Annotated in this window: 66 protein-coding genes, 1 tRNA gene and 2 pseudogenes (2 of these 69 only partly in view); 38 read left to right on the forward strand and 31 right to left on the reverse strand. The window is 36.4% G+C overall.

Annotation, left to right across the window (positions count from 1 at the left end; translation table 11 throughout):
* Positions 1–481, reverse strand: a pseudogene (locus NSIN_RS09585) (hypothetical protein); the annotation flags it as partial.
* Positions 482–581: 100 nt separating this feature from the next.
* On the opposite strand from NSIN_RS09585, the gene NSIN_RS08785 reads away from it, so the two are divergent.
* Positions 582–959: a hypothetical protein gene (locus NSIN_RS08785; RefSeq protein ID WP_101010856.1), complete on the forward strand. Its 378-nt coding sequence runs from the start codon at positions 582–584 to the stop codon at positions 957–959.
* Positions 960–1,297: 338 nt separating this feature from the next.
* The gene (locus tag NSIN_RS08795) at positions 1,298–2,740 is read left to right on the forward strand and encodes a menaquinone biosynthesis decarboxylase (protein ID WP_101010858.1); all 1,443 of its coding nucleotides are present in this window, start codon (positions 1,298–1,300) and stop codon (positions 2,738–2,740) included.
* Here NSIN_RS08795 and mqnC read toward each other — a convergent pair.
* Positions 2,737–3,855: a cyclic dehypoxanthinyl futalosine synthase gene (mqnC, locus tag NSIN_RS08800; RefSeq protein WP_101010859.1), complete on the reverse strand. Its 1,119-nt coding sequence runs from the start codon at positions 3,853–3,855 to the stop codon at positions 2,737–2,739. The two genes, NSIN_RS08795 and mqnC, sit on opposite strands and share 4 nt — an antisense overlap.
* Before the next feature lie 193 nt (positions 3,856–4,048).
* On the opposite strand from mqnC, the gene NSIN_RS08805 reads away from it, so the two are divergent.
* The 3 genes from NSIN_RS08805 to NSIN_RS09565 are packed head-to-tail and all read left to right on the forward strand — an operon-like array spanning position 4,049 to position 6,086.
* Positions 4,049–4,837 carry a 2-amino-3,7-dideoxy-D-threo-hept-6-ulosonate synthase gene (locus NSIN_RS08805; RefSeq protein ID WP_101010860.1) on the forward strand — a complete coding sequence of 263 codons (789 nt, stop codon included), beginning with the start codon at positions 4,049–4,051 and terminating at the stop codon, positions 4,835–4,837.
* A complete protein-coding gene (locus NSIN_RS08810) occupies positions 4,824–5,879 on the forward strand; it encodes a 3-dehydroquinate synthase II (RefSeq protein WP_101010861.1) in 1,056 nt (351 codons plus the stop codon). The genes NSIN_RS08805 and NSIN_RS08810 overlap by 14 nt, the downstream gene beginning before the upstream one ends.
* A 45-nt stretch (positions 5,880–5,924) precedes the next feature.
* Entirely contained in the window at positions 5,925–6,086 is a 162-nt protein-coding gene (locus tag NSIN_RS09565; protein WP_165775301.1) for a hypothetical protein, read from the forward strand.
* Between the two features lie 46 nt (positions 6,087–6,132).
* On the opposite strand, the gene NSIN_RS08815 is transcribed toward NSIN_RS09565, so the two are convergent.
* The 3 genes from NSIN_RS08815 to NSIN_RS08825 form a co-directional block, all read right to left on the reverse strand.
* On the reverse strand, positions 6,133–6,336 hold the full coding sequence (locus NSIN_RS08815) for a hypothetical protein (protein WP_101010862.1): 204 nt from the start codon (positions 6,334–6,336) through the stop codon (positions 6,133–6,135).
* Between the two features lie 54 nt (positions 6,337–6,390).
* Positions 6,391–7,230, reverse strand: coding sequence for a DNA-methyltransferase (locus NSIN_RS08820; RefSeq protein WP_101010863.1), 840 nt, complete (start codon positions 7,228–7,230; stop codon positions 6,391–6,393).
* 111 nt (positions 7,231–7,341) lie between these two features.
* The gene (locus NSIN_RS08825; protein WP_101010953.1) at positions 7,342–7,638 is read right to left on the reverse strand and encodes a DNA-binding protein; all 297 of its coding nucleotides are present in this window, start codon (positions 7,636–7,638) and stop codon (positions 7,342–7,344) included.
* A 199-nt stretch (positions 7,639–7,837) separates the two neighbouring features.
* On the opposite strand from NSIN_RS08825, the gene NSIN_RS08830 reads away from it, so the two are divergent.
* Both NSIN_RS08830 and aroD read left to right on the forward strand, forming a co-directional pair.
* Entirely contained in the window at positions 7,838–8,146 is a 309-nt protein-coding gene (locus NSIN_RS08830) for a hypothetical protein (RefSeq protein ID WP_133124136.1), read from the forward strand.
* A 10-nt stretch (positions 8,147–8,156) separates the two neighbouring features.
* Positions 8,157–8,834 (forward strand): type I 3-dehydroquinate dehydratase, encoded by a 678-nt coding sequence (gene aroD / locus NSIN_RS08835; RefSeq protein ID WP_101010865.1) that lies wholly within the window; start codon positions 8,157–8,159, stop codon positions 8,832–8,834.
* A gap of 16 nt (positions 8,835–8,850) precedes the next feature.
* Here the strand turns inward: aroD and NSIN_RS08840 are convergent, their stop codons facing one another.
* Positions 8,851–9,087 (reverse strand): hypothetical protein, encoded by a 237-nt coding sequence (locus NSIN_RS08840; protein ID WP_133124137.1) that lies wholly within the window; start codon positions 9,085–9,087, stop codon positions 8,851–8,853.
* A 421-nt stretch (positions 9,088–9,508) separates the two neighbouring features.
* Between NSIN_RS08840 and aroE the strand changes: the two genes are divergently transcribed.
* The 7 genes from aroE to NSIN_RS08875 all read left to right on the forward strand — a co-directional run bounded on the left by aroE (position 9,509) and on the right by NSIN_RS08875 (position 16,239).
* Entirely contained in the window at positions 9,509–10,330 is an 822-nt protein-coding gene (aroE, locus tag NSIN_RS08845; RefSeq protein ID WP_101010868.1) for a shikimate dehydrogenase, read from the forward strand.
* 2 nt (positions 10,331–10,332) lie between these two features.
* Positions 10,333–11,187 carry a shikimate kinase gene (locus tag NSIN_RS08850; protein ID WP_101010869.1) on the forward strand — a complete coding sequence of 285 codons (855 nt, stop codon included), beginning with the start codon at positions 10,333–10,335 and terminating at the stop codon, positions 11,185–11,187.
* On the forward strand, positions 11,177–12,439 hold the full coding sequence (aroA, locus tag NSIN_RS08855; RefSeq protein ID WP_101010870.1) for a 3-phosphoshikimate 1-carboxyvinyltransferase: 1,263 nt from the start codon (positions 11,177–11,179) through the stop codon (positions 12,437–12,439). The genes NSIN_RS08850 and aroA overlap by 11 nt, the downstream gene beginning before the upstream one ends.
* Before the next feature lie 72 nt (positions 12,440–12,511).
* A complete protein-coding gene (aroC, locus tag NSIN_RS08860) occupies positions 12,512–13,609 on the forward strand; it encodes a chorismate synthase (RefSeq protein ID WP_177346307.1) in 1,098 nt (365 codons plus the stop codon).
* Between the two features lie 3 nt (positions 13,610–13,612).
* Positions 13,613–14,980, forward strand: coding sequence for an aminotransferase class I/II-fold pyridoxal phosphate-dependent enzyme (locus NSIN_RS08865; protein WP_177346308.1), 1,368 nt, complete (start codon positions 13,613–13,615; stop codon positions 14,978–14,980).
* Positions 14,980–15,834, forward strand: a complete 855-nt coding sequence (locus NSIN_RS08870) for a prephenate dehydrogenase (protein WP_101010871.1) — start codon at positions 14,980–14,982, stop codon at positions 15,832–15,834. Before NSIN_RS08865 ends, NSIN_RS08870 begins: the two co-directional genes overlap by 1 nt.
* The gene (locus NSIN_RS08875; protein ID WP_101010872.1) at positions 15,835–16,239 is read left to right on the forward strand and encodes an NUDIX domain-containing protein; all 405 of its coding nucleotides are present in this window, start codon (positions 15,835–15,837) and stop codon (positions 16,237–16,239) included.
* On the opposite strand, the gene thiC is transcribed toward NSIN_RS08875, so the two are convergent.
* Positions 16,222–17,550 carry a phosphomethylpyrimidine synthase ThiC gene (thiC, locus tag NSIN_RS08880; protein WP_101010873.1) on the reverse strand — a complete coding sequence of 443 codons (1,329 nt, stop codon included), beginning with the start codon at positions 17,548–17,550 and terminating at the stop codon, positions 16,222–16,224. The two genes, NSIN_RS08875 and thiC, sit on opposite strands and share 18 nt — an antisense overlap.
* A gap of 55 nt (positions 17,551–17,605) precedes the next feature.
* Here thiC and thiD point away from each other — a divergent pair, with 55 nt between their 5' ends.
* From thiD to NSIN_RS08895, 3 genes are read left to right on the forward strand one after another with little or no spacing between them, the layout of a single operon-like run.
* Positions 17,606–18,922: a bifunctional hydroxymethylpyrimidine kinase/phosphomethylpyrimidine kinase gene (gene thiD, locus NSIN_RS08885; RefSeq protein ID WP_101010874.1), complete on the forward strand. Its 1,317-nt coding sequence runs from the start codon at positions 17,606–17,608 to the stop codon at positions 18,920–18,922.
* A 25-nt stretch (positions 18,923–18,947) separates the two neighbouring features.
* Complete coding sequence (locus NSIN_RS08890; RefSeq protein ID WP_101010875.1) at positions 18,948–19,649, forward strand: nucleotidyltransferase family protein; 702 nt, start codon at positions 18,948–18,950, stop codon at positions 19,647–19,649.
* Between the two features lie 9 nt (positions 19,650–19,658).
* Positions 19,659–20,105: a GNAT family N-acetyltransferase gene (locus NSIN_RS08895; protein ID WP_101010876.1), complete on the forward strand. Its 447-nt coding sequence runs from the start codon at positions 19,659–19,661 to the stop codon at positions 20,103–20,105.
* On the opposite strand, the gene NSIN_RS08900 is transcribed toward NSIN_RS08895, so the two are convergent.
* Both NSIN_RS08900 and NSIN_RS08905 read right to left on the reverse strand, forming a co-directional pair.
* On the reverse strand, positions 20,087–20,515 hold the full coding sequence (locus NSIN_RS08900; RefSeq protein ID WP_101010877.1) for a hypothetical protein: 429 nt from the start codon (positions 20,513–20,515) through the stop codon (positions 20,087–20,089). The two genes, NSIN_RS08895 and NSIN_RS08900, sit on opposite strands and share 19 nt — an antisense overlap.
* Positions 20,516–20,558: 43 nt before the next feature.
* A complete protein-coding gene (locus tag NSIN_RS08905; protein WP_101010878.1) occupies positions 20,559–21,575 on the reverse strand; it encodes a galactose-1-phosphate uridylyltransferase in 1,017 nt (338 codons plus the stop codon).
* Between the two features lie 129 nt (positions 21,576–21,704).
* Between NSIN_RS08905 and NSIN_RS08910 the strand changes: the two genes are divergently transcribed.
* The 3 genes from NSIN_RS08910 to NSIN_RS08920 all read left to right on the forward strand — a co-directional run bounded on the left by NSIN_RS08910 (position 21,705) and on the right by NSIN_RS08920 (position 24,170).
* Positions 21,705–22,259 carry a hemerythrin domain-containing protein gene (locus NSIN_RS08910; protein ID WP_101010879.1) on the forward strand — a complete coding sequence of 185 codons (555 nt, stop codon included), beginning with the start codon at positions 21,705–21,707 and terminating at the stop codon, positions 22,257–22,259.
* 80 nt (positions 22,260–22,339) lie between these two features.
* Complete coding sequence (locus tag NSIN_RS08915) at positions 22,340–22,768, forward strand: FKBP-type peptidyl-prolyl cis-trans isomerase (protein ID WP_101010880.1); 429 nt, start codon at positions 22,340–22,342, stop codon at positions 22,766–22,768.
* Between the two features lie 121 nt (positions 22,769–22,889).
* The gene (locus NSIN_RS08920; RefSeq protein WP_218192583.1) at positions 22,890–24,170 is read left to right on the forward strand and encodes an alkaline phosphatase family protein; all 1,281 of its coding nucleotides are present in this window, start codon (positions 22,890–22,892) and stop codon (positions 24,168–24,170) included.
* Here the strand turns inward: NSIN_RS08920 and NSIN_RS08925 are convergent.
* Positions 24,160–24,708 carry a DUF309 domain-containing protein gene (locus NSIN_RS08925; protein WP_101010882.1) on the reverse strand — a complete coding sequence of 183 codons (549 nt, stop codon included), beginning with the start codon at positions 24,706–24,708 and terminating at the stop codon, positions 24,160–24,162. The two genes, NSIN_RS08920 and NSIN_RS08925, sit on opposite strands and share 11 nt — an antisense overlap.
* Positions 24,709–24,802: 94 nt before the next feature.
* Between NSIN_RS08925 and NSIN_RS08930 the strand changes: the two genes are divergently transcribed.
* Both NSIN_RS08930 and NSIN_RS08935 read left to right on the forward strand, forming a co-directional pair.
* Entirely contained in the window at positions 24,803–25,156 is a 354-nt protein-coding gene (locus NSIN_RS08930) for a hypothetical protein (RefSeq protein ID WP_101010883.1), read from the forward strand.
* Entirely contained in the window at positions 25,156–25,329 is a 174-nt protein-coding gene (locus NSIN_RS08935; protein WP_101010884.1) for a 30S ribosomal protein S27ae, read from the forward strand. The genes NSIN_RS08930 and NSIN_RS08935 overlap by 1 nt, the downstream gene beginning before the upstream one ends.
* Here NSIN_RS08935 and NSIN_RS08940 read toward each other — a convergent pair whose 3' ends face one another.
* The 7 genes from NSIN_RS08940 to NSIN_RS08970 all read right to left on the reverse strand — a co-directional run bounded on the left by NSIN_RS08940 (position 25,330) and on the right by NSIN_RS08970 (position 31,451).
* Positions 25,330–26,037 (reverse strand): hypothetical protein, encoded by a 708-nt coding sequence (locus NSIN_RS08940; RefSeq protein WP_101010885.1) that lies wholly within the window; start codon positions 26,035–26,037, stop codon positions 25,330–25,332.
* A gap of 113 nt (positions 26,038–26,150) precedes the next feature.
* The gene (locus NSIN_RS08945; RefSeq protein ID WP_101010886.1) at positions 26,151–27,311 is read right to left on the reverse strand and encodes a tRNA pseudouridine(54/55) synthase Pus10; all 1,161 of its coding nucleotides are present in this window, start codon (positions 27,309–27,311) and stop codon (positions 26,151–26,153) included.
* A 47-nt stretch (positions 27,312–27,358) separates the two neighbouring features.
* On the reverse strand, positions 27,359–28,021 hold the full coding sequence (locus tag NSIN_RS08950) for a J domain-containing protein (protein ID WP_101010887.1): 663 nt from the start codon (positions 28,019–28,021) through the stop codon (positions 27,359–27,361).
* A gap of 56 nt (positions 28,022–28,077) precedes the next feature.
* Complete coding sequence (locus NSIN_RS08955; RefSeq protein WP_101010888.1) at positions 28,078–29,403, reverse strand: signal recognition particle receptor subunit alpha; 1,326 nt, start codon at positions 29,401–29,403, stop codon at positions 28,078–28,080.
* Positions 29,397–30,080 carry a diphthine--ammonia ligase gene (locus tag NSIN_RS08960; protein WP_101010889.1) on the reverse strand — a complete coding sequence of 228 codons (684 nt, stop codon included), beginning with the start codon at positions 30,078–30,080 and terminating at the stop codon, positions 29,397–29,399. The genes NSIN_RS08955 and NSIN_RS08960 overlap by 7 nt, the downstream gene beginning before the upstream one ends.
* 262 nt (positions 30,081–30,342) lie before the next feature.
* A complete protein-coding gene (locus NSIN_RS08965) occupies positions 30,343–30,750 on the reverse strand; it encodes a translation initiation factor IF-5A (RefSeq protein WP_101010890.1) in 408 nt (135 codons plus the stop codon).
* An 83-nt stretch (positions 30,751–30,833) separates the two neighbouring features.
* Positions 30,834–31,451: a hypothetical protein gene (locus NSIN_RS08970; RefSeq protein ID WP_101010891.1), complete on the reverse strand. Its 618-nt coding sequence runs from the start codon at positions 31,449–31,451 to the stop codon at positions 30,834–30,836.
* A 123-nt stretch (positions 31,452–31,574) separates the two neighbouring features.
* Between NSIN_RS08970 and NSIN_RS08975 the strand changes: the two genes are divergently transcribed.
* Positions 31,575–31,697 (forward strand) — tRNA-Tyr (locus NSIN_RS08975).
* 41 nt (positions 31,698–31,738) lie between these two features.
* Complete coding sequence (locus NSIN_RS08980) at positions 31,739–32,245, forward strand: Lrp/AsnC family transcriptional regulator (protein WP_101010892.1); 507 nt, start codon at positions 31,739–31,741, stop codon at positions 32,243–32,245.
* Here NSIN_RS08980 and NSIN_RS08985 read toward each other — a convergent pair.
* The gene (locus NSIN_RS08985; RefSeq protein WP_101010893.1) at positions 32,238–32,981 is read right to left on the reverse strand and encodes a response regulator; all 744 of its coding nucleotides are present in this window, start codon (positions 32,979–32,981) and stop codon (positions 32,238–32,240) included. The two genes, NSIN_RS08980 and NSIN_RS08985, sit on opposite strands and share 8 nt — an antisense overlap.
* Positions 32,982–33,103: 122 nt before the next feature.
* Here NSIN_RS08985 and NSIN_RS08990 point away from each other — a divergent pair, with 122 nt between their 5' ends.
* The 6 genes from NSIN_RS08990 to NSIN_RS09015 all read left to right on the forward strand — a co-directional run bounded on the left by NSIN_RS08990 (position 33,104) and on the right by NSIN_RS09015 (position 36,467).
* Positions 33,104–33,763: a chromosome segregation protein ScpA gene (locus NSIN_RS08990; RefSeq protein WP_245871959.1), complete on the forward strand. Its 660-nt coding sequence runs from the start codon at positions 33,104–33,106 to the stop codon at positions 33,761–33,763.
* A gap of 70 nt (positions 33,764–33,833) precedes the next feature.
* Positions 33,834–34,421, forward strand: coding sequence for an SMC-Scp complex subunit ScpB (scpB, locus tag NSIN_RS08995; protein WP_101010895.1), 588 nt, complete (start codon positions 33,834–33,836; stop codon positions 34,419–34,421).
* Positions 34,422–34,479: 58 nt separating this feature from the next.
* Positions 34,480–34,860: a 30S ribosomal protein S8e gene (locus NSIN_RS09000; protein WP_101010896.1), complete on the forward strand. Its 381-nt coding sequence runs from the start codon at positions 34,480–34,482 to the stop codon at positions 34,858–34,860.
* A 4-nt stretch (positions 34,861–34,864) separates the two neighbouring features.
* Entirely contained in the window at positions 34,865–35,164 is a 300-nt protein-coding gene (locus tag NSIN_RS09005; RefSeq protein WP_101010897.1) for a signal recognition particle subunit SRP19/SEC65 family protein, read from the forward strand.
* A 95-nt stretch (positions 35,165–35,259) separates the two neighbouring features.
* Positions 35,260–35,511, forward strand: a complete 252-nt coding sequence (locus tag NSIN_RS09010) for an H/ACA ribonucleoprotein complex subunit GAR1 (RefSeq protein ID WP_245871960.1) — start codon at positions 35,260–35,262, stop codon at positions 35,509–35,511.
* Positions 35,508–36,467, forward strand: coding sequence for a transcription initiation factor IIB (locus tag NSIN_RS09015; protein ID WP_101010898.1), 960 nt, complete (start codon positions 35,508–35,510; stop codon positions 36,465–36,467). Before NSIN_RS09010 ends, NSIN_RS09015 begins: the two co-directional genes overlap by 4 nt.
* Before the next feature lie 384 nt (positions 36,468–36,851).
* Here NSIN_RS09015 and pstS (NSIN_RS09020) read toward each other — a convergent pair whose 3' ends face one another.
* The 6 genes from pstS (NSIN_RS09020) to pstC all read right to left on the reverse strand — a co-directional run bounded on the left by pstS (NSIN_RS09020) (position 36,852) and on the right by pstC (position 42,820).
* A complete protein-coding gene (gene pstS, locus NSIN_RS09020) occupies positions 36,852–38,012 on the reverse strand; it encodes a phosphate ABC transporter substrate-binding protein PstS (RefSeq protein ID WP_165775302.1) in 1,161 nt (386 codons plus the stop codon).
* A 197-nt stretch (positions 38,013–38,209) separates the two neighbouring features.
* Positions 38,210–39,364, reverse strand: a complete 1,155-nt coding sequence (pstS, locus tag NSIN_RS09025; RefSeq protein ID WP_245871961.1) for a phosphate ABC transporter substrate-binding protein PstS — start codon at positions 39,362–39,364, stop codon at positions 38,210–38,212.
* A gap of 139 nt (positions 39,365–39,503) precedes the next feature.
* Positions 39,504–40,130 carry a phosphate signaling complex PhoU family protein gene (locus NSIN_RS09030; RefSeq protein WP_101010958.1) on the reverse strand — a complete coding sequence of 209 codons (627 nt, stop codon included), beginning with the start codon at positions 40,128–40,130 and terminating at the stop codon, positions 39,504–39,506.
* 1 nt (position 40,131) lies between these two features.
* Positions 40,132–40,938, reverse strand: a complete 807-nt coding sequence (gene pstB, locus NSIN_RS09035) for a phosphate ABC transporter ATP-binding protein PstB (protein WP_165775303.1) — start codon at positions 40,936–40,938, stop codon at positions 40,132–40,134.
* Positions 40,935–41,855, reverse strand: coding sequence for a phosphate ABC transporter permease PstA (pstA, locus tag NSIN_RS09040; RefSeq protein WP_101010901.1), 921 nt, complete (start codon positions 41,853–41,855; stop codon positions 40,935–40,937). The genes pstB and pstA overlap by 4 nt, the downstream gene beginning before the upstream one ends.
* Complete coding sequence (gene pstC, locus NSIN_RS09045; protein WP_101010902.1) at positions 41,852–42,820, reverse strand: phosphate ABC transporter permease subunit PstC; 969 nt, start codon at positions 42,818–42,820, stop codon at positions 41,852–41,854. Before pstC ends, pstA begins: the two co-directional genes overlap by 4 nt.
* A gap of 138 nt (positions 42,821–42,958) precedes the next feature.
* On the opposite strand from pstC, the gene NSIN_RS09050 reads away from it, so the two are divergent.
* The 4 genes from NSIN_RS09050 (at position 42,959) to NSIN_RS09065 (ending at position 46,577) form a co-directional block, all read left to right on the forward strand.
* A complete protein-coding gene (locus NSIN_RS09050; RefSeq protein ID WP_101010903.1) occupies positions 42,959–44,011 on the forward strand; it encodes a PhoU domain-containing protein in 1,053 nt (350 codons plus the stop codon).
* Between the two features lie 84 nt (positions 44,012–44,095).
* Entirely contained in the window at positions 44,096–44,728 is a 633-nt protein-coding gene (locus NSIN_RS09055; RefSeq protein WP_101010904.1) for a DUF47 domain-containing protein, read from the forward strand.
* Positions 44,729–44,737: 9 nt separating this feature from the next.
* Positions 44,738–45,727: an inorganic phosphate transporter gene (locus NSIN_RS09060; RefSeq protein WP_101010905.1), complete on the forward strand. Its 990-nt coding sequence runs from the start codon at positions 44,738–44,740 to the stop codon at positions 45,725–45,727.
* A 49-nt stretch (positions 45,728–45,776) separates the two neighbouring features.
* A complete protein-coding gene (locus tag NSIN_RS09065; protein WP_101010906.1) occupies positions 45,777–46,577 on the forward strand; it encodes a CHAD domain-containing protein in 801 nt (266 codons plus the stop codon).
* On the opposite strand, the gene NSIN_RS09070 is transcribed toward NSIN_RS09065, so the two are convergent.
* Both NSIN_RS09070 and sixA read right to left on the reverse strand, forming a co-directional pair.
* A complete protein-coding gene (locus tag NSIN_RS09070; protein ID WP_101010907.1) occupies positions 46,572–48,083 on the reverse strand; it encodes a Ppx/GppA phosphatase family protein in 1,512 nt (503 codons plus the stop codon). The genes NSIN_RS09065 and NSIN_RS09070 overlap by 6 nt on opposite strands.
* Before the next feature lie 93 nt (positions 48,084–48,176).
* The gene (sixA, locus tag NSIN_RS09075; RefSeq protein ID WP_101010908.1) at positions 48,177–48,668 is read right to left on the reverse strand and encodes a phosphohistidine phosphatase SixA; all 492 of its coding nucleotides are present in this window, start codon (positions 48,666–48,668) and stop codon (positions 48,177–48,179) included.
* Between the two features lie 234 nt (positions 48,669–48,902).
* On the opposite strand from sixA, the gene tmk (NSIN_RS09080) reads away from it, so the two are divergent.
* On the forward strand, positions 48,903–49,571 hold the full coding sequence (gene tmk / locus NSIN_RS09080; protein ID WP_101010909.1) for a dTMP kinase: 669 nt from the start codon (positions 48,903–48,905) through the stop codon (positions 49,569–49,571).
* A 2-nt stretch (positions 49,572–49,573) separates the two neighbouring features.
* Complete coding sequence (tmk, locus tag NSIN_RS09085) at positions 49,574–50,305, forward strand: dTMP kinase (protein ID WP_101010910.1); 732 nt, start codon at positions 49,574–49,576, stop codon at positions 50,303–50,305.
* 46 nt (positions 50,306–50,351) lie between these two features.
* Here the strand turns inward: tmk (NSIN_RS09085) and NSIN_RS09090 are convergent, their stop codons facing one another.
* Positions 50,352–50,720 carry an antibiotic biosynthesis monooxygenase gene (locus NSIN_RS09090; RefSeq protein WP_101010911.1) on the reverse strand — a complete coding sequence of 123 codons (369 nt, stop codon included), beginning with the start codon at positions 50,718–50,720 and terminating at the stop codon, positions 50,352–50,354.
* Positions 50,721–50,877: 157 nt separating this feature from the next.
* Here NSIN_RS09090 and NSIN_RS09095 point away from each other — a divergent pair, with 157 nt between their 5' ends.
* Complete coding sequence (locus NSIN_RS09095; RefSeq protein ID WP_101010912.1) at positions 50,878–51,267, forward strand: DUF6659 family protein; 390 nt, start codon at positions 50,878–50,880, stop codon at positions 51,265–51,267.
* A gap of 105 nt (positions 51,268–51,372) precedes the next feature.
* Here NSIN_RS09095 and NSIN_RS09775 read toward each other — a convergent pair.
* Positions 51,373–52,866, reverse strand: a pseudogene (locus tag NSIN_RS09775) (alkaline phosphatase family protein).
* A gap of 355 nt (positions 52,867–53,221) precedes the next feature.
* Positions 53,222–54,616 carry a hypothetical protein gene (locus NSIN_RS09105; protein WP_101010913.1) on the reverse strand — a complete coding sequence of 465 codons (1,395 nt, stop codon included), beginning with the start codon at positions 54,614–54,616 and terminating at the stop codon, positions 53,222–53,224.
* A 134-nt stretch (positions 54,617–54,750) separates the two neighbouring features.
* On the opposite strand from NSIN_RS09105, the gene NSIN_RS09110 reads away from it, so the two are divergent.
* Entirely contained in the window at positions 54,751–55,929 is a 1,179-nt protein-coding gene (locus NSIN_RS09110) for an AAA family ATPase (protein WP_101010914.1), read from the forward strand.
* 27 nt (positions 55,930–55,956) lie between these two features.
* Here the strand turns inward: NSIN_RS09110 and NSIN_RS09115 are convergent, their stop codons facing one another.
* Positions 55,957–57,188: the 3' portion of an ABC transporter permease gene (locus tag NSIN_RS09115; protein ID WP_101010915.1), read on the reverse strand. The gene runs 7 nt beyond the window's last position; 1,232 of the gene's 1,239 nt are visible here — the last part of the coding sequence; its start codon lies off the right edge, out of view; its stop codon occupies positions 55,957–55,959.
* Positions 57,185–57,188, reverse strand: the final stretch of a protein-coding gene (locus NSIN_RS09590; protein ID WP_177346309.1) for a COG1361 S-layer family protein. Its footprint extends 2,171 nt past the window's final position; only the last 4 of its 2,175 coding nucleotides appear in the window; the start codon falls outside the window, past its right edge; it ends in the stop codon at positions 57,185–57,187. The genes NSIN_RS09115 and NSIN_RS09590 overlap by 11 nt, the downstream gene beginning before the upstream one ends.

The raw sequence follows: 57,188 nt of genomic DNA on the forward strand, positions 1-57,188 counted from the left end.
TTTCCTGTCTTGTTTCAAAATACTTGTTACCAGTGTAACCTGTTGAGCTTATATTTGCATATGCAGGAGCTACTTCACCTACCATTGGTTCTGCTGCACTAGGTGTTGGTTCTGGTGCTGCTTCTGGTTTTGGAGCTGGTTTCATTCCTGCTGGAAGTGTACCGTGAGTTGGACCTGATGCTGCTGGTCGTTGTTGTGGTTTTGGTTCTGGCTTTGGCTCTGGTTTTGGTTCAGATGATTTGAATCCTGCTGGAAGTGTACCGTGAGTTGGACCTGATGCTGCTGGTCGTTGTTGTGGTTTTGGTTCTGGCTTTGGTGAACTTGCCTGAGCAGGTTTGGATTCTGCTGGTTTTACCTGTGATGACAGGTTTGCAAGTTTTGCTTCAAGTTCTGCAATCTTGGCTTCAAGTTCTGCAGTGTTAGATCCTTCTGTAACCTTTTTAGTAGAACGTGCTTTTTTAGGCTGGACTTCTTTAGACATGTAGAGTTGTGAGATATAGCAGTTTATTTACATTTTGATCATGGGTAGGTTTACCATAATACATAGAAGTTTTATATGAAGCAAAGCCGTCCTTTAGGCATTGGACGATTTTGAGAAGGAATATCCTGGCTTTGATTGGAAAAATACACCAGCTTACCAGCATCCAGGAGGAAGAAATTGCCCATGCCCCAAACACGAATACATTAGAGAGCAGATAGGAGTTGCAAGGACAGTCAGCAAGTCTTCAAAGGAACCAAGCAATATAACACTCAAGTTCTGCCCCGATCATTACAAGGTATATCTCAATGAAGTCATCCCATCCATGCCACTAAAATACAGAATTTTGACAAAGATCTCCCTTAAGATAGGAGCAATAAAGATAGAGCAACTCAAGTATATGCAATCAGACCAATGCTTTTACTGTAGATTTGGATCTGGTGGACATGATAAAAAGAACGAACTTCCTCCGATATTTTAGATAGGACTTATCAGAACTTTTGGTTTGTTAGGAGTATCATGGTGACATCTTTTACCACAGAGCGGACATGTTATCCTATCCAGAAAGATGCATTGACAGATATGTGATTTCATATAACTGTCAGCAGTTTTTGAATATTCTCCAGTCCCATTACAAAAAGAGCATTGTGTATCAAGTAATGCAATCTTTCCCTGACCGCCACAAACTGGACATTTTTGCTCTGGCAACTTGATGGCATTTTCTTGGCAGTATAATTAAAGTTCTCGTGTTAGATATTTTTGAAAAGACAACATAAAATCCAGTTAAGCTTAATACATTATGTAAATTCACTAGATAATGTGCCTATTGAGGATCTTGTAGAGTTTATAGAAAAACTGGAAAATGCAGGAGAACTCAAAATAGTAAAGACCCAAGTTGATGCAAATCTAGAGATTTCCGAGATTCTCAGCAGAGTGATGTACTCAAACGGTCCTGCCATTCTTTTTGAAAATGTAAAAAATTATGATATGCCCGTACTTGGAAATGCATTTGGTTCCATGAAAAGACTTGAGATTGGATTAGAGATGAATGATTTCACAGAGATTGGACAAAGAATTTCAGACATGACAAGAATGGAAATGCCTACCGGAATTTTTGACAAATTAAGAAAACTTCCAGAGCTCTCAAAGATGACAGACATTGCACCAAAACTCCAAAAAAACGGTCCAGTTACAGAAGTAATAGAAAATACTCCGTCATTTGGAAAAATTCCAATACTAAAATCATGGCCAAAAGATGCTGGCAGATTTATTACATTTGGATTGATTGCTACCAAGCATCCAGAGACTGGCGTGAGAAATTTAGGAGTCTACAGAATGCAGATTATAGATGATACCCATGCTCTCATGCATTGGCAGAAACACAAGCGTGGTGCACATCATTACGACATAAAAAAAGAGACAGGAAATAAAATTGAAGCTGCGATAATAATTGGTTCAGATCCTGCCACAGTATTTTCAGCCGTAGCACCAGTGCCAGAGGGACTTGACAAGTATGTCTTTGCCGGAATTACAAGAAAAACCGGAATCAAGACCGTCAAATGTAAAACAGTGGATCTTGAAGTTCCAGCAAATGCAGAAATTGTATTAGAAGGATATGTAGATCCATCAGACATTAGAACAGAGGGACCATTTGGTGATCATACCGGATATTACACTCCCCCTGAGCCATATCCAACCTTTACACTTACAGGAGTAATGAGAAAACAAAAGCCAGTGTATCTCACAACCATAGTTGGAAAACCAATTTTAGAAGACGCATATATTGGCAAGGTGATAGAACGCTCCTTCTTGCCTTTGATAAGAATGTTCCATCCAGAGGTGGTAGATTTTTCAATGCCCGCTTCAGGTTGGTTCCAAGGAATGGCAATAATTTCAATCAAAAAGAGGTATCCGGGACAGGCAAAAAAAGTAATGATGGGTTTATGGGGAATGGGCCAGCTTGCACTTACCAAGTTTTTCGTAGTGGTAGACGAGGACATCAATGTCCACGATTTGAACGACGTAGTATGGGCAATTACTACAAGGGCAGATGCTGCAAGAGATACAATAATAATCAACAACACCCCCACAGATACGCTTGACCCTGCTTCCCCCTTTGTTAATCTAGGATCAAAACTTGGAATAGATGCAACCCAAAAAACAAAAGAGGAAGGATACCAGAGAGAAATTCAAGAACTTGTAAGATCTGATGAATCTACAAAGAAGAAAGTGGATTCAAGATGGTCAGAGTATGGCATCTAATAGGTTCTAACAACATTATAGAAATTATCTCGTTCCTCTACTTCATACCCTATTTGCTTTACTGCTTGTATTATTCGTGATCCTGTGAGTTCGGTAGAACGAGCACCAGTGCATGATACCACTTCTTCTCCAAGCAATGTACCGCCAAAATCATCTGCTCCATATTGTAATGCCATCTGCGCCATTGCAACACCATTTGTAAGCCAAGAAGATTGTATGTGAGAAATCAAATCATTGTACATTATTCTAGATATTGCAATCATCTTCAAGAGCTGTGTGCCTCCAGCAGGGTATTTTACAGTGTCTTGTTTTTGCATCAAAGTATTATTAGGTTCAAAACTCCATGGAATAAAGGCCATAAACCCATTTGTTTTTTCTTGGAGCTTTGCAATTTTCATAAAGTGTTCTGCTACATCATCTCTTGTTTCTACATGACCATACATCATTGTAGCAGATGCAGGAATTCCAAGATTGTGAGCTTCTTCCATTATCCTAAGCCAAGTATTGCTAGAAATTTTCTTTGGGCTGATAATCTGTTTTACAGAATCAACCAAAATCTCTGCACCTGCACCAGGGATGGATTGCATTCCAGAGTCCTTGAGCCTAGACAATACTTCTTTTGTGCTGGTATGTTCAACTTTGGAAATCATATCAACTTCAGATGCTGACAATCCATGAACTCCAACCTTTGGGAATTTTTTTCGTATCAGTCTAAATGCATCTTCAAAATATTCAATTCGAAGTGAAGGATTGTGTCCTCCTTGAAACATAACTTGTGTAATCCCAAACATCTCCCAAGCAGCTTTTACTCTAGATTCTATCTTGTCAAGTGTAACAGTGTATGATTCTTCATGACCAGGAGGTCTGTAAAATGCACAGAATTTACAATCAGTGATACAAACATTGGTATAATTTAGAATCATATTATTTACAAAAGAAGAGCGTTTTCCAAACTTCTTCCTTGTCAAGTATCCTGCAACAAGTCCCATCAAATGCACATCTTCTGAATCCAGCAACCTTTTACAATCATCTAATCCCGGTTTATTTCCTGCAAGAGAATTTTCCAAAATGTCACCAATTTCAGAATGATGTAGCTGCTCGGTTAGTTGACTCAATTAAATGAATTTTCTCTCTAGCGTATTTAATCGTTTGAGAACAAAATTCACGTATTTTTATTTATAACACAGCAACCTTCAGAAATAAAAAATAATTTCAAAACAGAAGATAGAATTTCATAGCTAGTCAAATGAAATATCGTTGTCTATACCCCCGCTATTTTTAAGTAGGGCACACCATCGATTAACTCCAATGGTAACAGGTCATCAAATTAGAATGAATCGTATTTTACGCAACGGCAAGATGCTCTGCATACCAATGGACCACGGCATATCCAGCGGTCCTCTAAAAGGAATTGAGAATCCTTACGACTTGATTTACAACTGTCAACATTTCGGACTTACTTCAGTCATAATCAATAAAGGAATTTTAAAAAATCTACCAAAACCAACTAAAATTGGGTTAATTGTACACTTTTCCGGCAGTACATCATTATCAGTATTCCCAAACAGAAAAATGCTCACAGGTTCAGTAGAAGAAGCATTAAGACTTGGTGCTGACGGAGTTTCACTCCACATCAACATAGGAGGAAAAGAAGAACCAGAGATGATAGAGCAACTTGGAAAAATTGCAGACGATTGTCACAAGTGGAGTATGCCCCTTTTGGCTATGATGTATCCAAGAGGTGAAAATGTAAAAAATCCACATGATCCAGAAATAGTCGGGCATGTTGCAAGAATAGGTGCAGAGTGTGGAGCAGACATTGTAAAGACATTATACACCGGAGATATTGATTCATTTAAAAAAATAGTAAAGAGCACCCCGGTACCAGTTGTCATAGCTGGTGGCCCAAAAGCAAAGACAGACAAAGATGTATTACAAATGACAGAAGAAGCAATGGAAGCAGGAGCAAAAGGAGTTACGTATGGAAGGAACATTTTTGAACACAAAAATCCTGGTAAGATGACCCATGCCCTTTCTGCAATAATATTCAGGAAAGAGACTGCAAAGGAAGCTGCAAAATATCTTGACCAAAAATAGAGAACTAATCATTGCTCCCAAAGTTTCAAAGGGACAGATTAGCAAATTCTTGTCAGAGATAGAAAAAGAAGGAATTCACATCGTGAATATAGATCCTTCCGACCTGAAAGGGATTAAAACCAAAGTTTCCACAATACATACAACAACAAGCTCTGATTATGTCATAGTAGACAAGGTAACCAAGATCAAAGGTAAGAAGACAGGGATGAAATTCAAAGTTCTTTCAAATGCAGATATTGAAAAAATATTACAGTTTGCAAAACAAGGATTAGATTTTGTCATAATAGAGGTGAAAGATTGGAAGATAATCCCCCTTGAGAACATCATTGCAAAGCTTCACAAAGTCCACACAGAAATATTTGCAGTAGCAAATACACCCGAAGAAGTTCGAAAAATGTTTTCAATATTAGAAATAGGTGTAGATGGAGTCATATTTTCAACTAGTTCAATAAATGAGGTAAAAGAGACACTGGTGTATCTTGGCACAAAGAATTTTGATCTACGACCTGCCAAGATTTTAGAAATAAAAGAAGTAGGAAATGGAGAACGAGTATGTGTAGATACTGCGTCCATACTAGGACGTGGTGAGGGTATGTTGATTGGAAGCAGATCAAATTTCCTATTCTTAGTACATAATGAATCAGTTGGTTCATCATTTACTTCACCTAGACCATTCAGGGTAAATGCAGGAGCGGTTCATTGTTATACACTATCTCCAGATGGAACAACAAATTATCTATCAGAGTTGGAAACGGGTTCAGAGGTTTTAGTAGTAGACTCTCATGGAAAGGCAAGAAGAGCTACAGTAGGTCGCTCAAAAATAGAGAGCAGACCCATGTTAATGATAAAAGCGCAAATAGATGATGAAATAGGAGGCATAATAGCACAAAATGCAGAAACCATCAGATTTGTGCGTCCAAACGGTCATCTAGTTTCAGTAACTCATCTAAAAAAAGGAGACATTGTCCTTGCGTATGCCAAACCTGCAACAGGCAGACATTTCGGTATGGAAGTAGACGACGAATACATTGTAGAAAAATAAAAACAATATTAGAAAATTATTATACTGACATGCAAGAGACTTTACATGGGTCTGCGTTGCAACATATGTTCTAAAGAAATAAATGAAAATGACGTAACAGTACACATAGACACCAAAGAACACAAAGATAACAAATCCAATATCAATACTAGTGGCAAAGGTTCAGACAAGAGTGTAGCAAAAATGTGGCTCAAATCCCTCACTTGATAAAGCCAAGTAAAACAACAGCAATCTTAAAAATAAAAAAGATGAATTAATCGAATTTCTTTTTCAGCTGAATTATTTCAGCCATCTCTTCTTTGAGATGTTTTTTCAAAAGAGATTCATGTTCTTTTTTGTGCCTCCAATACAGATTCATCATGGATTGTTTGGATCTGGCATGTTTTAGTGCAGCAGTATATTTCCTATGGCTTTTCTCAACAATACGAAAATATGACTTGCTGTTAGAAGTCACCATATCAGAATTTTCTGTTCTTAATAGATAACTTTTCCTACATAGTTAAACGGTACATTATAACGGTTCAGGCACTTTCCAATTAGGAACAAGCTGTAGCTTTCGAAGAGACGGTTTTTCAAGAGTTCTTTTTTGAGCAATTTTGACATATTTGGGAGATTTATCTACTCCAATATACTTCCGGTTTAGAAATCTCGCCATTTTAGTAGTCTGTCCGCTTCCAACAAATGGATCTAGTACAAGATCACCAACATTACTGTAGAGTTGTATTAGACGATATGGAATTTCTTCCGGAAATGCAGCAGGATGGAATTTCCTATAGCTTGGAGGCATAGGTGCAATGTGCCACACAGAATTCGCAATTTCTTTTTTCATCAAATCATTAATGATCAATTTACTCTTTTTATCCTTGATGTTATGAAACGGAAGCTTACGCAGAATTAAGATTTGTTCATGCATTATGTTTGGATAATAGTATGTCGGATACGGATGTTGTACTGTAACTCTAAATCTTTTTTTTCCACCTGTCACTTTATTCCAGATTATTTCTTCAAAAAAATTCCAGCCAATCTCTTTTTTTGTCAACTCGACAAGCAATAATGCTGGAAGCGGTAGTTTGTTTTTATTTTCTATTATTTCATTCCCTATAACAATGCAACAAAACCCTCCAGGTTTTGTCACACGATACACCTCAGAGAAGACTTTTCTCATATCCTCAATCCATTCCTCTAGAGATGTTGTTACGGTTCCACGATACCAGCCATCAGTATCTTGATGTTCCTGATAGTTTATCGCGTTATGATATGGTGGAGAAGTAACAGTCAGTGCTACTTTGTTTGCAGATAACTTGGAAAGATCTCTAGAATCAGACACAATGATGGAATTTGATTTCCACATTACATCCCTCAATCATTTTGATATTTAATAGTTGTAAAACAAAAAATTTAGTTTTAAAAATAAATCAAAAAATCACCTAAAACATGTACATAACGAGCATGTTTTAGACAATTATGCATTTTTCTTTACTTCTATTTCTATAGTAGATACGTTTCTTGAACGACCATCCAAAGACTGGAGTTGTTCAGATCCTATCTTGACTTGTCCTATAGAATATCCCGTGTTATCAGTTCTGCGTGCAATTATTTGTGCAACATCTACTGCTCTACCTATGCTTAGTCCTCGTGCTTTTATTACAACTTGTGGATTATTAGCAAGTTGAATGAGTGCAGAGGTTACATATGCCATAATTGGCTTTTTTCCTATAAAGACAGTATCTTTTGCTTCATTTTGTGCGTCTGTACTCATAGAGATATGTGGAAATGATCGTTTCATAAAAGTTTCTTCTGTTATCATTCCTTTCACATACACAAAAAAGACCATTCAAACACAGTATAGACAGTTTATCTAAGTACAAGTGAATAAAATTTTGTAATAGATCTTAGTTTTATCAATGTGAACGAATTGATGCTAATCTAAATATACTAGTAAAAGGTAGATGCTAATAATGTCCAACCAACAAATTAAGATCGGTTTGGTTGCATTAGCTTTGTCAACCATAATGGTTTTTGCAGCAGCATTACCTGCTGTAAATGCACTAACACCAAGTACAGTGTATGAAAGATTCTCCCAGAAAACAGACAGATTTCCAGGAGGACAGCACATTTGTGGAGAAAGCTTATGTTCACCAGATAATTGGGCAAAGATGAAGCAAACACTTCAGAATGCACAACATGATCCTAGCAAATGTAGCGAGTTGAGAGGATGGAAGTATTGTGGTCAAATAACCATCATACCAAAAACCTCAAGCAATTAGACGCAAACACATGGCAACCAAGGTCTGCGTAACAATTGCAGCAACAAATCCGGCTAAAGTTGTCAATGAGCTAAAGAAAGCTCTTGTCAAGTCAGATTATGCAGAACTCAGGTTAGATTTTTTAAAACCAAGTAAAATTCCTTTTTGTTTAACATTATCCAAGAAATATCTAGACAGATGCGTGTGCACACTACGACCGAAAACTGAAGGCGGTAAATTTTCAGGAACTGAAAAAGAGAGGATCTCCATATTAAAATTAATTGCAGAGTTTGAACCACATCTACTTGATGTAGAATACAACACATTGAGAAAGAACAAAGAACTTGAAAAATATTTCAAAAGTGCCAAGATACAGACATTGGTGTCATGGCATGATTTTGAAAAGACTCCAGACATGCAAACTCTTAGGTCAATGCTCAAAAACATGTCAAAGTTTTCAAAAAATATCAAGATAGTGACCACTGCAAAGACAATTGATGATACAATACGAATTCTTTCCATCTACAAGACTGCCGGAAAGACAAACCTCATTGCATTTGCCATGGGAGATTATGGAAGAATGTCAAGAATATTGTGTACAAAACTTGGAAGTCCCTATACGTATGTGTCGCTAGGCAAACCTGTAGCTCCAGGACAATTCAGTCTTAGAGAGATGCGAACGATATTAGCCCTTGAAGGCAAAAATTAGACTACAGTACCTAGCATCACGGTTTTGTCTCAAAGAACCGTTTAGTAAATTCAGATTCTGCTTTTTTAATTCGAGTGGAATCAGATATGTCATACGCCATATTTACAAGATCATGTCTAGTCAAATCTGTAACTAGTACATCTTCTTTTTCAGATTCCAAGGAATATTCAATGTCATTCAAGATATTCAAATTTTCATCTAGTAGATTTATGCATTCATCCAAAATGTGAATAAAATCATCTTGTTCTTCCATTACATAGGTAATCTACATATTCATTAATTAACCAATCTCAGATAAAGTCAAAACAGCATACTGTTATTATAAAAGAAAGAACCAAAAATAAGACATCAAGATGACTCAAAACAATGTGCCCAGAAATGTAATCATCACAGCCACAGTTGTAACTATTTTGTTGGGGATGTTTCGATTAATGCTATTTTTAATACTTGTTTGGGTTGCAGCATTATCATTTATCATCATTTATCAATATACATCGTCAAAAACTTCAAAAGGAAATTTTGTATGTTTGAATTGTGCCACAATACATCAAGGACTCTCTTGCCCAAAGTGTGGTTCCAAACTAAAAAAAATCTACTCACAAAATGATCGTTACGGGATTTAAGAGAGAACCAGACCATATTCGCTTAAATCATGATTTGCAAATGATATACTCATGACAAAGACATATGCAGTGATTGGTGATCCTATAGATCATTCATTCTCACCTGCACTCCATAATGCTGCATTCTTGTTTTTAGGTTTAGATTGTACATACATTGCATATAGAATCCCAAAGGGAGAATTAGAGTACGGCATAGAGGCTCTCAAAAAAATCAACATTGCTGGATTCAATGTTACAATTCCACACAAGGTAGACATGATGAAGTTTCTTGATGATGCTGATGACATTTGTAAGAAAGTCGGAGCCACAAATACTGTGATAAACAATGAAGGAATCTTCAAAGGATACAACACAGATGTAGACGGTTTTATAGATCCCATAAAGATGCGAAAAATTGATTCTAGTGGTTCAGACGTTTTATTAATAGGTGCAGGAGGTGCTGCCAGAGCTATAATAGTAGGATTCAGCAATGAGAAAGTCCGCAAGATAACGATTGCAAACAGAACACGCCAGAGAGCAGACGAAATGATTAGATTTGCACACAGTTTAGGATTAGAATCAGAATACCTGGATTTAGAATCAGCTGGAGAAGAGGCAGGCAAATACAAATTTGTCGTAAATGCAACATCAATAGGACTGAAAGGAATGGGCTGTCCAATTTCTACAAGAAACATAGGCAAAAACACCATAGTGTACGATATTGTATATGTGCCTGTAGAAACTCCCCTGATTGAGAAATCAAAGAGTCAAGGAGCGACCATCATATATGGGTGGGAAATGCTTCTTGCACAAGCAATGAAATCATTTCAGATTTGGACGGGTAGACCTGCTCCATACGAAGCTATGAAATTGACCTTACTTGGGAGATTTTAGATATGAATAAAGTTAAAGCTAGTATGCACGGTGCAGTATCTATAGTCAATGCCATAGCAACAGGAAAAGGTGCTACACTTGGAATATCATTAGGCATAGAAGCAGTAGTGGAAACTCAACCAGGAAAAGGCATAGTTTTTGAAAACAAAGAATCTACCCTTAGCTCTAGACTCATAAGAAATGTTGTTGAAACATCAGTGCCAAAAACAGAACTTGAAAAAAATAAAATAACAATTTTTGTCAAATCAGAAATTCCTTCAGGATATGGATTAAAGAGTTCAAGTGCAATATCTTCAATAGTATCTCTTGCATGTGCAAAACTTTTCAAGCCAAAAGCTACTGATCTTGAAATCCTCAGAGATGGGGTTAGCGCATCCATAAAATCCAAGGTTAGCATAACAGGCGCTTTTGATGATGCATGTGCATGTTATTTTGGAGGGTTTGTAGTAACAGACAACTCCAACATAAAGATCATCAAGTCAGAAAAAGCTCCAGAAGACTTGACTGCAGTAATATTCATACCAAAATCTAGAAAGAGAGGAAACGTGAAAAAATTAAAGACTCTAAATGGCGTTTTTGCACAAGCATGGGATCTTGCAAACAAATCAGACTATTGGAATGCAATGATACTCAATGGCTTGGCAACATCAGCTATCTTAGGATCTGATCCAAAAATCATAACAAGCCTATTGGAAAATGGAGCTCTTGGTGCATCAGTATCAGGCAATGGCCCTTCAATAGCTGCAGTAGTTAAAAACGACAAAGTTTCTAGCATAAAAAAGACATTTTCATCAATGGAAGGAAGTGTGATAGTATCACCAATCAGTAACAAAAAGGCTGAAGTCCATGAAATGTAAAGTGGACAAATCAATACTCACAGGTGTCATAGCATGCCCTCCAAACAAGAGTTATTCCCATAGATCAATATTTCTCGCTTCACTTGCAAATGGAAAAAGCATTCTAAGAAATGTATTACTTTCCAGAGACACATTGGCAACAGTAGAAGCATGTAGAGCATTTGGGGCAAACATAGAGATCAATGGTTCTACAGTCACTATACAAAGCAATGGAACCATAATTCCACAAACTAATCAGATTGACGCATCAAATTCTGGCACTACCATCAGAATTGCAACTGCTATTGCTTCTCTCTCTGACAAAACAATAATCCTTACAGGAGATTCAAGTTTAAGAAAAAGACCTATGCAACCTTTACTTGATTCATTAAATGCATTAGGAGTATCCACCACATCAACAGATGGTAAACCCCCAGTGGCAATAAGAGGAAAATTAATTGGCGGGACAACACGAATATCAGGATCAATATCAAGTCAATTCATCTCAGCCCTTTTGATTGCAGGTCCAAAAATGAAAGATGGTTTAACAATAGATATTGATGGAGATCTAGTATCAAAACCATATCTTGATGCAACCATCGCCACCATGCAGAAATTTGGTGTTGCTGTTAATGTAATATCACAATACAAACGATATCACATACCAAACCAAGAATACAAAGCAACTAATTTTGTAGTTCCATCCGATTTCTCCAGCATGGCGCTTTTACTGTCTGCAGCAGTATTAGTGGGACAAAATATGGAAATTGATGCATCCATTGGAGATCTACCCCAAGGTGACAGGCAGATATTGACATATCTAGAAAAATTAGGAGTAAAAATAAAAATTGCAGACAAGATAACCATCATATCTCCAGATCGTCTAAATGGAGGAAAATTTGATCTTTCCAACAATCCAGACCTATTACCACCCATGGCAATATTGGCATTAAAGACAGCAAAACCTATCGAGATTTACAATGTAAAACATGCCAGATTCAAAGAAACTGACAGAATAGCAATCTTAGCCAAAGAACTCACAAAAGTAGGAATAAGAGTTACAGAGAAAGAAGATGGCATGATTCTTGAAGCCCCAGAAACTCTAAAGAGTGCAGAGCTAGAGTCGTCAGAGGATCATAGGCTTTTCATGGCATTTTCCATAGTAGGAATGGTCATTGGAAACTGTATTGTAACTGATCCTGATTCTGTAGACGTGTCATATCCAACATTTGTGGAAGACATGAAAAAGATTGGAGCAAACATAACAATCTGAGTTTTGCAGAAGTCTTCTGAAACAAACTCAAATTCCTATAAGGAATATAAACATGTAAAAGGAAATTTTATCATGTCTACAAGTAGCATAGGCCAACGTTTTATTTTTACAAGTTTTGGAGAAAGCCATGGAAAGTGCATAGGTGCCACAGTAGACGGCTGTCCAGCAGGATTGAAAATTGAGGAAAAGGACATTCAAGAAATGTTAGATTTACGCAAACCCGGTCAGTCAATTATCACAACCCAAAGAAAGGAAGAAGACAAGGTAGAGATTCTTTCAGGGGTATACAATGGACATACAACAGGAGCACCAATTACAATGATCATCTGGAACAAAGATCAACGATCACGCGATTATGACAATCTTGCAATCAAACCAAGACCAGGGCACTCTGACTATCCAGCTTTTATAAAATACAACGGGTTCAATGACATTCGCGGTGGAGGTAGATTTTCAGGAAGACTGACCGCCACATTTGTAATGGCAGGAGCAATAGCAAGAAAGCTTCTTTTGGAAACATTAGGAATTGAGACTTTTTCCTACACATGTAAGGTTGGAAATGTAAGTATGAAAAAACAAGCCACGATAGGTATGAAAAATTCAATATACAAAAATGAGGTGAGATGTCCTGATTCAAAGATTGCTGCAAAGATGCGTGAAGCAATTCTTGCAGTAAGACGCAAAGGCGATTCCGTTGGAGGAGTAATTGAATCGATTACAATGAATTTACCAGTAGGGTTAGGTGAACCAATTTTCGGTTCTCTAGAGTCAGATCTTAGTAAGGCTATTTTTTCAATTCCAGCTGTAAAGGGAATTGAATTTGGTTCCGGTTTTCATGGTTCTACTTTACAAGGTTCAGAAAATAATGATGAGTTCATAATTAAAAATGGAAAAATTCAAACAAGAACAAACAATGCTGGTGGAATTCTAGGAGGCATATCTACCGGCATGCCATTAGTTTTACGAGTAGCGTTTAAACCAGCTTCATCAATTGCAAAAAAACAAAGAACTGTTGATCTACATACAAAAAAACCCTCATCATTAATAGTACAAGGAAGACACGATCCATGTGTAGTTCCACGTGCACCACCTGTAGTTGATTCATTGGTATCAGTAGTACTGGCAGATCATGCAATAAGGGCAGGATTTATCCCTCAGGTCATAAAGTAAGAGATGTCAGACATTAACAACCTCCGTGACAAAATAGACAAGATAACATTCGACATATTGAGACTGTTTAAAGAACGAAATGATATTGCAAAAGAGATTGGAAATCTAAAGAACAATCTAAAAATGAATATCACAAACGAAGAGAGAGAAAATCAATTGCGTGTGAAGGTTCTCTCCTTATGTAAAGAGATAGGACTAGAAGAAAAAATGGCCATGAATATGTTAAATCTCCTCTTGAATGAATCAGTCAAGATTCAATCGTCAGAAAAACAGACACATTTGACAATATTTTTGAAAGCAAAAAAGATGGAAAAAGAAGGCAAAAAAATAATTCACATGGAAGTAGGAGAACCTGATTTTCTACCCCCTCAGATAGTCAATAATGCTCTTTCAGAAATATACCATAAAGGATATACAAAATATGGAGATTCAAAAGGAATGATAGAATTCAGAGACGCTCTTTCAAAGTACATCTTGAAAAAATTTGGTGCAAACACATCATCTCAAAATATTCTGATATCTCCAGGAGCACGCTTCTCGGTTTTTCTTGCAATATCTAGTTTGTTAAGTCCGGGAGATGAGATCATTGTAATAGAACCAGCATGGCCTGCATACAGGGACAATGCACTAAATTCAGGAGTAAAAGTCAGAACAGTACATACAACATTAGAAAACAAGTGGGAACCCAAGATTGAGGATATTGAAAATACAATAAACAAGAATACAAAGATGATAGTTCTCAATTATCCAAATAATCCTACTGGTAAAATTCTTCCAGCATCACTACAAGACAAGATAATAGAATTAGCAATAAAAAATGACTTGTACGTATTAAGTGATGAAATTTATTCAGAATATGCAAACAAACCCTGGAAGAGTGTTCTCACATATGGATATCCCAAGTCAATAATAACACAATCATTTTCAAAATCACATGCTATGACCGGTTTTAGAATAGGATATGCAATATCAAGTCCAGAAATAATTGAAAAAATGTCAAAACTACAGGCCCTTGCACTTACAAATGTATCAGAACCAATTCAATATGTAGCCATGAGAGCATTGGAAGCTGATACATCGGACAATGCCAAGATCATAAGAAATAGACTAAAATCAATAATAGAAAAGGCAAAAACCATGGGATTAGATTTTGTGGAACCAGATGGTGCGATGTATCTTTTTGCCAAAATAAGACAAGAGAACTTTGATTCAATAGAATTTACAAGTAAGCTTTTAGATGCAGGTGTTGCAATAGCTCCTGGAGATGGTTTTGGTAACTATAATGGGTTTGTCAGGATATCAGCCTGCCAGCCAGAAGATACACTTAATCAGGGAATGCAAATAATAGAGGAGAGGTTGAAAAACAAATAATGAAAAAAAAGATGGCAGTAATTGGTGCAGAGGGACAGATGGGAAAATGGTTTTCAAAGTATTTCCTTGACAAGGGTTATGAAATAATAGGATATGACTCGGAAAAAGAGATTTTAAACAAGTCAATTACAAAAGCCCAATCTCTGGTTGGTGCTATTTTGGCAGCAGATTATGTCATCTTGTGCATACCAGTTAAACGAACGCCTGAAACAATAAGGCTAATTGCAAAAGAGATGAAACGCGATTCTTATCTCATAGACATATCTTCCCTCAAAACAAAAACAGCTGCAGCACTCTCAAAAATACCAGACAAGGTAAATCCAATTTGTATTCATCCAATGTTTGGACCAGGAACTAAGAAACTCAAAGGACAAAACATCATATCCATTCCAATAAGAGACGCAAAAAAAGAAATGGCAGTTGCCAAATCATTGTTTGAAGAAGCAAACTTTGTTCAAATAGATGCTACAGAACATGACAAAAAAATAGCAATGGTGTTAGGAATGCCGCATTTAGTAAACTTGGCACTTGCCAACATATTTGCAAAAGAAGAAAACTTTTCACTGGTTGAAAAAATGGCAGGAACTACATTCAAGGCACAAAAATTTCTTACCACAGGTATAATGACAGAACCTCAGGAGCTTATTGAAACAATAATTTCCAATCCTGAAATAAGAAGATATGCAGAAGAATTCTGGAAGGACATTGGAAGAATGTTAATTTTGATTCAAGAAAATAAAACAGAAGAGATGATAAAATACATTGCAAGTGCAAAAGAAAGACTTGCCAAGAATATTGATCTTGAAGAATCATACAAGAAGCTTGTTACAATGGTAAATTCCATAGAAAAATAATTGAAAACCACCAAAATAGTAACATCTTTTCTTACACAGGGTGACAAGTATCTCATCCTCAAACGTAGTAACAAAGTTAGGACAATGAAAGAGTTATGGGCAGGAATAAGTGGCATCATCGAAGGCAATGAAGAGCCATTATACAGAGCAAAGAAAGAGATACACGAAGAGACGAATATTACAGAAGATCAAATAACTCTAATTCGTACCGCTACACAGATGAGAATAGACTCTCCTCAATACAAAGATCATGAGTGGTTAATTTTTCCATTTTTATTTTCAGTAAGGGAGCCAAAGATACGATTGAATTGGGAAAATTCAGATTATCAATGGATAACCATCCCAGATCTTGTAAAATTCCAAACAGTCCCAAGCCTTGAAAAAGTACTAACCAGTTTGCTGTAGATTTTCTACTTCTGTTTTTGCCAATCTCTGCTGTGGTAGCATTATGTATACACATGCACCACCACACATGGTACATGGAACAGTGTTTCCCTTCAATTGGCCAGTTCTTGCATGTATACGAGATGCTTCTTCTGGATCAATTGAGAGTGCAATTTGTTTTTCCCAATTCAGTGTTCTTCGTGCTTCAGTCATTTCGGCATCCCATTTTATTGCCTTATCCCTGAGTTTGACAAGATCACCTGCATGTGCTGCAATTCTATATGCAATCAATCCAGCTTTGACCTCTTCTGCAGTAGGCAATGCAAGGTGTTCTGCAGGAGTTAGATAGCACAATAAATCAACACCTTCACTTGCAGAGACTGCAGCACCAATTGCGCTTGCAATATGATCATGACCTGAAGCGACATCGGTAACCAGCGGACCTAGAACATAATATGGAACCTCACCAATCAAAGACTTGGCCAATCGCACATTTGCAGCTACTTCATTTAATGGGACGTGTCCAGGCCCCTCAACCATCACTTGGACGTCTTTTTCATGAGCAGTTTTTGTCAGTCTTGAGATATTTATCATCTCTTGTACTTGGAGTTCATCATGAGAATCAAGTATGGAGCCAGGTCTTAGTGCATCACCAAGACTAAAAGTGACATCATGTTTTCGTGCAAGTTCTATAAGATAATCAAAGTGCTCATAGTATGGATTTTCTTTATCATATTTGAGCATCCATGCAGCTGTTATAGTTCCACCCTTGCTTACTATACCAGCATGTCTGTTGACTGCAAGTATACGTTTTGCAATATCTTTTGTAATACCAGAATGTATAGTAGTGTAATCCACCCCATCTTTTACATTACGTTCAAACGCGTTTAGAAAATCATCTTCTGTGATATCAAGAGGATTTTTGTGTTTTTCCACACCATAGTTGTATGCTTCATAAACTGGGACAGTGCCAAAGGCAATAGGAGCTGCTTCCAATAGTCTTCTTCTAAACACCCCAACATCTCCACCATCACTAAGATCCATGATAGTATCAGCATGATATCTTATTGCGACTTCAGCTTTTCTTACTTCCTCCTCAAGATTTTGATTCAATGTAGAATTTCCAATGTTTACGTTTACTTTTGTTTTCATCCCTTTTCCTATTCCTACTACTCTAATCTTCTGCTTCCTAGTATTGTTATGAGGAATTATAATAGATCCATTTGCAATCTTTGGAATTAACCAATCTAATGTCACATCCTCGTCATGTGCTACCGCTTTCATTTCATCTGTAGCAATTCCTCTCCTAGCCGCGCTCATTTGTGTAGTCAAATTACTATTTTTATCCAGTGATTGGATTTAAACGTGAGTTTCTAAACCAAAGATCATGAATGTGTTATCTATTGCCGGTTCTGATCCGTCCTCAGGTGCAGGCATTCAAGGTGATATCAAGACATTCCAGTCTCACGGAGTGTACGGATTATGTGTAGTTACTGCAGTCACAAGCCAAAACACATCCAAGTTTTTTGATGTAAAACCGGTGGCACCATCACTTGTAAAAAGCCAGATAAGATCAATTTTAGAGGACTTTAAAGTAGAAGCAATAAAAATTGGCATGGTATACAACAAGCAGACAATTCAAGCAATACATTCAGAACTTAAAAATATCAAAATTCCCATAATTCTCGATCCCATATTCAATTCCACAACTGGTGGAATTCTCCAAATGTCAAGTGCATTGAAAGATTTTAAGAAATTTTTGATACCAATGTCACATGTAATTACACCAAATACCATAGAAGCTCAGAAAATCACCAGAATAAAAATAAAATCAATGAAGGATATGAAAAATGCAGCCATAAAGATTCAGGAAATGGGAGCAAAAAATGTCATAATAAAAGGAGGTCATCTTGTCGAAAATGACAAGATTACAGACATACTATTGGCTGGCAAAAGATTTCATACATATCATCATGAAAGAATGAGCTTTGGTAACCATGGAGGCGGCTGTACTTTTTCAGCATCATTGTGTGCAAATATTGCAATTGGAAAAGACCTTGCAAACGCAACAGATTCTGCCCGTCTTTTCACCATACAATCTATGAAAAACTCAGTAAAAATTGGAAGAGGTGTGCAGATCACTAGTATTAGAGACAAGATCGAAAACGAATTACATCGTGCAATTACAGAATTTTGCTCAATACCGTCCATATCAGAACATATTCCAGAGTGCCAAACAAATTTTGTATACTCCAAACTAAATCCATCATCACTAAAAGATATCATGGGATTAGAGGGAAGAATTGTAAAAACAGGAAGAGTTGGAACTGTTGCAGGCAATCTAAAGTATGGAGGATCAAAGCATGTTGCATCGGCAGTATTAGAAATGGCAAAAAAATTTCCATCATTCAGGTCTGGTATCAACCTGAAGTATGATGAAAGAATAATCAGAAAAGCCATGACAAACGGATTGAAGGTTGCATCATATGACAGAAACAAGGAAACTCAAGAGAACAAAGAGAGAGAAGGAAGCACAATATCATGGGGTATCAAAACTGCAATATCAGAGTTGCAGGTTGCTCCAGACATTGTATTTCACAAAGGAGATTTTGGAAAAGAGGCAATGATCATAGTTTTTGGAAGAAATCCAGAAGATGTGTTAAAGAAAACGTTGAAAATAACACAAATTCATCCTTCAACATAAATACCAGAAATTCAGAAAGTTCAGTGTGAAAGCAGTAATCTTAGCTGGCGGTCTTGGTACAAGACTTCAACCATATACAATATTTCTCCCAAAAGCAATGCTCCCTCTAGGAGAAAAGCCACTTTTAGAACACCTAATAGAATGGGTAAAAAAAGGAGGAATTGATTCTTTTGTACTTTGTGTTAGCTATTTAAGAAAAACAATTGAGGATTATTTTGAAGATGGAAGTAGATTTGGAGTAAAAATAGAATATGCAGTTGCAGACAGACCTCTTGCTACTGCAGGTCAATTAAAGACAGCAGAAGAATTCATCGATGATACTTTTGTCTGTTTGTACGGAGATTCAATATTTGACTTTAATTTAAAAAACATGATAGATGTCCATCGTAGAAAAAAATCATTTGCTACCATGGGGTTGTTTGAATACAAAACCAAATTACAATACGGATTCATAGAAACTGACAAATCAGGAACAGTAAAAGCATGGCGTGAAAAACCAGAAGTAACTGGAAACATAAACATAGGATGTTACGTCATGGAACCAGGAATATTCAAATTCATACCTCAAAACAAACCATATGGAATGGATGATGTCATACGCAATGCCATTGCCAAGAAGAATAAAGTAGGAGGATACCTCATAAAGAGCGGATTTATCGACATAGGCGATAAGATGTCATATAGACGAGCCTACCAACAATATATCACTAGATTGGGTCGGATTTAGACCGAGAATATGTCAACAATAAAGATTCGCAAACTACAGAAAAAAGACATTCATAATGGATTCCTGTCATCGCTTGATTCTCTTAGAAAAACAAGCGACCTAAAACCAAAAAAAGCAAATATGATTTTCGATAAAATATCAAAAAATCCACATCAAATAACATATGTTGCGATAAAGAACAATGAGATAATAGGTACTGCAAGTATCTTAATAGAACAAAAATTTATTCATGATGGAGGCAAGGTTGGTCACATTGAAGATGTGGCAGTAAAAAGAGAGTTCCAGGGAAAAGGAGTAGGACAAAAGATAGTTTCAGAACTCCTAAAATATGCAGAGAGACAAGGTTGTTACAAGACAATTTTAGATTGTACAGATGAATTGACGCAGTTTTATGAAAAAATTGGATTCAAAAGACATTCAAACTCTATGAGATTTGATCATCTATCAAAGAAATAATCTCTTTGGGGCTTTGGTTTTACCCTAAATAACATAGCTCCTATGACAATAACTGGAATAGACGTAGCAGAAAAGACAATTGGAGAAAATGTAAGTTCAGGTACAACATATGCAGGAACAATCTTTGGGATCATAGTACCAATGTAGTACATTCCCAGAATCGTGATCACTCCGCCAGAGATTAAAAGAGAACCAGATAATCGTGAACCGTATCTTCTTGCAAGAATGAAAGAAGAACCTGCAAGAACCAGTGCAGGGGCCACACTGATTGATATGAATTCTTTAATTTGTGAAGATGCGTCAATATCATGAGAAGGGTTAGAGAGATATACACAGATAGATATCATTTGAGCTACAAACATTGCAAATAGACCAAGACTTGCAGCAGCCACCCATTTTTCAATTGCCACGAGATTCTATCTCTCAGATCAATAAATAAACCAAATGATTGTACTATACTATTCCAACAAGATTTGCAAGTTCCTTTCTACATGCGGAACCAAGTTCTTCTGCAGCTTTTTCAGGTGTGACCTTGTTAAGAAATACACCATACCCTCTTTCCAATCCAGACCAAGGATCAGCTTGTGGATATACTTCTATATGCCAATGGATTTGGCGATTATTTTTCTTTTCAGGTGACAAGTGAAATACCATGTTGTAGGATAAGTTTTTCATAGTATTTGCAAGCCCTCCCAAAGTAGCACGCAATATTAAAGATAAATCGTTTATCTCTTTTTGAGTTATTTTCGAGAAACTTGTAATATGTTTTTTCGGATATATCCAGAACTCATAAGGATGAGATGGAGCCCATGGACAAAATGCAATAAAACCTTCAGTTTGCAGTATTTGTCTCGGTCCTCCTGTTTCAGTACTAACAGTTTGACACATTGGACATATTCCTTTTTCATTCAATATTTTGTGTGCAGCCTCTGCTTCTTGTTCTATGACAGGAGGAATTGTGGAGAATGTAACTACATTAAGATGCGCATGAGTAGTAGAACCCCCCGCCTCTTTTCCATGATCTACGTATATTGACACATATGTTACACCACGTTGTGTGTATAACCACCGGAGCCTGTCCTGTATTACTACAAGCACATTAGACCATTGCTCTGTAGAAATTGTAGCAAGAGAATCTTTGTGTTTTTCAGATGCGACAACCACGTAATGATAGCCATATGCAGGTTCACTGTAAAGAGGCCTATCACTATACGAGTTTTCAGAGGTAGTAGTTACTATAGGATTTTTACTTTCAAATACACGTACAGACCAATTTTGAACATAATTATCTTCAGTATCCTGAAGTCTCTGTAACATTCCATCTTTTGCGACAAGTGAAAGCGTAGATGGATTTGTCATAGACTCATTCCCAGGACAATACGGACATTTTTTTGAATCCGCTATAGCATGATTTTCAGGCGATGTTATTACAAACCGATCTATAGAATAGTCTTTTCGTAAGTCCCCCATACTGCTACAGTTTGGATCTAGCAATTTAAAACCTTTGCAGAGATCGAACATATGCTCAAATGCAGTGCAGTTTTGACTTGCATAAAAAATTAAACTTAAATTGGAAGATCAGATCTAATAGATCGATTCATGTCTACCACATCGCTAAGAAAAGATCATGCCCTGATTGAAAAAGTTCTCAAATCAATGTGGTCTACAATTCCTTTACTTAAATCAGGAACAACCATACCAGAGCCAATACTAAACCAAGTTATTGATTTTTCAATTAATTTCACAGATGTGTGTCATCACGGTAAAGAAGAAAATTCTTTGTTTCCTGAACTTGAGAAGAAAGGAATGCCAAGAAACTCAGGACCCATAGCAGTGATGCTGATGGAACATGAGGTGACAAGGAAAATAGCAACCAGGATGGATGCATCATCCAAGATATATCTCCAAAGTGGAGATGCAACCCAATTGATAACAGACATGCAAGAATACATCAATCATGTAGTACAACACCTATGGAAGGAAAACAATAGATTATTTGAGATGGCAGAAATGGCCCTCAGAAATGATGTAGACCAAGTTAACAAGAGCCTGCAAGAAGTAGAAGATGTAAAACTCAAAGAAATAGGCAAAAAAAGAGAAGATTATGAGAAATTTGCAGATGAGTTTGCAAAGCAATTTCCACCTCAAGAATAATAGAAGCCAAAATCAAGATTTCATGAAGAATGCGATGTTAACCATACAAGTTTATACAGACAAGACGGAATAGTGATACAATGAGCATAAAGACCGGAAACAGAGTCAGAATCGAGTACACTGGGACTCTCGATGATGGAACAATTTTTGATAGTTCAACTGAACATGGAAAACCACTTGAATTTGAGGTAGGAAGTGGTCAAGTCATAAAGGGATTTGACGATGCAGTAATTGGAATGATCGAAGGAGAAGAAAAACAATTCAGCATATCTCCAGCCGATGCATATGGAGAGCACGATCCAACGCTAGTTCAAAAAGTGCCAAGAGAAATATTCCCTCCAGAAGCAGAACTTGCGCCAGGATTATTGTTTGAAGCAGGACTTCCCACAGGAGAAAAGGTACCTGCAACCATAACAGAAGTACAAGAAGGATTTGTATCAGTGGATTTGAATCATCCACTTGCAGGAAAGAGACTCACATTTAAGATAAAAATATCAACAATATCCTAATTTTCCAAATTTCTTCAAATCAATATCGCGGATACAGTAAACAAATAATTTGAAATTAGATCGCTTAAAAAAATCAAGGTTTATGTGTGATATGAAAAATCGGAAGAATGTAGATTAGAAAATGAATAATTCAGATATTCACATGGTCTATGTACTTCTTGATGGCATAGGAGATCTGCCTCATCCAGATCTGAAAGGTTTTACGCCACTTAGTTATGCAAAAACTCCGAATCTTGACAGACTTGCGAGAAATGGTACAATAGGCGAAGTGATATCAGTCGGAAAAGGTATAGCTCCTCAGTCAGATATTGCAGTTTTTAACATGTTAGGATACAGATTTGAAAACACACAGTATGTAGGAAGAGGAGTAATTGAAGCAATAGGAGTGGGAATTGATTTTAAAAATGGCGACCTTGCATTACGAGGAAACTTTGCCACAGTAAATGATGAAAGGGTAATCACAGATAGAAGAGCAGGAAGAAAGATAGAGAAAGAAGATGCGCTTGCAATAGCACAAGAGATAGAACAAAAACTCAAGTTTTCAGATCCAAAGGCATCAGTAGTAGTATCTCCAACAATAGGACACAGAGTGATTGTAAGAATAAGATGTGATGGAGTAGTTTTAACACCAGATATCAGCAACACAGACCCGGCTTACGCAAGAATAGATGGCATGGGAGTTGCCAAAGCAGTAGGAGATTTCATGACAATAGAAAAATCACTTCCATTAAACGAATCAGATGGCGCCAGATTATCAGCATCACTTGTAAATGAATTCACAGACAAGTCTCTTCAAATAATGAAGGAAAGCAATACAAATCAAAATAGAAAAAACCAAGGAAAAAAAATGTTAAATTCCATCTTGCTACGTGATGCAGGAAACAAATTTCCAGATGTTGTTCCAATAAACACACTACATCAAATGCAATTTTCATGCATAGTGGATATGCCAGTAGAGATAGGAATTGCAAATGTACTAAAAATGAAATCATTTAGTGCAGGGGGTCTTACAGACTATGAAGAAAAGGCACGTGTTGCTGCAAAAGCGATGGAAACACAGAATGCCATATACGTACATATCAAAGGACCAGACGAATTTGGTCATGACGGAGATGCAATAGGGAAAATGCAAAACATAGAAGAAATTGACAAGAGATTTTTTGGAACACTGCTTGACAACATAGATACATCAAAAGTTGCAGTAGTAGTATCAGGGGATCATTCCACACCATGCATAAACAAAAGTCATAGTGATGACCCAGTACCAGTTCTTGTTTCAGGAGACATGGTAAAAAAAGATGGTACTACCAGGTTTACGGAAGAACAGGCAAAGAAGGGCAAGATGGGCCTGCTAATGGGAGCAGACGTAATAAAATCATCAGTAAAAATTATCAAATCTTAATCAATTCTATGCGCTTAGAAGATATCATGTTCATGACAGATTTCCTGAATTTATCAACATCTATCCCATGATACAGACCTGATGCCCTTGTAAATTTCTCCATAGACCTATTCAAAATAGATATGCAGATATCATTTTCATATTTTTGATAATGTACTAATGCTGCTGCAACAAGAATTATTCCCTGAACTAGATCTTTTTCTCCCTCGTGAGTTTTTTTCCAAACACTTTCAAGAACTTCATGACATTCCCAGTATCGTTCATCATTGAAATACTTCTTTGCATTTTCCAGTGCTTTTTCTTTCTCAATATGTTCTTCAATCAAATGCCTTGCATCATAAAGAGATCCAATTGACTTGAACTTTTGAACGACCAAGTCAAGATCCTCTTTTTTTACAGATACATCAAATTCAAGATATTTTGTTGAAACCCTCATGTCTCTGACAATTACATCCATGTCAACAGTCAACTGGTCAGCTTGTTGCAGGAGTATCTTCGCATCAGATGGAATATAACCTGAATTTATCAGGTGAATCATGAACCTATCCACAAACTTGTGACATAATGATTTCTTAAATTGTTATCTGGAAGCCGTTAAGATTTATATGAACTAATAAAAGGACTTTGATTACATGTCAATGATTGAGATTACAAGAGATGTAAAAAATCCCCTATTGTCAAGAAGGGAAATTACATGTAATTTCAAAGGTCTTTCAGGAAGACTCAAGAAAATGGAAGCAGCTGACATGATTTCTAAACAATTCAACCTAGAAGGAAAAATAATAATCCCAGTACTTTTGAAAAATGAAAATGGTAGACCAGTAGTTTCAGGAAGTTTTTATGTTTATGATGATGAAAAACTTGCCAAAGAACATCTCAAGGCTGCAGTGTTTGCACGAATTGAAAAAGCAAAAGGCGCTGCATCAAAAGCAGATGGCGAGGCACCAGCAGAACAAGCAGAGACACCAAAGGAAGAGAGTAAGTAATGGCAGGCAAAAAAGGTTCCAGCCCATCAGTATACAAATATTATAAAGTTTCAGGAGACAAAGCTGAAAAAGTAAGAAGAGAATGCTCACGATGTGGTAAAGGAGTATTCATGTCAAGCCATAAAAACAGAAGAAGTTGTGGCAAGTGTGGATTCACAGAATTTAATCAATAATCAATATAGTCTCTTTTTCCTAAGACGAGAAGTTTTTTGCTCAATTTGATCAATTTTGTGCAATAATATTGGATCAACTGTAGTTTTTGCAATTATTTCAGCAGGAATCTTTGCAATGTTGGTGTCAATTGCTATGTTTGTCACAGGAAGCTTCTTTTCTATCCACAATTTCATCACCTTATCCTCAAGCTTGTAATCTCGGAACCCCTCAGGAAATTTTTTTGTAATATGCAATAACAAGGTTTTATCATCAAAGACTGCTCTTGGCTCAGACAATCTAGTAGAATCAGAATAACTGCTTTCAAAAAGATTACCACTTAGTTCATCAGATACAATATCCATTTTTGATATTCTTCGAATTAACTCCAAATAGTGTAGAAATTCATGTGCCAGTATAGCGTGAATTGTTCCTTTCAGTCCATAGGCCACAAGTGGTGCAGTTATCTGGATTATAATATTGAGTTTATCATTAGTAATAACAGGAATTGTCCTTGCAAACAATATTCCATAATCAAAAGAGCCTGCAGATGAAGAAGTGACAACAACTGAAGGCTCTACATATGCTATTGGAAAATTTATTCCTGATGCCTTTTCTATTCTCTGAATTCCTTCCAAAATCAGATCAAATCTTTTTACTATTAAAGAATGAATTTTGTCTGGAATCAGCCCATTTCTTGTAGCTTCGTGCACTTTGAGTAAAGGATCCAATCAACAAGATTGAATTTGACTATAATAAAAGCGTGACACAGAATGGAAAATTCTACAGGATGTTCAAGAATGGAAAAATTTCTAAAGCAATTTTGCACAATAAAGCAAGAAATTCATTTAACGAGTATTATTTTATGAAAATCAAACGTTGTGCAATGACATGAGTTTTCAAGAAGAGTGCTAATATTTGGTTCAACGTTAGGTCCTGAAACAAGCCTCTTTATCGGTATTCCTCCATCTAATTCAACAAGGACAACAAATGATCTATTAAGTATTTTTTTTACCTCAACATCATAGATTTTTTTCTGATTTTTCCAAGAGTTTTCATCTATTGATATAGGCATGTTCTGCAGACTTTTTAATACATTCAAAGAATCAGGATGAAGATCTTTTTCAGTAGAAATTTCAAGCAACACAGTTGCTCTGAATTTGATTTGATCTGTAGGAATTCTAGATATAGGTTTTAGATTAAGAATTGAAATATTGTCTAATTTGATCTTTTTTTGCAGATGAATTTTTCGTTTATGAGGATTTATCATCTTGACAAAAAACGGCCTTCCATTTCCGAGTACCATACTAGAATCATCTTCGCTTCCTATCCAAGTTATTTTGGCTTGCTGCGCACCAAATTTTTCAAATAAAAATTTAGCAATTTGACCTTCTACACTATTAAACTCAGATATACCATGAAAGTCACATGCAAAACAACCTTTTCCATCACACCTATTACAAGAGTCTTGTTTTTGCGGAATTCCCCGATTATTTTTTGTATATTTTCCTTCCAATACAATAGATTTAGGCTTTATATCATATTGATCTTTTTTGAAATCAATTGTAAATACAATGTCAGGATTTTGATAATCAACCTTAGTCCTAGTTCTTTTTCCAAACTGTTTTCCCAATTCTCTTGTGATATCACTTTTTATTCCTGCAATTCCTTTGAGTTTGAATTTTGAACGTATTGTGTCATCTCTATCAAGAATAGAAGGTTGCAATATAGCACCAATTAGAAAGGTTGAAAATTCATACTCTTTAGACATGTCAAGCATTTTTTGTACAAATACATCAATCTCAAGCATCAGGTTTTTGCATAAATAACATGATTTTGGTCTACTTTGCTTTATCATCGTTCGAATTTTTTTCCCCAGAGTGTCATATGAAACAAGACCTAACTTGCTTGCAAACATCCTTCCAATGCAATAATCACATAGTCTATACTCTCTTAGAATTTGCTTTGTTTCTTCAATTGCTTGATCCAATGTATTTTCTTTCAATTACTGACAAGATTACATCAGGTGTTTTAATTCTAATCATGCACAACCTACCAAGGATATAGTTGTCTAGAAGTTTCTTTATCTGAAACACTTATGGCTTTTGTAGGACATGTCTGAGCAGCATCAAGTATTGTTTCAGAATGGGCCCCTTGCTCATCAATCACTTTTGATTTAGGATTGACCTTGACATTTTTTTCCACTCTAAACACAGATGGAGCTATAGTTTCACAACTACAGCAAGCTATACACTTTCCTGGATCAACTTTTACAGAGATATCAATGTCTTTTTCAACACGTATGGGTTCATTTTCTACTCTAGTTCCAGACCGAATCTTTTCATAATATTCCCAAAAAGTCCGTTCATATTGTTTCCAAAAATCTTGATATTCATTTTCTGCGTACTTTGTATACCTAGTCCAATCTTCGCTTGATGATCTGTCAGATTGTTTAGCCCCCCAGAAATTAGGTTCTGAAAAACCAGTTTTTTTCGAATGATTGTGTTTTTCAGTTGTGGTCGATATTGCTTTTTTATATTCAGCACGAAGTATTTGGTATGCCTCAGTAACTAGTTTAAACTGCGTACTTTCTTGATCTGATGAATTCTTATCAGGATGAAATTTTAACGCCAGCCTTCTATACGATGCCTTTACATCCTTGATTGATGCTCCTTCTTGGAGACCAAGTACTTGATAGCACTGATAAGTATTCAAGATGTTTTATCATATACAATACAAGATATTTAGATACAACGCCCTAAGGGATGTAATTATCCAAGCCCCATTTTGCGAAGCATACCCTGCATTTGTCTTCCCTTAGATGCTTTCATCATGGTTTTTGAATTTTTATATGCTTTGAGTAATTCTTTTACCTCATGTTCTGGCCATCCAGAACCTCGTGCAATTCTTTTTACCCTAGACGCATTTATCAAATCAGGATCAGATTTTTCATCTTTTGTCATAGATTGTATTATGTACCTCCATTTCTCCATCCGTTGTTCTTGCTGCTCCACCTGATCTTCTTTTACCATTCCAGAGAATCCGGGCATATTTTCTAAAATATTGCGTAATCCTCCCGCTTTTGTTGCTTCTTCAATTTGGAAATAGAAATCTTCCATATTCATTTTTCCATGAGATATCCTCTTGAGCCTGTCTTCATTTCCTTCTGTCTCCAATCTTTTTGCCATGTCAAGAAGTGCTTGAATATCTCCCATCCCTAGCATCCTTCCAACAAATCTTGTAGGAGAGAATTTTTCAAGATCATCTATCCTTTCGCCTGTTCCAATGTACATTATTTGAGCTCCTGTTGCGGCTGCTGCAGCAAGTGCACCTCCACCTTTCGCACTGCTGTCCAATTTTGTAATTATTATTCCTCCCACAGGAACAGTCTTGTGAAATGCCTCTGCCTGATTGTAACATTGTTGACCTATCGTTCCATCTATTATCAACAACGCAAGATCCGGATCTGCAACTTTTCCTATTCTTGTCATTTCATCAAGAAGGTCCTTTTCTTCCTTGTGTCTTCCAGCGGTATCAATTAGTATAATATCAAAAGATTGTCCCTCAAAGTGTTTCAATCCATTTTTTACAATTTCAGGAGAATCCTTGTTCCCTTCCTCTCCGTACACTTCAACATTTGTTTTCTCACACATTGTTTTTAGTTGTGTAAGAGCACCCGGCCTATAGGTATCAGCTCCAATTACTGCAACCCTATATCCTTGTCTAGTGAGCAACTTGGCAAGCTTTGAAGTTACAGTAGTTTTTCCACTACCCTGAATACCAAGCATAAGTACCTTGTTTACTTTTCCAGGTTGAAACACATACTGCTCTTCAGTACCCAATAATTTTGCAAGTTCATCATACAAGATTTTCACAATGTGATCCTTTCTGGATAGCCCCGGCGGCGGTGTTTCCTTAAGAGAGCGTTCTTCAAGATTTTTCGTAATTTGAAAGACGAGTTTCACATTCACATCAGATTGTAATAATGCGCGTTGAATATCCTTAGAAAGTTCCTTAATTAGAGATTCATCAACCGCAGATGAGTTTACTATTTTCTTTAATGCGGCTCGTAGCCCAGTCTTTAATCCATCTAACATATGTTTTCTAAAACGGCCTCGGTTATTTCAAATCTTCCTCTGTAGCCATCCCATGTCTTGTTTGCCCTTAGTATTTTGATCGGAGATTTGAATAGCGGACAGTCTATTACAAAAGTTTCTGCCTCCCCACCTTCAAATGTTAGATTAAAACCATATTTTGAAGACAGTTTTTCAAGTGTAGATATATCGTTACAAGTTATTTCTTTCCCTAACCAAGAGTCATCAAGCCCAGCAGAAGATACACTGACTATAATAAATTTGAAATTGTGTGCCAATAATTCTTTTAGATAATTTTTTTGATCAACATGCCACAAGGGAGATATCACTTCCAAAGATAGATCATTTCCCAATTTTTCAAAATGTTTTCTCTGATAATCACTGAACAATCCCCCATGCACTACACCTTCTATACCAAAATCTTTAATTGCTTTTTCAAGAAGACTGTGAAGTTGACTTTTTTCAGATTCAACATCAGATGCATGAGATAACAGTTGCGGTATATTCATGGTCTTTGCTTGTAGTGATGTCAAGTCAATATTGGGGTAATGCAGTAGATGACTTTCCTCAGATACAGGAGATATAGAAATAAGACATGCAATATCATGTCCTTGATTTTTAGCCTTGTAAACTGCATAAGTGCTATCTTTTCCACCTGAAAATAATGATGCTACCTTCAATTCATTTACAGAGTATACGCAATCAATTAATTTTTTTCCAAAGATGTCACGCGTTTATAACAATCAGCGCACAACGCCAGATGTTCTTTAAGGGTAAGTTCCACATTAGAAGAGAGGCATACATGGCAGAGTCCTTTCATATTTTATTTATCAAACATGTTACGTATAACTAATTCTACCATGAAAATCCAAGGATGCTTCAATACTCATAATCCTCATCATGACGTCAGTTGGCTTTTCTCGTCATCATCAGCATCCAAGCTTAACTCTTTATTCTTACTATAATAGTTCTATCCATTACTTTCCAGTATTCAACATCTACACCCTGTACAACTTTGTCCTGAATTTCATCTTCAATTTGTTGTGCATCAAACACCTCAAATGATTCAGAATCCATGATTTGTACACTAGTAGGAGTTTTTGAAATCACAGAACCTACTCTTTTATCAATGAGTGGAACTTGTACTTGGGCACTTACTGGTGAAACATGCGAATATTTTTTCTTGTCAAATATTCCAACACCGACAATTCTTGCTTTGGCAGCTCCGTGTTTACCTGGCTTGCTAGTATCATATTCTACAATTTTGCACGGTTCTTCATTTGGACCTCCCACTGGGAGTAATATGTAAGAGCCGATCTTTAATGCACCAAGTTCTGATGGTTTGCTCATCACCAAAACAGAATTTAGATGAGTATATAACTTTTCTATTGTATTTAGAATTCTAAATTATCACATTGTAGAGATGAAAGATCCTATTTGATGCGCTCTATCACAGACAAGTTAAGAAGAGTATTCATTCCAATTCCTTTTCTTTGTATCTCTTTTCTTGTCTTCTCACAGTATTTGTGATCAGCTTGGTGTTTGTTATCACTCGTAACCTCAAGAACTATCAAATTTCCTTCATATGGAAAAGTGAATTTTTGAATTTGTGTAGTTGACAACGTAAGATCCCCCATCTCTGCCCTTCTAACCCTACTACGTTTTGCAATAATAAATCCAAGTTCAGATAAATCAGATATTGTATCGCCATATTCTAGATAATAAATTGACACCAGATTGAGATTATCGTTTGTAAATCTCTCAAATAATTCATCATTTGTAGTAAACACAAAAGTAGGAGTCTCATGACTACATTTTTCGACTTGGCTCATTATTTGTGAACGATCTTTAAACCTTGCAAGAAGATACGTGTTTGAGTGTGATGGAAAATATGCTCTACCATCCTCAGAAAATGTCGCAGTTACAAAATACATGTCATCTACAAAATCAGATTTTTTGAAATTATCCCTTAACAATGTAAAATCAGTATTTTGCACATAAGGAATGCAGACATATCCTCCTTTGGCAAGATCCTCGGACACAGTATCCAAACTTGTTTATCCTGTTTATATGTAGTTTGATCAGATCAAAAATTTAGTATTCAGATCCAAATTTTTTTAAAAAATCCAGTCATCGATAGTTATTTAATACGAAAAAACCGCGTGAGAAACAGTCCCACGCTAGCTCAGCCTGGTAGAGCTTCCGGCTGTAGTGGTTGGCCATCGGCTAACTGTCATCAGCCTATCAGGCTTACAGAAACCGGGTTGTCGCAGGTTCAAATCCTGCGCGTGGGACCATCATAAACTTCAAAAAGTCTCGTATTCAAATACAAGAAGGCATGTCAGAGGATAAGAATTGGTCAACGTTAGACGAAGTTGATCAAAAAATAATAAACATCTTAAACAAAAATGCCAGAACACCTTCTAAAGAGATTGCAATAGAATTAAGAAATTCTGGCGTAGATGTATCAGATAGAACTATTCGAAAAAGAATTGAGAGATTAGAAAAAAATGGCATCATCAAAGGATACAAAGCAGTACTGAGTGGCGTATCATCCAATGATCAATTTGAAGCACTATTTCTAAAGCTCAAGATAACCCGCTCCATGGACAACATAGTAGAAGCTATAAAAAACTACGTCAAAACACTGCCAAATTATCTTTTTGTTGCAACTGTTGATGGGGATTGGAATATGATAGTAGTTATGAGAATGGAAGGAACTGAGAAAAATCCATCTGCAAGAATTGTAGAAAAATTTTCAGATCAAATAATTGATTACAAGATGAATGGAATTCAAATCAAAGATGTAAACCTACTCAATATGTCCTTACTACTTCTTACATAATTTCAGACAATCTTGCTGCATCTAATGCATTCTTCAGTTCATTTATGGAAAATGGTTTTTGGACAAATGCAGCAGAGCCAAATCCAATAGTCTTTCTGACACGCGGTGTTGATTTTTCATCAGCAGTTATCAATATTACCGAAATATCAGGTTTTGATTCTAGTAGTTTCTTTGCTACTACATCACCTTTTACATCAGGAAGATCCATATCAAGCAACACAATCGGGTTTTGTTTTAACTTTATGAGTTTAGAAACTAGAGATATTGCCGATTTTCCGTCCCCCACTGTTTGTATTTCGCTACATCCCAGCTGTTGGAGAAAATTCTCAACCCTCAACAAGATTGCAGGACTGTCATCCACTACAACAATAGGTCTTTTTTCATCAGCTATTTCCGACGTGTGTTTTTTTGCTTCCTCATATGCTTTCATTGCATCATCGTATCGTCCTATCCTGAGCAAACATCTAGCAGCACATTGATATGCATAGTTTGAATTCTTACCATCCTTTTTTGCAAGTTTAAGATAAAAATCTGCAGCATGTGATAGCTCATCCTTTTTTTCTTTTCCTTGTCTTGACTTGCATTCAGCAGCCAGAATAAGATACAGTCCAGCTTTATAGCTATTATTTTTCATCTCTTTTTGAGCAAGATCCATGAACATGTTACGTGCTGTAGTATTTTGGTCATTTTTCATATAAGTACATGCGAGATCAAATTTCTCCAGATCTTTTTCCATGATTAAGGTAGTACATGATCGAGTATAATATTTTGCTTATGTAAGAAGAGAAAACTCTTGACTTGAGCTAAGAAAAGAGTAGATAATACATGTATTATAAACAAAAACAGAATAGCAATAGAGTGAGTAAAGAAGATCCAAATGTAGGCATTTCCCAACCTCCTGTTAACATATTATTTAGTCCTCTAGATGTTTCAAAGAAAGACGTATGGAGCATAGACGTAATACGCATTTTAGACATACTTATCAAAATTCTCAGTCAGACAGACAAGAAAGATCTCAGAGTAGCAGGAATTGCAGCCCTATCTTCTGCCATGATACACAGAATGAAAGTTGAGAGCATTTTCGCTTTACAAAAGGCAGCCATGGAAAAGAAACCTCTCACACAGAGAGAAGATGTAGACATTGAAGTGATAAACATGCCATATAGGCACGAATCCACATACCCAGTTACACTTGATGAACTATTATCAGTATTAGAAAATCTCATAGGCACAATAGCAAATCCTCGCTCAAGTAGAAGACAGTTAGAATTTGAGCCTGTCCAGGCACCAAATTTTGATGATTATTTCATTTCACTTGAGAAGATAATAGGTCAGTATGAGGAATTGATAGTAAACAAGATAAAGGCTGCAGGATATGGTTCGTTTAAGAACATAGTAGCAGAGCTTGAATTAATAGATGTCATAAGATGCTTTTTTGCTATTTTATTTCTGGCAAGAGACATGAAAGTAGATCTAGAGCAAACAGAAGATGACATCATAGTATCTCTGATAAAATAGAAATTTACAATCAGATCAATACAAAGTAGGAATTTCATTTAAGTATACTACAACCTACACTTGTGCATACATGGGCAAGATAGATGATGATGATGCCATAGCAAGATTGGAGGCTGCCTTGTACTCTGCAGGAAGGCCTTTGACCATAGAGGAATTGATAAAGGCATCTGGAACAGAATCAAGAACCAAAACATTGACATTGATGACAAATCTTGTAAAAAAGACCAAATCGGTGTTCAAGGCAATAGAAGTAGCAAGCTTGCCTGATGGCTCGTATGTATTCCAGTTAAAACCAGAATTTAACACAGTGATAAGAAAATATGCGTCAAAACCACTTTTGCCAACGGCTACACTAAAGACTTTGTCATATATCGCATACATGCAACCAATCTCCTCAAAGAGACTGGTAGAGGTAAGAGGATCAGGAGTGTATATGCATCTGAAATTACTACAGCAACTGGACTATATCGAACATCAAAATGTTGGAAGATTAAAGATATACAACACTACCGAAAAGTTCCAAAAATATTTTGGTATTCAGGGAGACAAGGATCTTCTCAAACAGAAATTATTTACAAAAGTAAGAGTCCCTAGCCAGGCTACAGAACAACCACCGCAGCCAGATCCTGAACCCATGGCTCAAACAAGTCAAGGATAAGACAAGACCATTTCTAGACTGTAAATGGTATAAATTAGAGATACTTTATCGAATCAACATGAAAAAGTCTGTGGAAAATCTTGCAACAAGTAAGATTACAGGTGGTAGAAGATACCCTCTCAGATCAAGACGAAAGTACGAAATTGACAGATATTCTGTAGAAGCCGTACCAGGAGAGCAGGTAACAATCACACGAAAGACAAGAGGAGGAAATAAAAAAACATCCCTTAAAACCACAGACATTGTAAACTTGACAGTTCCAGGTTCTAAAGTAAAAAAATTAAAGATTCTCAAAGTCTTGAAAAATCCATCAAACAAGGACTATGAAAGACGTGGAGTAATATCAAAAGGCGCAATCTTGGAGACAGAAGCTGGCCAATGCAAAGTAATCTCAAGACCAGGTCAAGATGGCGTAGTAAATGCTATTTTGATAAAGTGATACCATGAAAGATTACGAACATGTCGTAGTCTGGCTTGATTATTTTAACAAAAACATACCAAAAAAAATGGGAAGAAGAGTTTCTCGCGAGAAAAGCATCTTTGATCCTTCTTTGAACGAATTAATTGATGCAGCAAAGGCAGCAGGCCTAGAACCTACAGAGACAAATGATCAAGCAAGATTTCCAAGAAGGCCCTATGTAAGATCAGGGTATATCGCAGTGGCCAAGTCCAAACCTAAAACAAAAATCATTTCGGTAATATCTGAGAAAATGGTTGCAAAAAGAGCCAAACAATCAAAGTAAATATCGTTTATAGCTTGCAGCTAAAGTAATTTTGACAGAACTCTATTGATAACAGTATTTTGTTGAAGATTCAATTGCAGGAGGTAGGCGAAGTATTGCATCTAGCGAGTAGCGGTAGAGTCATCATTAGACTCACAAAGCATCTACGAGATAACCAGATACTAGTGGACAGTTCTGGTGTCAAAGTCGCCAAAGTATCAGAAATGATAGGTCCTATTGATGCACCATATGCTTCAGCAGTTCCGCTTACCAACAATATCAAAAAACAGATAGGAAAGAAGGTTTTCATCGTTGAAGAAACTCCTGTGATGAGACCAAAAAGATTCAAAGGAAATAGAAGAAGATGACCATAGTAGAATTACAGACAAATTGCCCAGAATGTCGTTCTAGTTTGATTGACGACTTTCATAATGGCGAAAAGATTTGTTCTGGCTGCGGATTGGTCGCAATGGAACAGATGCCAGATTACGGAATTGAATCAAGAGCAACAAATCCTGAAGAAAAAATGAAGTTGACAAGAGCATCCGGGCAGACAAGTTATGCACAACATGACTTGGGAATAAGAACAGAGATTGCCATGGGAACAAAAGACTTCAGTGGAAGAACCATATCAAACGATGTTGCAAATCAGATGTACAATCTGAGAAAATGGCAGACCAGAATAAGGGTTGCATCTCCAGAAGAGCGAAGACTAGCAAATATTTTGGCAAAGATTGGAGAAACGTGCAATGCACTAGCATTGCCTAGAAATGTAACTGAATCAGCATCAATGATATACAGAAACTTCCAAGGACAGGCAGACGCAAAGGGTAAATCAGTTGCATGCATGTCAGCAGCAACAATATACATGGCATGCAAACAATGTGATGTAGTACGATCCCTTGATGAGATTTGTGCTGCAACAGGAAGTTCAAAAGAAGACAAGCTCAATGTCAAATTGACAGCAAAATATTACAGAACACTTGTGATGGAACTTGGTTCCAAAACAGCACCTACCGTAACTCTTGAGAAATACATATCAAAAATAGCAAATCTGGCAAAACTTGAAGTCCGTGTAGAGAGACTTGCTGCCGAAATTGCAGAAAAGACATCTGATCATAGCCTTGCAGACGGAAAGGCTCCAAATGGATTGGCTGCTGCATACCTGTACATAGCATCAACGCTTCTTGGACAAAGTATCCTCCAAAGAGACGTCTCAAGTGTAGCAGGGATAACAGAGGTCACCATAAGAAACAGATGCAAGGAAATTCTCACAGCATACAAGATCAAAGTTACATTACGACAATCAGTAGTAAAGAACTAACCCCCCTTTCTTCTTATTTTTATCATGTATAACAAAAATAACTTTAGTTTGTCATGGCTATTTTTGTCAAGTATTTCAACTTTGACAACGAAAGACATGACATATGGTGCTGCCTAAAAGTCTCCTTGAAGCAGGTCTTACATATTCTCTGTATAGCCTTTCTACAGTGACTACACCAGAGATATTTTACAAGATCCCCTCCACAGAATCTACAACTTTCATCCGGCATTATACATCATAATACAATATCAAATCAAAGTTTTTAACAAAATGCAAATAGATCCAGTATCATTCATAGAACTATTCAGATTTCATAATCCATGTTAGAACAATATTTACTATATACCGTACATCATAATAAAAAGAAAAAGAAGAGATATCCTTTTACGGATATGACCATATTTGCTGGCCGTTGTATTTAATTTCCGAGATGCCCTTTTTGTCCAGTTCTTGTACTGCACTAGGTAGTGGAACATACAAGAGTTTTTCAGCATACTTTTGTCCGTCAGTCACAAACCAATACAGCATATGAACAAAGTCATGTGCTTTTTGTGCATCCATTCCTTTGAGTTGCTCAAGGTTTGGATTTACCAACAAGTATGTGAATGTCGCAATTGGATATGCGTTTGGTCCTGGTGCATCATTTATGGAAACGTTGCTCCAAATTCCGTCTGCTGTTGGTAGTGATGATATCACACCAGATGCTGCTGCGGCAGTGGTAGACACTGTAGCATCAAGAAATGCAGTCTTGTCGTGATTCTGAATATATGCATATGTCATTGGTATGCCAGATGCCAATTTATTGGTCTTGGCGTATGCCAATTCAACATAACCTATTGACTCAGGAACCTTCTTCACTATTGCTGCAACACCAGCATTGCCAGATCCTCCCATACCAGTAGGCCATGGAACAGATGTTCCTTTTCCTATCTTTCCATTCCAATCGGTACTGACTTGTGAGAGATAGCTAGTAAAGGCAAAGGTTGTACCAGAACCGTCAGATCTATGAACAGTTATGATTTTATTCCTGTCAGCCTTCAATGCTTTTGCAATGTTTGGATCAGTCTGAAGTTTTACAATAGCATTATCATGCCAGTAAATAATTTCACCGGAAAAGATTTTTGCTATTACATCTCCAGTCAGTTTCAATCCATTTTGTTGAACTCCTTGGAGATTGTATACAACAACTATCGCACCCATTGATTCTGGAATGTGTAGTGTTCCCTTGGGAGCTTTTGCAATATCACTACTTTGTAGTGGTGCATCAGTTCCTGCAAAGTCTACTTTCTTTGTTGTGTACAATTTGATTCCAGCTCCACTTCCTATAGCTTGGTAGTTCAGCGAAATTCCAGGATACTGTTTTGTGTATTCAACTCTCCATTTGTCAATTATAGGATACGCAAAAGTTGATCCAGCTCCATTGAATTTGTATTTGTCACTGTCACCAGGTGCTGCAGGCGTAGAGTCTGCATGTGCACTAAGAGCAGTTGTCGGTACTATTAGGACTAACATTAATGTTAATCCCAATAAGATCTTTTTTGTCATCAAGCAAATATGAGACACTTGTTTATTTACAGATAATCGGTATAGATCATGTAAATAGCTGTACATTATGATATCATATGATACCATATAGAAATACAATAGTGTAATTTACAATAGAATTTTTATTTTGTGAATAGATCGTAAATTAGACAAAATAATATTACTAAATTTTATTATTTAAAAAAAGAAGAAAGAGTTTAGAATTTTGGACTAAATCTCAATCCTGTTCTGTATGAGATTGCAATTATAGACATGATTGCAATTGCAAGCACTATAATTGAGATCGGGCCAAATTCCGGTACGGCTCCACCATTGAATGTGATTTTAGCAAGTCCATCCTCGTCAATCTTTTTGATTGTATCAGGGAGTGGAACATACAGCAAACCAGAAGCATATTGTTGCCCATCGTGTATGATATAGTTGAGGAAATTTATCACCTCATTGGCTTTGTCCTGTGTCTCTCCATTGACTGTGCTTAGATCTTTGTATACCATAACATATGTCAATGTAGATATAGGATAGGAGTTGTTCCCAGGCTGGTTCACAATAGATACTTGGCTCCAGTCACCATCTGCTGCTGGCAAGTTTCCACTTGCTGCTGCAGCGTCTGCAGACACTGAATCTATCGTTGGTTCTACAAAGGAAGTCCCATCAGCATTTTGAACAAAGGCATATGTCATCTTGTTTTGAAATGCATATGCAAGTTCTATGTATCCTACAGCATATTGGGTTGTTTTGACGATGGTGGCAACACCAGCATTTCCGGAACCTCCAGTACCTATAGGCCATGGGACTGTTTTTCCTTGACCTACTTTGGTTTTCCAGTCAGGACTGATTTTGGATAGGTAATCCGTGAAAGCGTATGTAGTTCCAGAACCATCAGATCTGTGTGCAACAACTATCTTTTGATCAGGTAGATTTACACCAGGATTTAGGTTAGCAATCTCAGGATCATTCCATGACGTAATGCTTCCCATAAAGATCTTGGCAATAACAGGACCTGTCAATTTTAGACCCTTATCTACTCCCGGAATATTATAGGCAATAGTTATTCCTCCTATTGATTCAGGGATGGTCAATACGCCAGGTGCATTTGCTGCATCAGAGGCAGACAATGGAGCATCGGATGCTGCAAAGTCAACACTCTTTTGTTGCAAAAGTTTGATTCCTGCACCGCTACCAATTGATTGATAGTTGAGGTTGATGTTCTGATGTATCTTATTGTACTCGACTCTCCATGTATCCATCAATGGAAACACGAAAGTTGAGCCTGCTCCAGTGAGCGTATAAGATTGGCTGTTTGTTTGTGCACTTGCATTCAATGATGCAGCTGGCACTATTAGGAGTAGCATGAACGCTAATCCCAAAATGACTTTGGTTGTCATATAGTCATTGAAAAAAATATCTTATTTACCCGTGGCCATAATAGTTTCCATACAAGTACAAAATCTATATAGATTCCAAATAACAAAAAACTATTTCAAAAATAATTTATCGGTATGCTCTTGCCCCAGTAACAATATAATTTACAGAGTCACCTACAAATGCAGCATGATCTGCCATTCGCTCCATGTATCTTAAAACAAGTGCATCAGCTAACGCACATTTCACGTTACTGAGTGTGATCAGTTTTGGCAAGTGTTTGTTATAGTATTTATCAACAAGATCTTCATCAGTTCTCAATTCTTTTGCTTTTTCAAGATCAAGTTTTGCAAAACATTCTACAGCAAGTTGTACCATTTGTTTTATTTCTCCAGACAATGTGTACACTACTTCATTTTTACAGTCAGACAAATCTCCAAAAGTTTCTCTAACCATGGATATATCATATGCATATCGACTTAATCTAGTAAATCCATATGATATCTCAAGTGAAGAGCGTATCAATCTAAAATCACTAGCAACTGGTTGATAGCGGAGAATCATATCAAATGTAAGTTCCCCTACTTTGTCATAAAGATCCATCATCTTACTTGAGAGTTCATGTACCTCTTTTCTTGCATTTTGTCCTCCCAAGTACGAATCAATTGCCAAATTAGTACAAGTAATAGAAAGATCGCACATTTGTTTCATCATCTCTGATAGATTTGCCAAATGAGGATCTATTAGGCGAGTCATCTTATCCAAACTGACCCTGAACATATTTAGCAGTTATTTCATTTCTAGGATTTTCAAAGATCTGTTTTGTCTCTCCAAATTCAACCAAATCACCCAGATACATAAAACCAGTATAATCAGAAACTCGTGTAGCTTGTTGCATATTATGAGTAACGATGATAATCGTATACTCTTTTTTTAATTCTTGTATCATTTCTTCAATTTTTTGAGTTGCAATAGGATCAAGTGCAGACGCGGGTTCATCCATGAGTAATACCTCAGGTTGAATGGCAAGTGCCCTAGCAATGCAAAGTCTCTGCTGTTGTCCTCCAGATAGGCTCATTCCTGGTTTTTTCAAGTCTCCTTTGACTTCATCCCATAGAGATGCCATCTTGAGACATCCTTCTACTACTTCATCGAGAATTTTTCTATCTTTAACACCATTGAGTTTGAGGCCACATGCAACATTATCATATATTGACATGGTAGGAAACGGATTTGGTTTTTGAAATACCATTCCTATTTTTCTCCTATTAATTATAGGATCAATTTTGTTAGAGTAGAGATCTTCTCCATCAAGCAAAACTTTGCCTGTCAAGGATGCATTTTTGGTAAGCTCATGCATTCTGTTAAGACATCTAAGAAATGTTGTTTTTCCACATCCTGAAGGCCCAATAAGCGCAGTAACAGCCTTGTCCCGGAATTTCATAGAGACATTCTTTACGGCTGTAATGCCATCATAGCTTGCAACAATATTTTCTGCCACCAGTTTGTACTTTACATCTCCGGTGTTTTCCCTTATTGGAACTTTGGTGATTGTTTCCATCATGATATAGCTCCCAACTTTCTGAACTTTATTCTAGTCTTTTCTTTTTTTCTTAACACCATATAACGTACACCAATATTTATGGAAAGGACAAGTATTATCAAAACAAATGCAGCTCCCCATCCTTGTGTAACTGCGCTATCATATGGAAGCGAAGATAATCTCCAAATTCTAAGAGGAAGTGCATCAACAGGTCCATCCAAACCCTCTAGAAATTGGCTGCTTCCAAGAATTGTAAATACAAGAGGTGCTGTTTCACCAGCTATTCTTGCAACAGAGAGCAAGATTCCTGTTACAAGCCCATTTTTTGCACTGCTTAGTACTATGGTAAAGACCACCCGATATCTTCGAATCCCTAATGCATATCCAGCTTCACGATAAGTAACAGGAACTAGTTTTAATGATTCTTCAGTTGTTCTCATTATTATTGGTAGCATCACAATAGACAAGGCAAAAGATCCAGCCCAGACTGAAAAGTTTCCTACTGTCAGTACAATCAGAACAAAGGTAAAGACACCAATAACAATAGTTGGAAATTCTGCAAGAACATCGTTGAAAAACCTAATCATTCGTCCATACTTGTTATTACCATATTCAGAGAGAAATATTCCGCCCATTATACCAACAGGTACTCCAATAAGACTAGACAATCCAATTAACACAATAGTACCCTGTATTGCAGGCCCTATTCCACCAGGATCATCACTACCTACAGCTCCTGGTATCTGAGTAAGAAACTCCCAAGATAATGCAGATGAACCATTTGTAAAGACATTGACTAGTATAGCAACAAGTGGGACAATTGCAACTACAACGCATGCAAAGACTGCACCTTTGATGATTTTATCAAGAATTATTCGTCTTTTAACATTGTAACGAAAATGAGTTCTAAATTCTGCACGCTGTTCAGGAGTTATCATGCCAATACTGCCCCCTCATGAGATTTGACTACTTTGGCAACAAGAAGATGTGCTACCATGTTTATGACAAATGCCATAATGAAAAGAATCAGACCTATTCCAATCAGAGCTGCCAGATGAAGTCCACCTTGAGATGCTTCTGCAAATTCATTTGCCATTATACTTGCTAGCGTTTGACCAGGTTGAAACAAAGAAGACGGGAATGCGGCAGCTCCTGTTGCATTACCAATCAACATTGTTACTGCCATTGTTTCCCCTACAGCTCTTCCAAGACCCAGAATTGTTGCACCAATTAATCCAGATTTAGAATAAGGCAAGACTGCAATTCTAAAAGCCTCCCATTTTGTAGCACCAAGCATATAGGCTGCTTCACGTTGACTGTTTGGAACAGCCATCATGATCTCTTTTGAAACAGATGCAATTGTAGGAATAATCATTATAGCCAAAACAATGCTTGCCGTAAGAATATCCAGTCCAAATGGAGTTCCAGCAAATATTATGCTGTTATCTCCAAAAATATTGTGCAGTGGAACTTCGATCCAATCTCGTACATATGTTCTAAACACAAGCAGCCCCCATAAACCATATACAACACTGGGGACAGCAGCCAAAAGTTCTATAATCATTGCAAGCGGAGTGCGCAGCAATCTAGGAGAAAGCTCAGAAAGAAACATTGCAATTCCAAAACTCAATGGTATTGCTATCAACATTGCAATTCCTGCATTAACCAGAGTTCCCATGATATACGGTGCAGCTCCGTATGACTCCCTACCTTCAACAGAATTCCAGTCAGAGCCAGTGAGAAAGGATATTCCTTCCTGTTGCCACACCTGTACAGAACCAGTAGTCAAATTAATTACAATCATGACAATTATTGCAAGGACGTAGGTTGCTGCTGCAATTGCCACATATTTGAAAATCTTATCAGTATGAACAGATCCTTTCTTCATAGTAACTGCAAGCATGTAAGATACTTGGTCTAAAGATTAGATATGAGATAATCGACCATAATTTCTTAGATTTCATAGTCAATCATATAACTATATAGATATACATAGAATTGATGGGTAAGTACTTTAATTATAAGAAATACATTAGATGTAGTGTCAGAAATACTAAACGATAAAGAAGTAAGAAAATTACAACTCGTAGGTGGATCTACGTATGTTTTATCGCTTCCCAAAAAATGGGTCGACGAATTAAAACTCAAAACAGGAGACCCTGTATCAATAGTCAAGAATGTCAACAAATCACTTTCAATATTACCTACACAGAGTTCATCAACACCAAAGATTACAAAATCAAGAACATCCATAAGCCAAAAGGATTCAATAGAATCAATCCAACGAAAAATAATTGCCATGTATTTGTCAGGTTATCAGATCATCGAGGTTTACGCAAAAGGAGGTAGAATACAAATTGAACACAAGCAGGCAATAAGAGATCTGGTAAGAAAAAACATGATAGGAACTGAGATAGTAGAATCTACTGCAGAATCTATTACAATCCAAATTCTAACTAGTTTACCAGAACTCTCAATAAGTGATGCACTAAAGAGAATGTTTCTTCTCACCTCAACAATGCACAGACAAGCAATTGATGCACTAAAAGAGATGAATGTAGAGATGGGAGAAGAAATAACTCACTTGGATGATGAAGTAGACAGGTTTAGTCTATACATACTACGAAATCTGACCCTTGCAGTAGAACATGAAAAGATTCTCAGAGACATTGGGCTTAAGAAACCATCGGATTGCATAAGCTATAGAATAGTTGTCAAATCAATTGAAAGAATTGCAGATCATGCGGTATCAATTGCCAGTAGAATACGATTTTTAAAATCAACTTTAGAGCCTGCGTTGATACAAAAAATAACTCGCCTCAGCGAGGAATCACTCAAGGTCTTTGAAGATTCCATCCTGGCATTAAACAAGAGAGATTATGTTATTGCAGATAATGTTGCATCAAACGCACGTAAAATAGCAGAAAAGGAGAAAGAGTTTACTGATTCATTGGAAGAATCAAAAAAATATTCGAGCATAATCAAATTTGTTTTAGAAGATATTCGCAGGACAGCAGAATATTCAAGTGACATTGCAGAAGCAGTAATCAATGAGACGGTACAGGATGTAATCTCAGAAAACAACACAGCCTGATTTATACAGATCAGTCTTTCATCTATATAGATTGCATTTCCTATATAGAACAGACATTTATCTATGAAGTTTACGACGAACAACATGGCACAATGGATGTCATGGATAAAATCAAATGATAAAGAGATTATTGCAATATTAAACGATCTTGCATCAAAAGCAGAAGAATCTGCTAAATTGTTAGTAGAGTTATTTACAAACTTTGAAAAAATAAATGAGGTTCATTCCAGGATAGAGAAAATAGAAAAGGATGCAGATAAGCTAACACATTCCATTTTTGAGGAATTGAACAAGACTTTCATAACACCATTAGACAGAGAAGACATTTCCAGAATTGCATCAAAGACAGATGACATAATTGATTACATTGAAGGTATTTCTGGTAGAATAATTAATTTCAAAATAAAATCATCTCCACCATATATGCTTGAGATAGCAAAAGAAATCCATAATTCTACAAAGGAGATAAACCTCATGATTACAAGATTAAACAAGGTAAAAGCTGACAAGTCAATAATTGAACATTGTCGCACTGTAAATGAAATAGAACATCGAGCAGATGTCATTTACCGCAAGGCAGTAGGAGAATTGTTTGAAACCAACGATATAATCAATTTAATTAAAATGAAAGACATCTACGAAGCGCTAGAACATGCGTCAGACAGATGTCTTGATGTGGCGGATTCTATAGAGGACATCGTTCTCAAATACACATAGGTAGATTTCATGATTGAACTAGCGATTGGAGCAATATTAGTGGCACTAGTTTTTGATTTTCTCAACGGATTCCACGATGCAGCAAATTCTATTGCTACTGTAATAGGAACAAGAATTCTCAGACCATTACCTGCAGTAGCATTAGCTGCTGCAGCCAATTTTATAGGTCCATTTATTTTCGGAGTAGCAGTTGCAACAACAATAGGAAAGGGGATCATAAATCCAGATTTTGTTACACTTCAAATAATAATTGGTGCTTTAGTTGGTGCAATTGTTTGGGATATATTCACATGGATACTTGGTCTTCCCACATCAAGCAGTCATGCGCTGGTAGGAGGAATAATTGGAGCGGGCATAGCAGGAGTAGGAACAAATGTGATAATTTGGGACGGAATAGGAAAAGTAGTAACAGGAATATTGGTCTCGCCAATAGCAGGCTTTAGCGCTGCATTTGGAGCAGGTCTTGTAGTAATGGCAGTTTTTGCAAAAGCAAAACCACATGTAGTAAACTCTGCATTTGGTAGACTACAATTAATTTCATCCACATATTTCTCCCTAACCCATGGAGCAAATGACGGACAAAAGACAATGGGCATCATTGCTCTCATATTATTAACCCAAGGAGTAATTACAAAATTCAGCATTCCATATTATGTTATCATAATGGCAGCAATGGCCATGAGTCTTGGTACTTTTTTTGGAGGATGGCGAATAGTGAAAACAATGGGAGTAAAAATTACCCAATTAAGACCATACCAGGGATTTGTAGCAGAAACAAGTGCTGCAAGCATAATTGCTACGCTTGCATGGCTTGGAATTCCTGCAAGTACCACGCATGCAATTTCTGGAAGCATAATGGGAGTTGGAGCAGTAAGAAGAATGTCTGCAGTAAGATGGGGAATCGGTAAGAGAATTGTATGGGCATGGATAATCACAATACCTGCAAGTGCTGCAGTGTCATTTGTCATAATGACACTGATAAAAATATTAACACAGTAGACAAAGGCTACAGTAGAACTTTAAAGAAGCAAAGTCATACAAGCAGTAAATGAAAGACTCTTTGAAATTAAACAAAAAAATATTTCTTAAAAAATTTGAAAAGATTTCAAATAATTTCCAACAGGAATTAAACAAATACATAGAAAATCCCAGTGATGAAAACATACACGATATACGAGTTTCAATTAGACGATTAGAATCAGCATATCGCATACTTTCAAAAAACACAAGAAAACAAAAAAAGAATAAACATTATCTGAAACAGATCAGAACATTATTCAAAAGTAATGCTTCAATTAGAGATTACGATATAATTTGTGCACGCATGGAAGCAAAATATCATACTGAAACTACTGAACTAGTATCATCTCTGAGGAATTTGAGAGGTAGACAATTAAAAGATGCCATACAATTGGCGCTAGAAATTTCAAATTCCCGGATTCCAAAAACCTCTAGTTTTTTTTTAAAAAAATCAGAGTTGAAAAAAAAATACCAGAAAATTCTGGATGAAATGATATTAAACATACAGAAAAATATTATAATTGTGCTAGGAGATGAAAAAAAGATCAATGAGCTTCACATGCTGAGAAAAGACTTTAAAAAATTACGATATTCTCTAGAGCTTGCACCAAAGAGAAAAATAATTGTAGACATTCTAAAAAATTTGAAAAATATTCAAGAGGTATTAGGCGATATTCATGACAGTGACATAATCATAGATTATTTAAAAAATATCAAGCAGGATTCCAGATATTCAAGCATCATAGATTCAGAGGTTCTTGAAAGGAGCAAAAAATACAGCATGTTTGTTACAATAATGAAAAGATCAAACATCTCCCTCAAGCTATAGTTCTAGAATAGAATTCTGAGAGCTTCCCTGATAAGGGCGTATTGATAAAATTACTTTTACGTCAAATGCATTCTCAAATTTTCGTAAGGCATCTTTTAGTAAAAAGTTGTGATTGGATCTTGAGGGATTAACTATGAGTTCAACTATTCTTGTTCCGTGCAGCCGTAATTCCACTTTGGATTTTGTTCTTTCAAGAATTTTTCTCAATGTAACAAGTATAGAGATTTTTTTTATTGAAATTTTGTCCTGCTGAGACAGGATTGTTTTATATCTAGTAAATAACCAGTCTGATGTTTTAGGATGTCTTGTATGTACTAGTGCCAAACCCAATATTAGATGATCATCATGATCAAGAGGTAGATCTTCATCCATAACAAAATAGAAAATACTTTGAGGATTGCTAAACGAATGTTTTGACAATAATATTTTTTCTGCATAATCAAATATTTTCCTCTCTCGTTTAGATAATAGTTTTATCGAGGACAGACTGTAAAGGAAGTTTTCTTTTTCAGGATTTGCTTTACGCGGTTCTATTATCCCTATTGTAGATCTTATTTGTTCAGCAGTTGGATTACCATTATGATACGTCTTTGGATCTTCTAAAAATATTGAAAGTGCTCCTTCTCTGAGTCCGTGATTGCTCACATACAAATTCGAGAGATCATATTTTTCCATTAGTGTTCTTATCACGTATGAACCTGCCACAATAGTCTCAGCTCTGCTTGCACCAATAACTGAAATCTTTGAGATATCTCCAGATGTCATCTTTGCAAGCCTGTTAATTGTAAAATCAAGGGATTTTCTCCCTATTTTGTAATTGTGTGTTTTATCAAGAGGGTATCCCGAGAGCTTTTGTTCATATCTTGCCAATGCACGTAATGTGCCTCCTACTCCTACAAGTTTTGTATCATCACTAAGATTAAGATCTCTTTTACTTGGGAGCAAATTCAATACATATCGTTGCAGACTTTCGAGATTCTTGTTAGTTAGTTTACCTTTTTTATCATCAAATTTACGTGTTAATCTCAGAGAACCAAGAGGCAAGGAGATCACTTTTTTTATCTTGAATTGTTCTGCGTGTACAATCTCTAAACTTCCCCCTCCAATATCAAAAAACAATACATCAGGAATTTGAAGTGCCTTTATTGCACCAACATATGAATAAAGTGCTTCTTCTCTTTCAGATAGAATTTTGAAATTAAAACCAGTTTCTTTTAAGACCTGAGTTAGGAATTCATTTTTGTTGCTTGCTTCTCTGACTGCACTAGTTGCAATTGGTAGTACAGACTTGATCGGGTTTAGCTGGATAATATCTCTAAAGACTTTCAGGGTATCAATCGCCCTAGACATGGGCTTTTTTGCCAATTTTCCCTTGTCATCAAGTCCCTCTCCAAGTCTTACCTTAATTCCTTCTTGTTGATAAACATCAAACGAGTCATCATCTTGTACATCGTAAATTACTAGTTTGGCAGAGTTGAATCCCAGATCTATTACAGATATTTTCAGATGAACAACCCCTTCTTCAGTAGATTCATGTTACTATTAATCTAGTTCTGATTTACATTTTTTTACTAAATGAAAAACATAGAAGATGTAGATCTATGCAAATTTTTTTAAATGTTTTGGAGTAAGTAACCATCTCAATTCTCCCTTGATTTTAGGAAGTGTGGCGGTTACTTTGATCTTTGCCAAGCCAGCCTTTTTGAGATTGATTCTACACTCAGATTGAGATATTGCTTCGCTTATCATCTCACTCAGATATGGTTCATGACCTACAACAAGTATTGTAGAATCTTGTTTTAGTTTTGACAGTATCAAGTAAAGTTCTAATCTACTACCTTCTGGTTTTAAGCAATCAAGTTCTTTTATCTCTCCTTGGTATTTGAGAGATTTTGCTACAACATCGGCTGTTTGTTTTGCACGTAAAAGAGGACTTGTAAAAACTCTATCTAGTTTTATCTTCAAAGAATTTAGCCCATTTGATAAATCAGTGACTTCTTGTCTTCCTTCAGATGTAAGAGATCTCTTTGAATCCCCAGGCAATTGAGATGAGCGTCCTGCTTCTCCATGTCTCAATATTAACAGGTCCATTTACAAGTCAACCGATTTTCGAGATATTTATGAGTTAAACAAATCATAGTGTTTCACCATCATATTTTCAACTACATATATCTAAAATTCTGCTATAGTATTTTCCATATTTCATAGAGTTACAATTACTATATAGAGTACAATCATATCTTGTACTAATTTGCATAATCATATCCATGGAAGAATTCTCACTGCAAAACCTAAAATCAGCATTACATCAGAAGGAATTAAAGCATGAAATCAGATACTAGAGGTAAGCTTATCATAGTTGAGGGTATAGATGGTTCTGGAAAATCAACTCAAATTCATCTTTTAGAAAAATGGTTAGCATACAAAGGAGTAAGTGTTTTCAAATCAGAATGGAATTCCTCAGAAATGGTAAAAGAAATTACCTCAAAAGGTAAGAAAAAGGGTCTACTTACACCAACTACTTTTAGTTTGCTACATGCAACAGATTTTGCAGACAGATATGAAAGAAACATTTCCCCATTGCTAAGAGCTGGTCATTTTGTTTTAGCAGACAGATATGTGTATACAGCTTTTGCAAGAGACATAGTAAGAGGGTGTAATCCAGAATGGGTCAAAAAAGTTTATGATTTTGCAATAAAGCCAGATGTTGCATTTTACTTTAAAGTGCCAGTAGATATTGCAGTTGATAGAATTTTGATAGGAAGACCAAAGCTAAAGTATTACGAGGCTGGCATGGATATGAATTTGAGCAATGACCAGTATGAAAGTTATAGAATTTTCCAGGGCAGAATAATAGAACAATACGACTCACTTGCAGAAAGTGAGGGATTTACAATAATAGATGGAACTTTAAACATAGAGGAACAACAAAATATTGTACGAAAAAAAATTATGCCGCTTTTAGAGGGTCACCAACCTAGGAAGAGAATATAGAAATGTCAAGAGCAAAATACAAGGATCTTGGAAAAAGAACAGTAGAGTTCTACGGACATGGAATAAAAAATCTACAAGATATAGAGATAAAGGGAAGACTCATAGTAATTGAAGGACCAGACGCATCAGGTCGCAGTACTCAGATTCAAGAAATTACAACAAGACTTGAGGCAGACGGTCATGCAGTACTCAATACTGGTCTTAAGAGATCAGAATTAGTAGGAAGAGGTATTTTAGAGGCAAAAAGAGATTATAATTTAGGAAGAAAAACTCTTGCATTGTATTATGCTGCAGACTTTGCAGATCAATTTGAATACAAGATAATACCAGCTTTACAGGCAGGATACATAGTCCTTGCAGACAGATACATCTACACACTCATAGCAAGAAATGTTGTAAGAGGATTAGACAAAACATGGTGCCACAATCTGTATGGATTTGCCATAAAACCAGATATCGTATTTTATCTTGATGTAGAACCGTCTGTTTTAATCCACAGAGTATTTCAAAAAAATTCTACATTAGATCATTATGAATCAGGTGCAGATATGGGGTTATCAGAGGACATGTACGAATCATTTCTCATATATCAAAAAAAGATTTCACAAGAATTTCATATGATGCAGAAAAAATACGGTCTTATACCCATCAATGGAAATAGAACTGTACAAGAAATACACAATGACCTACAAAAAAGAATAGATAGTTTTCTTCACAGAGTGGGCCACCAATAAAAATAGATACAAAAACTCCAATGAGCATTATATACAAAAATATGTTTTATTTTACAGGCTCATGGGAAGCAGGAGTATGTGTTGCTTCAATATTTTCGTTGGACTTTATAGGTTTGAGTTCTACCATATTAGTATATTCGGCTTTTCCTTTTGAGATTGGAACTAGAATTTTTTTTAGTTTTTTCAGGTGTTCACTTTTTTCATGTGTTTTTTTGGCATCCTTGTCCATAAATGACATCATGTGAACAAACACGGTAGAATCATCTTCATATTGAAAGACCTTGTATTCTGCTGTTCTAGGTTCATGCTTTTTCACTGCATCAACATATTCAGATATAGCAGTCTTGGCTTTGTCAAGTTTTTTCTTTTTAATCTTGTATTTTACCAACACTACAACAGGCTCCAAATTATGCACCTGATGAAGGATATAATTTCATAAATAAAAACTTGATTGATGTGGCGTCTGTGTGATAGAACCAGAATATAATCATAGAACTATAGAGATATCATAAATAGCAACAGTCTATACGGTATATCTTTTTGATTCATCGTTGTGTTTTCTATTCATGTCCATGATATATGATAGCTATTTTGGATTTGATAATTTGTGTAATGAGATCATCAATATAGACAATAGTATAAACTTGGTCGCCGTTTTAAACAACAAGGGAAGAGTAATAGAAACAAAAGTTAGAGAGGCCATTGATACATACTACAATCCATTGAAAAAAGAGATGTTTTTCATGCAATGTGTTCTTCAGACGTCAATGAACAAAGATCATGATGATGAGCTTGGAAAAATTACAAGTTACATTCTTGAGAGAGAAAAATTTACAATGTTTTCCTTTGAATTTCTTAGCTATGTAATATTGGTGGTTTCAAGATCTAAAAATAATACAATTCAACTCAAAGAAGTTATCATTGAAAAGATAAACAAACATAAGAAAATAGAAATAGTATAAAAATTAAAATTTTCCATTTGTAATAAAAGCTATTCCTACTGCGTCAGAATATAACCAAATCTATTACCATATACCAAATCACAATACAAAAAAAGAAGAGAGAGGTTATTTTCTTAGACCTGTAATAGGATCTAAGAATAGTTTGTCCACGTCACCATGTTCAAAGTCAAACATATTGTCAAGAGAGCCTGACTTTTTGTCAAATGATTGCGGATCTGATAATTGGCCAAGATTCCAATTATCCTCAATGAATTTCAACACTGATGCCTGATTTGTGACTGTATGATCTACATAATTCTCCTTTGCATATGGAGAGATGACCAAGAGCGGTTGTCTTGGACCATATCCACATCTGTCCTTATAATCACCTGGCTTTGCAATTCCACAACTTACATCTTGTAAGGGATCGTTTGACTGGTTCAATATAGGAGGCATAACATGATCATACCATCCATCAGAGTCATCATACAAAATGATGACAGCAGTATCTTTCCACTCTTTCAATTTTTGGAGTTTGTTGAGAGTATCAACAACAAAATGTTGTTCATCCAGAGGATCAGAGTAACCAGCATGCCCATCTTGATACTTGGCAGCCTTTAGAAAACTCACTGCGGGCATATTGCCAGAGTTTACAGCGTTCTAAAAGTCAGACATATCATATTGATGGTTTGCCTGGTCTGTCTTTCCTATCATAGAAACAGATGTTGGTGGAAGATGGTGTCGGTTTGCTGTAGATACATAGTACTCAAATGGTTCATGATGAGCACTGTAATCAGTCACATTAGCACCACTCACATTTAGATGAGATGACTTGCATTTTGCCTTATGTGTTGAATTTCCATCCCAAAGTGTAGTTGGTTTGAAACCACCTTGGAACCATCCCCAAGTAACTCCTTTAGCATTTAGAAGATCGCCAATGTTTGTACCAGTCATGTTTATCGTGGTACCACTTGAGCAATCATCATACGCACCATCTAGGTCACCTATCACAGTTCCATTCACAACAGAATCAGAAATGTTTGTAGGATTTGCGCCATGTGTTTCTCCTGCTATTAGGTTCAACATTCCAGGAGTAGACGGACCAAATGTAGAGCTGTAAGAGTTATCACTCATTGCAAAATTTTGTGCATAATTCCATAGCGCAGTAACAGTGTTTCCATCATAATATCCCATTACAGTACTCCCGTCAGGATTGCAACCAGGACCAATATTTGACACAGTTTCTACAAACTTGTCAAGAAGTCCATTATCATATGCCTGTTGCTCGGGTTTATAGTCATGATTTTCGTCACAAGTTATTACTTGTGTCCTATCTAACCTGAAGGGTTTTTTTGAGTTAGGATTATTTGCAACTAACACCTGAGTCAGTCCATTTGTAGACGGAGTATTTTCAGATGCCTTGAATTGCGGTTCACCTGGTAGATTAGTTGCGTTTGGATATGTTGCAAAATAATGGTCATATGATACATTTTCTTGGAATATGACCACTAGATGTTTTATGGGCGTGCTGGTAGATGATGTAAGTGCAAGACTTGAGCTACTTAGCAAAAGTGATGCAATCATCAGTGCTGCGATTGTTGTCGTCAGAATTTTCGTCATTAAATGAGATTAATTTTTGTTCAATATTTCCATATCACAAATAGATTTAGTTGAAGTATTTACAAAACAATACTCAAATAAATTCAAATGTACTTTATTTGGTTTCATTGATCGCTTATCAAATCACATAGTGATCAAGCTCTACATGTAATGATCGAAGAAAATATAGTAAATATTTAGATAAAGAAATTCACTCTGTAGATCGGTCTACAGAGATTCCTTATGGTTTTCTGGATATTTGTAGACCCTCCCCGCAATTAACAATTACATTGGTTTTAGATGACAAGACAAGAAGATAGAATTGACAAGTGGTTTGCAATTCATGTATTAGATAACATTTTTCAAAACAAATCCATCATTTCAGCATGTTTGATTCTTTTTGTTTGATAATTTTTCCCAATGTCACAGTATCAAGAGATGAACGAATTTTTCCTTCCTTGATTTTATTATTCCATTCTTTGACCTTGGAAAATTTTTTACCATCACCAAGTATCTTTGAAGCCAATACAGGATTATGCGACCACCACGAAATTGCCGTTTGTATTACATATTGTAAATCACTATCAGATATTATAGGCCAATGTTGGCTCAGCATATTTTCAAGAGGCAGATCAAGAAGACCCAATCGTTTCTTTATCATGAAAAGAATTTCAGCAAACCTAGGGGGATCTTCAAGTGCAGACATTGCGATTTTCACAAGATTTCCATCCTGTGTACTTTTATCACTGTCAACAAACACGATCTTAATCAATCCACGAGTACCAGAAATAGACAGGCCTTCTTTTTCTAGATCAATTTTTCCGCCCATCTCTTTGAGAATATCAAGCATTACATCTAGTCTTTCTTTTTGTATGTCATCAAGCAATACAGGAACATCAGATTTTTTATCCAGCACAGTGGTCATTATATCAGAAGACTTGACTAGATCTATTTTGATACAACTAAGAACTGTTTTGACCAGTTCATAGTCATTATTTTCAAATATCAAAGTATCAGGAATTCTCTTGTCTATAGTTGCTAATCTTCTAATGACATTAAATATTTCATCTGGGATGTTAGGCAGCTGATCAAATCCTACAAATCCACGGCTTTCTCCAGCATCAGATTTCCATATAGATGATATTGGCTCTGCAAGAGTAGAAACAATATTGTATACAGCACGTTTTTCCATAGAAGCAAGCATAGGAGTTGCACCATTAAGATATGTTCGAAAATATGTGGTGCCTTCAAAACTTGAACATTTGAGTACATTTCCAAGATTTACAGTAGCATAGAATTTGTCTTTCTTTGTTGCAACCTCAAGCGGTATCCAATCTCTAGATTTCGGATCAAACTCCTCCCAAGACTCTTTGCTTGGTAGTTCAATTTCCTCACGGTCTCCTAACTTTCTAATTTCAGGTTTGTATAATCTAGTGATGACCTTGACATGATCTTCTAAGGTATGGACAGTAATATTTGCCCCCCACAGAGAATCAAGAAATTCATTACGTTTTTGAGAATCTACCACAAGAGTCCATTTCTTCTCCACAGAACGTGGTCTTATCTCAAGCCTATTGAGAATCTTGTCCAATCTTGTTTTCTGAGAGAATTGTAATGAAGCAGTTTTTGTAAATGTGTTCCTGTATGTTTCACAGAGATTAGGTTTTCCCCTCTGAAAACAAACATCACAAAATTCAAGCGGTTCCAAATCTGTTCCTTTGACTGTATCAGTGGGTATTATAATCGGTATGACTTGGATGCCTTTTCGCAACCATGTTTATTTTAAGAACCGGAAAACCTCAAAATGAAAAAACAATTCAACACTGTAATTAATTTAACTAGTAGAACCACATGATTATACAATATACCATACCTTGTGAGTCATTCACATAATAGTGACAACAGATGAGTTCTGCAGCTCAAGCATTAGAAGAAGTAGCAGGAAAATTTGCTGCAGAAGCTATAAGACAAGATGCTCAGGGCGACAAGAATGCAGCTGCTGCTAGTTATCAAAAGGCCATTGATGCACTTGTAAAACTAATTCATTTGTTTCCAGAAAATACACTAAATGCCGTTTACGAACAACATTGTGAACAATACAAGAAGAGAATAAACGAATTAAATCTTGATTTATCACATGATGAGAATAATCAAGTAAATCAAGATCATAGAAATTCCAATCAAACTACACTTGGTAACAATCTTGAAAACATGATAATTAAAGAAAAACCAAATGTGAGCTGGAAGGAAGTAATAGGATTAGAAGACGTAAAAGTTGCACTACGAGAATCAATTGTATATCCTGCTAGAAAACCAGAGCTTTTCACTCTTGGATGGCCTAGAGGAATTCTTCTTTATGGACCCCCAGGATGCGGAAAAACAATGTTAGCAGCTGCTACTGCAAGCGAGATAAACGGCTATTTCATAAATGTAGATGCAGCATCCATGATGAGCAAGTGGTTAGGTGATGCAGAAAAAAATGTGTCACAGTTATTTCACATGGCACGAGATACATCAAAAAAAGAAAGCATCCCAGTAATCATACTAATAGACGAGGTAGACTCGCTTCTTGGCAATTCTCAAAATGAAAACGGTGGCGAGATAAGAGTAAAAAACCAATTTCTAACGGAGATGGATGGAGTAAATGACAAAGGTAAAAACCTACAGGTATATGTCATAGCAGCTACCAACAAGCCTTGGAAGCTTGATTGGGCATTTCTTAGAAGATTTTCAAAACGAGTCTACATACCATTGCCCTCTGAAAAAGCCAGGGAAAACTTGTTTGTATCCTATTTATCCAAATTGAAAAAAGACACATCAGTAAATGCATCAGAGCTTTCCAAGATGATAGACGGATACAGTGCAAGCGACATTAAAGATATTTGTCAATCAGTTCAGTTATCAGTAATAGATGAATATTTCACTTCAGCAGATTCTAAAGGAGACAGAGATCTTACACATTCCCAATTACGCGATATTACAATAGATGATTTTAGAAGGACAATAAAGAAAAGAAGACCCAGTGTAAGCACAGACATGATTGTAGAATATTCAAACTGGACAAGAGACTTTAGTGCAACATAGATGCTACATCCAAAGATTTCAAAGATATTATTCTCTTCTTAATGCAACCATCGGTGACAACTTTGATGCTTTCCATGCAGGATACATTCCAGCAACAATGCTAAGTGTCAGAGAAAGCAACCATACTTTGATCAGATCAATAGGATCAAAGATCGGAGGAATATGAACAGGTGGGCCCCCACCTGCTGGACTTGTAGTGGTTGCAATGCTCATGATATAACCTCCGCCAATACCAATAATCATTCCCAGCGATGCACCAAACAATCCAATAAGACTTGCTTCTACTATGAACAGTGCAAGGATAGTACTATTCTGTGCTCCTATTGCCTTCATGGTACCAATTTCTCGTATCCTTTCAGTCACCGAGTTGTACAAAGTGGTCACAATTCCCACAGCACCAACTACAAGTGCTATGATTCCAACCATCAAGATAAATGCAGCATTACCACTTGCAGCCTGCTGCCTTACTGCAATTATGGCCTTTGGAGTTGTAGCACCAAGTGTTTTGCCAAATTGTCCTGTAATCTCATTTTGTACAGTATCAACATCGTCAGGGGTTGCGGCTGCAACTATTAATTGGTCGTATTTGTTCACCTTGTGCAACAAATCATTTCCAGCATCCAGATTAATTATTACAGAACGATCTATCATAGTGTTTCCAGATGGTTTTAGAATCCCAGTTACTACAAAATTCTTTGTTACTGTGACTGATTTGCCACTAGAATCTGCATATGTTGCAGTTGCACGAATTGTTTGACCCAATGAAACAAAGGCATTAGCTGCACCAGGAGGATTTACTATAGTATCCCCCACTATCGCAGATGACCGGTCATTTGCTTTTACAGTAGAACCATCAACGTATTCCAGATTTGGCAATTCTACTATAAGTTTTGTAGGATCAATCGATGTAACAGATACACGTTGTGTATTACCTTGCGAATCAATAGATACTGAACCAGTATATTCAGGTATGACATCAGATACTAGAGGTAGTGATTTTATCTTATTTACAATAACAGTATTTATTATAATGGCATTTCCTGCAGATGCATCTCTAAATCCTCGTTGACCACTGCCAACAAAGAGAACATTTGCTGCAAGTGTATTGAATTGTTTTTCCAAAAATGCAGCTTGTCCCGCACTAAGACCATTTAATACTACAACAAGACTGCTGCCAAGTACAACCATCAGTATTGTTAATAATGTTCTAACCTTTCTGTCAACTAGGGCCTCAAAAGATAACAGAAATAGATCTTTAG

Source organism: Candidatus Nitrosotalea sinensis (assembly GCF_900143675.1).
In the GTDB taxonomy this organism is placed as follows: domain Archaea; phylum Thermoproteota; class Nitrososphaeria; order Nitrososphaerales; family Nitrosopumilaceae; genus Nitrosotalea; species Nitrosotalea sinensis.

Bases quoted from the DNA above. Each gene is read 5' to 3' on its own strand.
- tmk (WP_101010910.1), top strand. From the start codon at position 49,574: ATGTCAAGAGCAAAATACAAGGATCTTGGAAAAAGAACAGTAGAGTTC.
- NSIN_RS08905 (WP_101010878.1), bottom strand. From the start codon at position 21,575: ATGGGGGACTTACGAAAAGACTATTCTATAGATCGGTTTGTAATAACA.
- NSIN_RS08805 (WP_101010860.1), top strand. From the start codon at position 4,049: ATGGTAACAGGTCATCAAATTAGAATGAATCGTATTTTACGCAACGGC.
- NSIN_RS08985 (WP_101010893.1), bottom strand. From the start codon at position 32,981: ATGGAAAAAGATCTGGAGAAATTTGATCTCGCATGTACTTATATGAAA.
- NSIN_RS08840 (WP_133124137.1), bottom strand. From the start codon at position 9,087: ATGGAAGAACAAGATGATTTTATTCACATTTTGGATGAATGCATAAAT.
- NSIN_RS08895 (WP_101010876.1), top strand. From the start codon at position 19,659: ATGTCAACAATAAAGATTCGCAAACTACAGAAAAAAGACATTCATAAT.
- NSIN_RS08850 (WP_101010869.1), top strand. From the start codon at position 10,333: ATGAATAAAGTTAAAGCTAGTATGCACGGTGCAGTATCTATAGTCAAT.
- thiD (WP_101010874.1), top strand. From the start codon at position 17,606: ATGAATGTGTTATCTATTGCCGGTTCTGATCCGTCCTCAGGTGCAGGC.
- NSIN_RS09565 (WP_165775301.1), top strand. From the start codon at position 5,925: ATGGGTCTGCGTTGCAACATATGTTCTAAAGAAATAAATGAAAATGAC.
- NSIN_RS08955 (WP_101010888.1), bottom strand. From the start codon at position 29,403: ATGTTAGATGGATTAAAGACTGGGCTACGAGCCGCATTAAAGAAAATA.
- sixA (WP_101010908.1), bottom strand. From the start codon at position 48,668: ATGGACCTGTTAATATTGAGACATGGAGAAGCAGGACGCTCATCTCAA.
- NSIN_RS08980 (WP_101010892.1), top strand. From the start codon at position 31,739: ATGTCAGAGGATAAGAATTGGTCAACGTTAGACGAAGTTGATCAAAAA.
- NSIN_RS08930 (WP_101010883.1), top strand. From the start codon at position 24,803: ATGTCAATGATTGAGATTACAAGAGATGTAAAAAATCCCCTATTGTCA.
- NSIN_RS08965 (WP_101010890.1), bottom strand. From the start codon at position 30,750: ATGAGCAAACCATCAGAACTTGGTGCATTAAAGATCGGCTCTTACATA.
- NSIN_RS08825 (WP_101010953.1), bottom strand. From the start codon at position 7,638: ATGAGTACAGACGCACAAAATGAAGCAAAAGATACTGTCTTTATAGGA.
- pstS (WP_245871961.1), bottom strand. From the start codon at position 39,364: ATGCTACTCCTAATAGTGCCAGCTGCATCATTGAATGCAAGTGCACAA.
- NSIN_RS08830 (WP_133124136.1), top strand. From the start codon at position 7,838: ATGTCCAACCAACAAATTAAGATCGGTTTGGTTGCATTAGCTTTGTCA.
- NSIN_RS08820 (WP_101010863.1), bottom strand. From the start codon at position 7,230: ATGTGGAAATCAAATTCCATCATTGTGTCTGATTCTAGAGATCTTTCC.
- NSIN_RS08925 (WP_101010882.1), bottom strand. From the start codon at position 24,708: ATGATTCACCTGATAAATTCAGGTTATATTCCATCTGATGCGAAGATA.
- pstS (WP_165775302.1), bottom strand. From the start codon at position 38,012: ATGACAAAAAAGATCTTATTGGGATTAACATTAATGTTAGTCCTAATA.
- NSIN_RS09000 (WP_101010896.1), top strand. From the start codon at position 34,480: ATGAAAAAGTCTGTGGAAAATCTTGCAACAAGTAAGATTACAGGTGGT.
- aroA (WP_101010870.1), top strand. From the start codon at position 11,177: ATGAAATGTAAAGTGGACAAATCAATACTCACAGGTGTCATAGCATGC.
- NSIN_RS09015 (WP_101010898.1), top strand. From the start codon at position 35,508: ATGACCATAGTAGAATTACAGACAAATTGCCCAGAATGTCGTTCTAGT.
- pstC (WP_101010902.1), bottom strand. From the start codon at position 42,820: ATGCTTGCAGTTACTATGAAGAAAGGATCTGTTCATACTGATAAGATT.
- NSIN_RS08920 (WP_218192583.1), top strand. From the start codon at position 22,890: ATGAATAATTCAGATATTCACATGGTCTATGTACTTCTTGATGGCATA.
- aroC (WP_177346307.1), top strand. From the start codon at position 12,512: ATGTCTACAAGTAGCATAGGCCAACGTTTTATTTTTACAAGTTTTGGA.
- aroD (WP_101010865.1), top strand. From the start codon at position 8,157: ATGGCAACCAAGGTCTGCGTAACAATTGCAGCAACAAATCCGGCTAAA.
- NSIN_RS08815 (WP_101010862.1), bottom strand. From the start codon at position 6,336: ATGGTGACTTCTAACAGCAAGTCATATTTTCGTATTGTTGAGAAAAGC.
- NSIN_RS08870 (WP_101010871.1), top strand. From the start codon at position 14,980: ATGAAAAAAAAGATGGCAGTAATTGGTGCAGAGGGACAGATGGGAAAA.
- NSIN_RS08915 (WP_101010880.1), top strand. From the start codon at position 22,340: ATGAGCATAAAGACCGGAAACAGAGTCAGAATCGAGTACACTGGGACT.
- NSIN_RS09030 (WP_101010958.1), bottom strand. From the start codon at position 40,130: ATGACTCGCCTAATAGATCCTCATTTGGCAAATCTATCAGAGATGATG.
- NSIN_RS09005 (WP_101010897.1), top strand. From the start codon at position 34,865: ATGAAAGATTACGAACATGTCGTAGTCTGGCTTGATTATTTTAACAAA.
- NSIN_RS09055 (WP_101010904.1), top strand. From the start codon at position 44,096: ATGGCACAATGGATGTCATGGATAAAATCAAATGATAAAGAGATTATT.
- NSIN_RS09110 (WP_101010914.1), top strand. From the start codon at position 54,751: ATGAGTTCTGCAGCTCAAGCATTAGAAGAAGTAGCAGGAAAATTTGCT.
- scpB (WP_101010895.1), top strand. From the start codon at position 33,834: ATGGGCAAGATAGATGATGATGATGCCATAGCAAGATTGGAGGCTGCC.
- NSIN_RS09060 (WP_101010905.1), top strand. From the start codon at position 44,738: ATGATTGAACTAGCGATTGGAGCAATATTAGTGGCACTAGTTTTTGAT.
- pstB (WP_165775303.1), bottom strand. From the start codon at position 40,938: ATGATGGAAACAATCACCAAAGTTCCAATAAGGGAAAACACCGGAGAT.
- NSIN_RS09095 (WP_101010912.1), top strand. From the start codon at position 50,878: ATGATATATGATAGCTATTTTGGATTTGATAATTTGTGTAATGAGATC.
- aroE (WP_101010868.1), top strand. From the start codon at position 9,509: ATGACAAAGACATATGCAGTGATTGGTGATCCTATAGATCATTCATTC.
- NSIN_RS08910 (WP_101010879.1), top strand. From the start codon at position 21,705: ATGTCTACCACATCGCTAAGAAAAGATCATGCCCTGATTGAAAAAGTT.
- NSIN_RS08935 (WP_101010884.1), top strand. From the start codon at position 25,156: ATGGCAGGCAAAAAAGGTTCCAGCCCATCAGTATACAAATATTATAAA.
- tmk (WP_101010909.1), top strand. From the start codon at position 48,903: ATGAAATCAGATACTAGAGGTAAGCTTATCATAGTTGAGGGTATAGAT.
- NSIN_RS09065 (WP_101010906.1), top strand. From the start codon at position 45,777: ATGAAAGACTCTTTGAAATTAAACAAAAAAATATTTCTTAAAAAATTT.
- pstA (WP_101010901.1), bottom strand. From the start codon at position 41,855: ATGATAACTCCTGAACAGCGTGCAGAATTTAGAACTCATTTTCGTTAC.
- NSIN_RS08865 (WP_177346308.1), top strand. From the start codon at position 13,613: ATGTCAGACATTAACAACCTCCGTGACAAAATAGACAAGATAACATTC.